39 protein-coding genes (2 of these 39 cut by a window edge) are annotated in these 57,671 nt (G+C 40.3%); 19 read left to right on the plus strand and 20 right to left on the minus strand.

Annotated elements, in window-relative coordinates:
- The 4 genes from V7K60_RS25870 to V7K60_RS25885 all read right to left on the minus strand — a co-directional run.
- Positions 1-44 carry the 5' end (the start) of a zinc-binding dehydrogenase gene (locus V7K60_RS25870; RefSeq protein ID WP_334929670.1) on the minus strand. It extends 184 nt beyond the left edge of the window, so the window shows 44 of its 228 coding nt (coding positions 1-44); it begins with the start codon at positions 42-44; the stop codon falls past the left edge of the window.
- A gap of 54 nt (positions 45-98) precedes the next feature.
- Positions 99-2,600: a HEAT repeat domain-containing protein gene (locus V7K60_RS25875; RefSeq protein WP_334929672.1), complete on the minus strand. Its 2,502-nt coding sequence runs from the start codon at positions 2,598-2,600 to the stop codon at positions 99-101.
- Between the two features lie 331 nt (positions 2,601-2,931).
- A complete protein-coding gene (locus V7K60_RS25880; protein WP_334929674.1) occupies positions 2,932-3,372 on the minus strand; it encodes a hypothetical protein in 441 nt (146 codons plus the stop codon).
- Between the two features lie 590 nt (positions 3,373-3,962).
- Positions 3,963-4,091, minus strand: coding sequence for a hypothetical protein (locus V7K60_RS25885; RefSeq protein WP_334929676.1), 129 nt, complete (start codon positions 4,089-4,091; stop codon positions 3,963-3,965).
- Between the two features lie 546 nt (positions 4,092-4,637).
- On the opposite strand from V7K60_RS25885, the gene V7K60_RS25890 reads away from it, so the two are divergent.
- Positions 4,638-5,327 carry a hypothetical protein gene (locus tag V7K60_RS25890; protein ID WP_334929678.1) on the plus strand — a complete coding sequence of 230 codons (690 nt, stop codon included), beginning with the start codon at positions 4,638-4,640 and terminating at the stop codon, positions 5,325-5,327.
- Positions 5,328-5,783: 456 nt separating this feature from the next.
- Here the strand turns inward: V7K60_RS25890 and V7K60_RS25895 are convergent, their stop codons facing one another.
- The 4 genes from V7K60_RS25895 to V7K60_RS25910 all read right to left on the minus strand — a co-directional run bounded on the left by V7K60_RS25895 (position 5,784) and on the right by V7K60_RS25910 (position 12,195).
- A complete protein-coding gene (locus V7K60_RS25895; RefSeq protein ID WP_334929680.1) occupies positions 5,784-6,548 on the minus strand; it encodes a hypothetical protein in 765 nt (254 codons plus the stop codon).
- A gap of 131 nt (positions 6,549-6,679) precedes the next feature.
- Positions 6,680-10,339: a magnesium chelatase subunit H gene (gene bchH, locus V7K60_RS25900; protein ID WP_334929682.1), complete on the minus strand. Its 3,660-nt coding sequence runs from the start codon at positions 10,337-10,339 to the stop codon at positions 6,680-6,682.
- A gap of 84 nt (positions 10,340-10,423) precedes the next feature.
- Complete coding sequence (locus V7K60_RS25905; protein WP_334929684.1) at positions 10,424-11,026, minus strand: hypothetical protein; 603 nt, start codon at positions 11,024-11,026, stop codon at positions 10,424-10,426.
- A 14-nt stretch (positions 11,027-11,040) separates the two neighbouring features.
- Positions 11,041-12,195: an L-histidine N(alpha)-methyltransferase gene (locus tag V7K60_RS25910; RefSeq protein WP_334929686.1), complete on the minus strand. Its 1,155-nt coding sequence runs from the start codon at positions 12,193-12,195 to the stop codon at positions 11,041-11,043.
- Between the two features lie 559 nt (positions 12,196-12,754).
- On the opposite strand from V7K60_RS25910, the gene V7K60_RS25915 reads away from it, so the two are divergent.
- Positions 12,755-13,696 carry an N-acetylmuramoyl-L-alanine amidase gene (locus V7K60_RS25915; protein WP_334929688.1) on the plus strand — a complete coding sequence of 314 codons (942 nt, stop codon included), beginning with the start codon at positions 12,755-12,757 and terminating at the stop codon, positions 13,694-13,696.
- Positions 13,697-14,187: 491 nt separating this feature from the next.
- Here V7K60_RS25915 and V7K60_RS25920 read toward each other — a convergent pair whose 3' ends face one another.
- The 8 genes from V7K60_RS25920 to V7K60_RS25955 form a co-directional block, all read right to left on the minus strand.
- The gene (locus V7K60_RS25920; RefSeq protein WP_334929689.1) at positions 14,188-15,444 is read right to left on the minus strand and encodes a mechanosensitive ion channel family protein; all 1,257 of its coding nucleotides are present in this window, start codon (positions 15,442-15,444) and stop codon (positions 14,188-14,190) included.
- 314 nt (positions 15,445-15,758) lie between these two features.
- Positions 15,759-17,978: an EAL domain-containing protein gene (locus V7K60_RS25925; protein ID WP_334929691.1), complete on the minus strand. Its 2,220-nt coding sequence runs from the start codon at positions 17,976-17,978 to the stop codon at positions 15,759-15,761.
- A 723-nt stretch (positions 17,979-18,701) separates the two neighbouring features.
- The gene (locus V7K60_RS25930) at positions 18,702-18,875 is read right to left on the minus strand and encodes an EF-hand domain-containing protein (RefSeq protein ID WP_334929693.1); all 174 of its coding nucleotides are present in this window, start codon (positions 18,873-18,875) and stop codon (positions 18,702-18,704) included.
- 731 nt (positions 18,876-19,606) lie between these two features.
- Positions 19,607-20,689 (minus strand): TIR domain-containing protein, encoded by a 1,083-nt coding sequence (locus V7K60_RS25935; RefSeq protein ID WP_334929695.1) that lies wholly within the window; start codon positions 20,687-20,689, stop codon positions 19,607-19,609.
- A gap of 188 nt (positions 20,690-20,877) precedes the next feature.
- Positions 20,878-21,270, minus strand: a complete 393-nt coding sequence (locus V7K60_RS25940; protein WP_334929697.1) for a toll/interleukin-1 receptor domain-containing protein — start codon at positions 21,268-21,270, stop codon at positions 20,878-20,880.
- A 174-nt stretch (positions 21,271-21,444) separates the two neighbouring features.
- Positions 21,445-22,491, minus strand: a complete 1,047-nt coding sequence (gene rtcA / locus V7K60_RS25945; protein ID WP_334929699.1) for an RNA 3'-terminal phosphate cyclase — start codon at positions 22,489-22,491, stop codon at positions 21,445-21,447.
- A 144-nt stretch (positions 22,492-22,635) separates the two neighbouring features.
- On the minus strand, positions 22,636-23,982 hold the full coding sequence (locus tag V7K60_RS25950) for an FAD-binding oxidoreductase (RefSeq protein ID WP_334929701.1): 1,347 nt from the start codon (positions 23,980-23,982) through the stop codon (positions 22,636-22,638).
- A 180-nt stretch (positions 23,983-24,162) separates the two neighbouring features.
- Positions 24,163-24,825 carry a GIY-YIG nuclease family protein gene (locus tag V7K60_RS25955; RefSeq protein WP_334929703.1) on the minus strand — a complete coding sequence of 221 codons (663 nt, stop codon included), beginning with the start codon at positions 24,823-24,825 and terminating at the stop codon, positions 24,163-24,165.
- Positions 24,826-24,996: 171 nt separating this feature from the next.
- On the opposite strand from V7K60_RS25955, the gene V7K60_RS25960 reads away from it, so the two are divergent.
- Positions 24,997-25,923, plus strand: coding sequence for a carbohydrate ABC transporter permease (locus V7K60_RS25960; protein ID WP_334929705.1), 927 nt, complete (start codon positions 24,997-24,999; stop codon positions 25,921-25,923).
- 146 nt (positions 25,924-26,069) lie between these two features.
- Positions 26,070-26,381 (plus strand): hypothetical protein, encoded by a 312-nt coding sequence (locus V7K60_RS25965; RefSeq protein ID WP_334929707.1) that lies wholly within the window; start codon positions 26,070-26,072, stop codon positions 26,379-26,381.
- 14 nt (positions 26,382-26,395) lie between these two features.
- Here V7K60_RS25965 and V7K60_RS25970 read toward each other — a convergent pair whose 3' ends face one another.
- Entirely contained in the window at positions 26,396-32,191 is a 5,796-nt protein-coding gene (locus V7K60_RS25970) for a translocation/assembly module TamB domain-containing protein (RefSeq protein WP_334929709.1), read from the minus strand.
- A gap of 258 nt (positions 32,192-32,449) precedes the next feature.
- Here V7K60_RS25970 and V7K60_RS25975 point away from each other — a divergent pair, with 258 nt between their 5' ends.
- The 8 genes from V7K60_RS25975 to V7K60_RS26010 all read left to right on the plus strand — a co-directional run bounded on the left by V7K60_RS25975 (position 32,450) and on the right by V7K60_RS26010 (position 44,800).
- Entirely contained in the window at positions 32,450-32,878 is a 429-nt protein-coding gene (locus tag V7K60_RS25975; protein WP_292737701.1) for a DUF3110 domain-containing protein, read from the plus strand.
- Positions 32,879-33,013: 135 nt separating this feature from the next.
- The gene (murQ, locus tag V7K60_RS25980; RefSeq protein ID WP_334929711.1) at positions 33,014-33,940 is read left to right on the plus strand and encodes an N-acetylmuramic acid 6-phosphate etherase; all 927 of its coding nucleotides are present in this window, start codon (positions 33,014-33,016) and stop codon (positions 33,938-33,940) included.
- 624 nt (positions 33,941-34,564) lie between these two features.
- Entirely contained in the window at positions 34,565-35,764 is a 1,200-nt protein-coding gene (locus V7K60_RS25985) for a response regulator (RefSeq protein WP_334929713.1), read from the plus strand.
- A gap of 497 nt (positions 35,765-36,261) precedes the next feature.
- On the plus strand, positions 36,262-36,624 hold the full coding sequence (locus V7K60_RS25990; RefSeq protein ID WP_334929715.1) for a response regulator transcription factor: 363 nt from the start codon (positions 36,262-36,264) through the stop codon (positions 36,622-36,624).
- A gap of 125 nt (positions 36,625-36,749) precedes the next feature.
- The gene (locus V7K60_RS25995) at positions 36,750-37,223 is read left to right on the plus strand and encodes a chemotaxis protein CheW (RefSeq protein ID WP_334929717.1); all 474 of its coding nucleotides are present in this window, start codon (positions 36,750-36,752) and stop codon (positions 37,221-37,223) included.
- Between the two features lie 124 nt (positions 37,224-37,347).
- Positions 37,348-40,656, plus strand: a complete 3,309-nt coding sequence (locus V7K60_RS26000) for a GAF domain-containing protein (RefSeq protein ID WP_334929718.1) — start codon at positions 37,348-37,350, stop codon at positions 40,654-40,656.
- A 137-nt stretch (positions 40,657-40,793) separates the two neighbouring features.
- The gene (locus tag V7K60_RS26005) at positions 40,794-41,144 is read left to right on the plus strand and encodes a four helix bundle protein (protein WP_334929720.1); all 351 of its coding nucleotides are present in this window, start codon (positions 40,794-40,796) and stop codon (positions 41,142-41,144) included.
- 35 nt (positions 41,145-41,179) lie between these two features.
- On the plus strand, positions 41,180-44,800 hold the full coding sequence (locus V7K60_RS26010; protein WP_334929722.1) for a hybrid sensor histidine kinase/response regulator: 3,621 nt from the start codon (positions 41,180-41,182) through the stop codon (positions 44,798-44,800).
- Between the two features lie 127 nt (positions 44,801-44,927).
- Here the strand turns inward: V7K60_RS26010 and V7K60_RS26015 are convergent, their stop codons facing one another.
- The 3 genes from V7K60_RS26015 to V7K60_RS26025 all read right to left on the minus strand — a co-directional run bounded on the left by V7K60_RS26015 (position 44,928) and on the right by V7K60_RS26025 (position 47,746).
- On the minus strand, positions 44,928-45,635 hold the full coding sequence (locus tag V7K60_RS26015) for a Uma2 family endonuclease (protein ID WP_334929724.1): 708 nt from the start codon (positions 45,633-45,635) through the stop codon (positions 44,928-44,930).
- 54 nt (positions 45,636-45,689) lie between these two features.
- Positions 45,690-46,583, minus strand: a complete 894-nt coding sequence (locus tag V7K60_RS26020; RefSeq protein ID WP_334929726.1) for an ABC transporter permease — start codon at positions 46,581-46,583, stop codon at positions 45,690-45,692.
- 77 nt (positions 46,584-46,660) lie between these two features.
- Positions 46,661-47,746, minus strand: a complete 1,086-nt coding sequence (locus V7K60_RS26025) for an ABC transporter substrate-binding protein (protein WP_334929728.1) — start codon at positions 47,744-47,746, stop codon at positions 46,661-46,663.
- A 436-nt stretch (positions 47,747-48,182) separates the two neighbouring features.
- On the opposite strand from V7K60_RS26025, the gene V7K60_RS26030 reads away from it, so the two are divergent.
- The 7 genes from V7K60_RS26030 to V7K60_RS26060 all read left to right on the plus strand — a co-directional run.
- The gene (locus V7K60_RS26030; protein ID WP_334929730.1) at positions 48,183-48,749 is read left to right on the plus strand and encodes a hypothetical protein; all 567 of its coding nucleotides are present in this window, start codon (positions 48,183-48,185) and stop codon (positions 48,747-48,749) included.
- On the plus strand, positions 48,722-49,402 hold the full coding sequence (locus tag V7K60_RS26035) for an extracellular solute-binding protein (protein ID WP_334929732.1): 681 nt from the start codon (positions 48,722-48,724) through the stop codon (positions 49,400-49,402). The genes V7K60_RS26030 and V7K60_RS26035 overlap by 28 nt, the downstream gene beginning before the upstream one ends.
- Entirely contained in the window at positions 49,380-49,760 is a 381-nt protein-coding gene (locus V7K60_RS26040; RefSeq protein WP_334929734.1) for a hypothetical protein, read from the plus strand. The genes V7K60_RS26035 and V7K60_RS26040 overlap by 23 nt, the downstream gene beginning before the upstream one ends.
- Before the next feature lie 157 nt (positions 49,761-49,917).
- The gene (locus tag V7K60_RS26045; protein ID WP_334929735.1) at positions 49,918-50,232 is read left to right on the plus strand and encodes a hypothetical protein; all 315 of its coding nucleotides are present in this window, start codon (positions 49,918-49,920) and stop codon (positions 50,230-50,232) included.
- Between the two features lie 52 nt (positions 50,233-50,284).
- Positions 50,285-52,252 carry an ATP-binding protein gene (locus V7K60_RS26050; protein WP_334929737.1) on the plus strand — a complete coding sequence of 656 codons (1,968 nt, stop codon included), beginning with the start codon at positions 50,285-50,287 and terminating at the stop codon, positions 52,250-52,252.
- Positions 52,253-52,315: 63 nt separating this feature from the next.
- Positions 52,316-54,124 carry a hybrid sensor histidine kinase/response regulator gene (locus V7K60_RS26055; protein ID WP_334929739.1) on the plus strand — a complete coding sequence of 603 codons (1,809 nt, stop codon included), beginning with the start codon at positions 52,316-52,318 and terminating at the stop codon, positions 54,122-54,124.
- A 74-nt stretch (positions 54,125-54,198) separates the two neighbouring features.
- Positions 54,199-57,671, plus strand: the 5' portion of a protein-coding gene (locus V7K60_RS26060) for a trifunctional serine/threonine-protein kinase/ATP-binding protein/sensor histidine kinase (protein ID WP_334929741.1). 1,960 nt of this gene lie beyond the right edge of the window; 3,473 of the gene's 5,433 nt are visible here — the first part of the coding sequence; it begins with the start codon at positions 54,199-54,201; its stop codon lies off the right edge, out of view.

Raw genomic sequence — 57,671 nt, forward strand, 5'->3', positions numbered from 1 at the left:
TTGATGCCGAATTCCTGCACTTTTTCTTCGGACGGAAATTCCACCGACGTCACCAGAAAGCCGCTTTTTTCAAAGTTTGAAACGCTCTTTCAAACGGTTTAGCTAGGTTCATTCCAAGCCCTAATCGCTTCAATCGCAATACCAGCAGGAGCAAATAAAACCTTTACAGTCTCAATACCTGCTGCTGTCACAGCTCTTTGCAAACGTACTTTGAGCGTTGGATTATTTTTGATCACTTGCTCAATCGCTTGCCTATTTTTAAGTACTGGATGACTCTCAACAGCTTGAGCAATAATAGGTTGAGCATCGATTACAGTCGGTTTATCCTGCTCCATTTTTTCGAGTAACTGCTCAAGTACAGTTTTTAAATTAGCAATATCTTTTGTAGACGCGTAATTGTTTTGAGTGCCAATGTTATCACCTTGGATATTTCCTATAACACTGTCTGTAATGTTGCCAAAGGTAGCACCTGTAAAATCATTTTTAGGAGTTTCTGACATAGTTTTGAGTGTTTGATTAAGTGTGTTTAGAGAACTGGTTAAAGGATCAGCGTTGTTTGTCTCCTCATTCAAGACAGAATAACAAATTTCGTGATTATAAAATTTGCAACGCTCTTGAATTTTAGAAATTGTATAGCTTTGATACAATGATGCTGTTTTTAATTGTAACTCCCATATCTGATGCAAAACTTCAGAGCCAGCAATTTCTCCTAACGCCTGTGCGGTACTCCTACGAACATCGTAATCTTCATCTTGCAAAGCATCAATTAAAGCAGATACCGCTGCTTCATTGCCGATTTTTTCTAACGTCTGTGCGGCACTCCTACGAACAGAGTCATCTTCATGCTGCAAAGCATTAATTAAGGCAGATACCGCTGCTTCATTGCCGATATTTCCTAACGCCTCTGCGGCATACCAACGAACAGAGTTATCTTCATCCTGCAAAGCATTAATTAAGGCAGATACCGCTGCTTCATTGCCGATTTTTTCTAACGTCTGTGCGGCACTCCTACGAACAGAGTAATCTTCATCCTGCAAAGCATTAATTAAGGCAGATACCGCTGCTTCATTGCCGATTTTTCCTAACGCCTCTGCGGCACTCCTACGAACATAATTATCTTGATCTTGCAATGAATTACTTAAAAAAGTAACGGCATATTCAGAATGAGTGATACCCAACAACTCAACTTTAAGTAATTTATGAATGTCTAACTCTAAAATTAATTCGACTGTTTCTTTCTGATACTCTCGCTTTACTTCTCCTGCCAACCTTGCCCCTAACTGCAAATCCACATCTAAGGCTAACTTCACCACTCGTAAAGCCTGCCCTTTATTACCCAACAACCCCAACATCAACGCTATGGGTTCTGTCCACTTTAAATAATTCAGATAATCCCGCTTCAGCTTCTCATCACTAATCTTGTCAAGCTGTGGAATTAAAAATTCTGCGGCGTAGTATTCCTGAATTAGCTGATGACGAAATTCAATCTGGTCGTCTGTTCGCAATTGAATTAAGTGATACTTGAGCAAATCTTCTAGCCAGTCTCTTGCACATTTCTCACTAAAAGCTACTTTGTTCTGTAAAAATGTCGCTAAAACATTCCTCGCTTGCTGTTTAGAAATAGTTAATCGCAATTCAGTCGAATTGTCACCTTGCATCATCACAAATGCTAGATGCTGCAATAACTCAGCTTGCCAGTTACGTAACCCTTCAGCAATTGGTACATTTTCCTTGAGTTTGTGATACTCTCCAGAGAACCAACGAAACAACTCACCTAAACTAGTAGGAATTTGTTTAGCATCATTGAATACTTCACACAGCATCCACAATAACAGCGGCGTTTCTGCCAATTCTCGCAAGCGTCCAGCTAACTGTCGCAGCATTTCATCACCTACCTCTGAATAGGCGCGGACAAAATGCTGCATCTGCGCTTCTGTGAGGGGTTGCATTTCCAGTTTTTTTTCAATACCTAAATCACCCCCCACCCCCAAATACCGCGTAGTAAAAATCATCGGCGTGACTTGGTGGTATTTCTGCCGAAATCCGTCTAAATCTCGTCTAGCTTCATCGTTGGGTAATTCATTCAAACCGTCTACAAGTAACAAAAATCGCTCTTTAAACAGTAGATTTTCAATCTCTTTGCTGTTGAGGTTTAATTTATAGCGAGTCAAAAAGTCCCGAATTAAATCCAGCACTGAAGTTTTGTAGCGCCTTAACTCCACTAGCACAGGAATTTTCTGATTTGGTTCTTTTTGTTTCCCCTTTTGAGCTTCTTCCCACAACAAACGTTCTAAAGCTGTAGATTTGCCTGAACCCGGTTTTCCTACTAGCAATACATGGCTGGCTGCATACTTCCGTAACCCTTCGAGGATATTTAACCGTTCAATTTTTTCTGTGTCTGGTGCTTCACCTTCTTGTTGCTGTGGTACTATTTGCACCATCAAACTCAAATCTAAGCGTCTGCACGATTTTTTGGGTTCAAGTCTTTGACGGTCTATGGCATCAGTTGGCGTGTATAAATCTTGCCAATCACTATATGTGTCATCCTCGCTTAGAGATTCTAGATACGTTTGAAAATCTATGCTGTGGTCTGCAACCATAGTAGTCAATTGACTGAGGACTTTTAAGCGCTCTTTTATAGACTACACAAAAAACGCTCAATCTTTTGTATGGTGTCCTACAAACGAAGTAATTGGCGGGCTGCACTCAACTTGAAGAATATCTGATAAACATTTCAAAATTTTTCGATGTACTACCTAGATTTTCGATCCTCTCTAACCCCTCTTGCCAAGGCTACGGTGTATACACAAGTCTGAAATAGCTGATTAACTAAGGTTTTACCCCACCCTAACCCTCCCCTTGGAAAGGGGAGGGAACTAGATTCCTGTTTCCCCCCTTAGAAAGGGGGGTAATTTGACTATTGGATTTTACTCAACTCACGATCGCACCCGATACCCCATTCATAGATCCATTTGCAGAAGAAACCTCAACAGAATCGGCTGCTAAAGAATTGGTGGGTTTGGAATTGCCTACTACGCTTCGCTTTTTCTTAGTATTACCTCGTCGCGCACCACCCGCCATCTCGTATTCTGGGCTGGTTTTACCGTAACGGCTGCCAACTCCTAATAACATTTGTTCTGACATCGCTATTACAACCTTTTCTGCGTTATTCACGTCATCTGTGAGTTTGTCAATAGTAGATAATGCAGTGTTGTAAGCAGCAAGCTTAGACCGGAGATCGTTAATTGTCATGGTGTAAGCTTGTATAGTCAATCCTTGGCCAAAGTCAAGTTCTACACTGATAGATTGTAAACTTTCAATCCGGCGATCGGCTCGTTCTAAAACGTTGGAATTTCTTTTACGACGTGCCATAATGCATCTCTGCTACTAGGTTAATAGTACTGTTTTATACCACAGCATTTCTGATTGTCATGGGAAAATATGACAAATCAGTTGCGATCGCATCTTTAATAGTTTAGTTAATTTCACTTAGACTATATTTTATTCCAGGTACTAAATAGATTCATAAGTTCGTTACAACAATTGCTGCAATGATTTAAGCCTTTCTTATATATGGAAGAACATTTGTTGCAAAGTATTAAACAATTGCAGCAACGACTTATACATTTGCTAGAAAAACTTAAGCCTTTCTTATACATGGAAGAACATTTGTTGCAAAGTATTAAGCGTTTGCAGCAACAGCTTATACATTTGCAAGAAAAACTTAAGCCTTTCTTATAAATGAAGTAATCTTAGCTGCAAAGGTTTAAATTTTCACAGTTTCAAGCGTAGGAGCGTAGGCGTAGCCCGTCGTAGACATCGCTTTTGCTTGTTGTTTGAGATAATACCTCTGAATCAATTCACGTCTTTTCACTATAATTTGACAATAATCTGTTCACAGACGACATCTTTACCGGAGAGTTGTTGCTCTGCAAGTTCCCAATTTGATATTAGAATTAACTCTATCGCTTCCCGTAGACTTTCTCTAGCTTCTTCCAGAATTCTCGGACATTTGCACCGGGTAACTCTTGAACGTAGCCAATATACCAGTTATCTAACTGTTCATATACAGCAGTAAAAGAATTTTCCACACCCAACCCTAAAGACCTCAATTAAAGTCTATAACTAGATTAGCTTTTGCATTTCAGCCACAATAATTTCTGCCAGGTTATCTAATAAAGTTAGAAGCAGCTTTTGGAGTCCCCATTCTTTAACTTTACTTGCTAAAACGCCATGAGCCGTTGCATTCCGCAGAGCTTTTGCGAGTCTTACAGCTTCAACCCAGTTAGAAATAGGTTGAGATTTAACTATCCAATATTCGATGATTTCTTGATCTCAATTTCCAAAACTGAGAAAATCTGCAAGTGCGCTCTTTCCTTCAATTGATGGATGATATGAAAAGCTTATGAGATAAACTTTGAAGCGCTTTATGATAAAAAAAGATAGGTTTATAAGCTTTATTTTAACAGTTTACTAGCTGTTTCTATCGCCCAATCAGAATTACTAAACTGCAAGTTTTTTTTAAGTTATATTACTCAATTTGTATCAGGTTACGTCCCAGATTTATAGTTTTACAACGGTGAACTTGAATTAGCGCCAAATTTGAAGAAACTTTAATATTAGAGGAAAATACAGTTGTGGTTACAAACGCCTACAGTTACAACGGAAATCTTAGTGATTTTGCAACTGCTATTCAGGGCAGGTACAATGAAGGATATGAATTAGTTGATGTTGAATACGGCAATGATACTTGGTTTGGGGTTTTTCAAGACAAACCAGGTGGTAACGCTTATAACTACACAGGTAAGTTTGGTGATTTTACAACTGCTATTCAGAGCAGGTGGGATCAAGGATACGACTTAGTTGATGTTGACTACGGCAATGGTACTTGGTTTGGGGTTTTTCAAGACACACCAAGTAATAGTGCTTATAACTACAACGCAAATCTTGGTGATTTTACAACTGCTATTCAGGGCAGGTACAATCAAGGATATGACTTAGTTGATGTTGAATACGGCAATGGTACTTGGTTTGGGGTTTTTCAAGACAAACCAGGTGGTAACGCTTATAACTACACAAGTAGTCTTAGTGATTTGACAACTGCTATTCAGGGCAGATACAATCAAGGATACGACTTAGTTGATGTTGAATACGGTAATGGTACTTGGTTTGGGATTTTTCAAGACACACCAGGTACTAGTGCTTATAACTATGCAAGTAATTTTAGTGATTTTACAGCTGCTATTCAGAGCAGGTGGAATCAAGGATACGACTTAGTTAATGTAGGATACGGCAATGGTACTTGGTTTGGGGTTTTTGAGCAGTAAATAGCTTTAGTTTTGTATCAGACAGTGATATTTACAGCAGTTTTCAATTGAACGGAATACACCCTTTCAAAATTAAAACAATTCGCAATGAGCTTCTCTGCGAGACGCTAAAAGCGAACGCCCCGCTACGTTGGCAAAGTGCCTCGTAGAGAAGAGAGCAATTACGTTTTGTGACAGGGATTTAGATTTAGGCTTCCATTCGCGCTGCTTGATAGAACACCGATTCACTAATAAAATACGAGACTGAGAAACCCTATTTTAACGTCTTATATAACCAAAGATTCCTTGTTATAGCACCAAAAAATCGGGTTTTTAGTCATGATTTTGAATACTGAATCGGTGTTATAGAAGCTATGCAACTTAAATCCCAAACTAGGTTAAATTTTCACAGTTTTAAGCGTAGGAGCGTAGGCGTAGCCCGTCGTAGACATCGCTTTTGCTTGTTGTCTATAACTACTATATTAGCTTTTGCATTGCAGCCACAACAATTTCTGCGAGGTTATCTGATAAAGCTAGAAGTGGCTTTTGGAGTCCCCATTCCTTAACTTTACTTGCAGAAAGAGCGCCATGAGCCGTTGCATTCCGCAATGCTTTCGCGAGTCTTACAGCTTCAACCCAGTTAGAAACAGGTTGAGATTTCACTATCCAATTTTCGATTATTTCTTGCTCTTCCTTTCCAAGACTGAGAAAATCTGCAAGTGCGCTCTTTCCTTCAATTGATGGATTTTTATTAAGCCATTTCTCAAGATTGAGTCTTGTTGAATCGGGTGGATTTAATGGATTATAATTGTTTATTAAATCACATTGAACCATGAAAGATTTAATATTTTCTGTATCTAGACCTCTATTACCTTTTTTCAATAGCAATGTTTTTGTAATTGTTTCAAATCCACCCCAGGTAATCACAAGTCGCCACTGAATACCACGTGCTTTATGTGTATCATTGGGTTTGTCAATTGAGCTATGACCAACAGCTGGCTCCTGCCATTCTAAGCCAGATTTAATCAGATAAAATCCTTTTGATAAAGCTTGAATAACATCAGAGATATGGTCTGAGTTCTCTGAATGATTCTGATTGAAGTGTGAGAGCTTCTGGTGTATATGCTTGCACTTGGCTGGATCATTTATGCAAGATTCATAGGAACCAATAAATTGCCATAGTTCGCGCGAGACATCTTCAAGACGTGTAGATGTGTCTAGAGAATTTTGGATAATCATCATTATGAATAATATTTGTTGTCATCCAAAAATATATACAGAAACAGCCTACTTTTAGGGAGGTATTCTGCATATAAATTGGTTTAATTATTCTATTTAGATAATTTAAATATTAATCCAGTATAAATACTGAATTAAACCACGACCCCTTCCAACTCTTCATCTGTCAACTCATACAACTGCCGCAACTTATCTAACTTCTCACCATCAGCTTCCCAGAAACCCCGTCCATGCGCCTCCAACATTCTCCCTAAAATATTGCGAAAAGCTTCAGGATTTGCCTTACGTAATTTATCCGCCATCTCTGCGTCTAACGCATAAGTATCTGCGGCTTGGTCATAAACCCAATCATCGCTAAAATCGGCAGTACCACCCCAACCAATCAACGCCGTCATCCGTTGGGAAATTTCAAACGCACCACCAGAACCTTGATTCGCCATTGCTTGCGCCCATTTGGGATTTACCAACTTAGTGCGGTATTCCATTCGTAGCAAATCATCTAACTTGCGGGGTGTAGTATCTTTCGAGAAACTTTCCACAAAGCTGGTTGTAACCTTCTTACCACCTTGTTTTTCTGCCGCCCTTTTCAAACCGCCGGTATTAGCGTAATATTCTTGAATATCAGTTAAACCATATTCTACCGAATCGATTTCTTGAACAATGCGATCGCTAGTTTTTAACAACGTATTCAAAACTTCCGGTCTAGCTTGACCTTTATCTTCTCTCCCATAGCTGAACACATTGCGACTTTGCCAAGTATTGCCTAACTCCTCACCAGATTCCCAGTTACCATCAACCACTCTATCATTTACCAAAGAACCAAAATCACCCGCTGGATTTGAAAACAATCTCGCTGATGCATTCTCTACACCTTGGGCTTTTAAAGCTAAAGCGTGTTTCCTAATAAAATTCCGATCTTCCGCTTCATCAGCATCAGCCGCCCGTTGAAATAAATCATCCAACAATTCGATAATATTTACAAAACTATCCCGGAAAATTCCAGACAAATTACCCAACACATCAATGCGGGGATGTCCAACCTCCGCCAAAGGCTTCAATTCATAACGAACAACTCTACCAGTTCCTTCCTTAACAGGTTCAGCCCCCACCAATTCCAAAAGAATCCCCAAAGATTCACCCTTAGTTTTAATCGCATCCAATCCCCATAACATCACCGCTACCGTTTCTGGATATTTACCATATTCATCCAAATGCTGGGCGATAATTTTTTGAGCAATTTCTCGTCCCCTTTCATAAGCAGCAGGTGAAGGCATCCGATAAGGATCTAAAGCATGAATATTTCTCCCAGTCGGTAATACACCAGCCCCATCCCGCAACAAATCACCACCAGGCGCAGGCGGAATATACTCCCCATTCAACCCTCTTAACAAATTCGTTAACTCATCCGTAGATTGCATCAACAAATCCCTTATTAGTTTTTCCTCTTCTTCTCTTTCTTCGTTTATTCCTTCCTCCTCCCCAAAATATGCTTCCAAATAAGAAGCCAATTCCTCTTCATTCGGTGCCTCCCCCAAAGTATGCAACCCAGAAGAAAACAACCGATTTTCTAAAACTTGTAAATATTCATATAATTCCACCAAATAATCATCAAAAGCATGACTGCTAAACATCCGAACATTTTCGGGAGTAAACGCAATTCCTAACCGTTTAGCATCCTCAAAGGGACAATCTGCATCTAAACCAGAGTCCACAATCTTTTTACAAATTCCTTCCTTTAAGACATAATTCTTTTGTGGATCTTCACGATACTCCGAAATCAAATCACGCAATGCCACCAATTCCTTATACAAACCTGCACGACCATAAGGCGGTACATTATGAGAAATCAATACACCATAACCGCGACGTTTTGCCAACATTGATTCAGACGGATTATTTGCCGCATATATATATAGATTAGGCAAATTTCCTAACAGAATATCCGACCAAGAATAACCCGTATTACCTAACGGCGAACCAGGCAACCATTCAACAGTCCCATGCATTCCAAAGTGAACTAAAGCATCAGCTTGAAACTCATTTTGCAACCATTTATAATAAGCAGCATATTGCGGATGGGGCGTTAAATCTCGTTCAAACATTAAACGCATCGGGTCGCCTTGTATCCCCAAAGGTGGTTGTACACCTATCCACACATTGCCTAATTGCACACCGCCAATTTGGAATTCGTCGCCATAAGTTTTAATTCCAGTTCCCGTCAGAGATTTCCATTGTTTTTCGATGCGGGAGGTTTGCAGATATCCCAGCCATTTTTCTAGAGTACGGGTGCTAACGGACGCGGGAATATTTTTTGTATCACCAAAAGTTTCATCCGCTTCTTTCACCCAGCGAATCAATTCTTCCCCATCATCAGGTAAATCTCCAACGGTGTAGCCTTGTTCTTTAAGTGCGTGGAGAAACTTCAACAAACTACGTGGCACATTTAATAATGCAGCTGTACCCACAGCACCATAACCTGGAGGAAACCCATATAAAATGATGGCAATCTTGCGTTCCGATGCAGGTTTTTGCCGCAAAGCCACCCAAGTTTTTACCCTACCAATTAATCGTTCCACCCGTTCGGGAATCAGATAAATATTTTCACCCACCAAACCACCGAGAGGAACAGTATCAATAGCCCCATCCAATTCTGGTAATGCGTACAACACTACACTTTGCAATCCGCCGATACCTTGGCGCGTCCACGAGGAAATATCTTGAATTAATAGTGGTGCAGCAACGATATAAGGTACATTTTTGGCAGTGAGGATGCGCTTTGCTACTTCTATTTGACGGCCTGCTTCCATTGAACCAGCCGGTCCACCCACTAGAGGAAAGCCAATTGTCGAAACGATCGCATCTACTTTTACTGCTTCACTAGATAGTGAGGGAGTTTCTGTATTACCTAGTTGTCGTTGCTGAATTTCATAGTCGGTTGTCATTAAATCTCGTACCGCCACATGTCCTTCTACACCGTTGATAAAAATGGGTAAAGGAATTAACCCAGCTTTTTCAAAACTGCGAATTAGTTGGGGAATGTAGGGTTGTTTGGTGATGACGTGTTTTCGGTAGAGGAGAATTCCTACAACTGGGGAGACGCGATTAATCGCGTCTCTACAAGAGGTTTTATACCATTCTAAATACTCGCGGGGCGATTCAAAAAACCCTTGATAGTCGGGGTGGAGTAATCCGATGTTAGGGGTTTCAATTAGCGGGGGAATGTCGCCGACTTTTAAACCTAAGTATTTTTCTGCTAGTGTCCAGAATAATGAAGCGACGTTTTCTGGGCCGCCAGCATTCCAGTAACCATAGATAATTAACCAGTTGCGTAAGTCTTGGACTTTTTGCACTGGTACATATTTCAGTAATTTGGGGCCAATTTTTAAGAAGCTGATATAACCAGCAAGTTTGTCTTCTTCGCGTCCGTTGCTAAATTTGTCGAGGATGAATTTAACTGGTTTGGGCATTCCTTTGGGTTTGTCACCAATGGCAAAGTCACCCAACTTGGTTAAACTCATCAATTCCAAGGCTGACTCAAACACCAGACGGATGGGAATTTGGAAAATGCGATCGCGCAACCACACAACCTGGTCATAATCAAATAGTAGGCTACCAAAAAACACATCAGCGCCATCAAGTGCTGCTTCTACCTCGGTGCGTTTGTTGGTAAGATCGCGATCGCTAAATACCCGAATATCCAACTCAGGACAGCGAGAGTTAGCCAAAAAGGCTGCTTTTCTGTACAAGTCAGCGTTGAATGATTCAAACCCAGCAATCAAGACGATGCGTTTCATGCCTGTAAGCTACGAAATATTTCTTTACTTAAATTTTAAACGTGCTTTCAGGCTGATTGTTAAATATCTACCCCCAGATTCCGGTCAGTAGTTCCTTGAAGGGGTGAGGAATTCACTATCACCACTGCCTTTTGGATATTTTGATTTCAAAAAAGTTGTGATGTGTTGAGTCAAATTAAGTGCATCATTGAACTCTTTCGATTCCTGTAGCGCTTCATATAGCGAACGAATTTCTTGTGGTGACAGGTTTGTGAATGTACGCAACTCGGTAATATCTAATCTCCGATTAAACTCATTAGCAGTATGCCGCCATTGATGTAGAAGCGAAAACAACTCTCTATCTTGACGTTCTGCAAAGACATCAGATGCAATGGCGGTTTCCGTCACTGATATAATTAATCGTGGAAAGACTATTGGTCGTCCCGGCTTATGCGAGTTGGGGTTGAAGCGGCTATCAGATAGAATTACCTCATTTGATTTGCACTCATTCAGTAAGGCCCGCAGAAATTCTATCCTCTTTTCGTTAGCTGATGCCCATCGTTCGCCAAAAATCCCGGTAATTGTTGCTAATAATCCCAGCCCTGTCAGTAGCGGTTCAAAAGTTCCTGCCTGAGTCCACCAGACGGCAGCTAGAATAAATCCCAGAAGTAGAGGGAAAAACGTGATAAAGGTCACTAAGTTTTTCATACTCATCTCACATCTTACCGTTTAGACCATATATCATTCGCTACAGAAGAATTATTGTTAATTCCTGAAGAGTCAGAGGCAAGTAGGATTAAATCCATGCCAAATCCATTCTTTAAACGTGGTTCCAATACTGTGTGTAGCCTATCAACAAGCACGAGATTACTGTCTGATATAGTTTGATCGATGCCACTAGAAGTATATTTCCGAGTTAGATATAAACGAATCGTATCTTGGTCTTCAAAATTTATTACCGATCGGTCAGGTAACATGACCTCAATTTTATTTCCAGTTAGGTTACGATACAGGATTTTTATCAAAATTCCTCTATCAGTTTCTACGGTACCATCAAAAAACACACTATTTAAGTCGATATGTAAGTCAGTATTTTGCAGTAATGCACTGGTGACAAACTCTTTAAACGATCTAGTCTTCGCGTATTCTTTCGCCGCATTTTGTGCCGCTTCTTCGCTTAATTCTTCAGTGGTCGCTACTTCTAATAGTAGCCTATCTTCACTTCGCATTAGTTTAGAAATAGTTCGCAAAAGTTCTGTATCTTGTTGAAAATTAGCTAATGTGTTCCCCAATAGCGAAAATAGCACAGGACTGTTATTAATAACTCTATCTAGTAGTTTCCGTAACTCGTCAACATTTCTCTCAATTGAAAAGTCAACTTGAATTGGCAACACATGGCTACCTTGCAATTGCGATCCTCTCATTGCCCGTTGTACACCTAACCTTAACATTTCCGAACTCATATCAACTGGAAAGTAGAGGAGATCGGGATTTACGTTAAACAATAAACTTAAAATGTGTTGGTCTTTTTCACCCGTGCCTACACCTAAACTTACATAATGATATTTCTGATCTTTGATATTATTAGCATTAATTTGATGCCATCGATATCTAAAAGACTCTATACTTTCTTTCATCACCAGATAGAATCGATCGTTACAGGCATGATCCCAGGCGATCGTTGGGCCTATTCCCCAATAGGAAAAACCAGATAAAATCTCTTTTCCATCGCCTGTCGCAGAAAATTCTCCTCTCAATTCCTGCGTGAGTTCTGCAAGTTTGTTAGATTGATCTTCCCCTATAAAGCAGAGAGTCCACCCTAAGCCGGGTTCATTGATGGAATTTGCCAGTAGCTTCACAAAATTTAAAGATCCCATGTTGAGCCTCGTTTCTTGAGCAGTTTATCTGATAAATCTCGTACAGATGTCTAGAAGCGATCGCGTATTCATTAATACTGTAAAGCATTATGTGTTAAGCTGCTCAAGGTTAACAGGAAGCCAAGAGTAGAGTCTGTCAAGGGTTTACGACCTTATAAACCCAGGTTCACATCAGGGAGTGCGTTCGGTTTCGGGATTTGGGCATCTAACTAAGTACTTTTGTCATGGCTTTCCACTTTTACAAAGCGTTATTATCTAAAGAATGGAGGCAATTGCTAGATTTCAATTTATTGCAAAATTTTACTGGTTATTCTCGATATTGATAACTTATAATAGTTGTGTTTTTGGTTACAATATAACTTTAAATTAGTAGATTTTACCAAATAAAAGTTCCTGTTCAAGTTTGCACAAAAACTTATTTGGTCTAATAGCGTAGTAATGCTGAAAAGAATGCAGCCATTGCTAACAAGTATTTAAACAAAGCTATTAACCAAATTTTGTCTATATAATTATAAGAGTTTTGAACTAGTGTAAAAACAAGTAAATTGAGGATGAAATCATGAAATTCGGAATTGATAGCGGGCACAATTGTCCACCAGACACAGGAGCTAGAGGAATCAAAGTTGAGGATAATTTAACTCTAGATGTAGGTAATAGAGTTATAGCCAAGTTAAGAGCTTTAGGAAATGAAGTCGTAGTATGTAAACCAAGTAGCGCTAGTACAGTACGTGAATCACTCTCAAAAAGATGTTCTACAGCTAATGCCAGTAAAGTAGATATTTACGTCTCGATTCATTTTAACTCCTTTAACGGACAAGCTAATGGCACAGAAGTATTTGCAACTAGCGATACAGGTAGAAAAATCGCTAAACCTGTATTAGATGAAATCGTCAAGTTAGGATTTTTTAATCGTGGCGTTAAGAGTGGTTCCCACTTGTTTGTTCTGAAAAATACAGATATGCCTGCGATTCTTGTAGAAGGTTGCTTTGTGGATTCGCAAAAAGATATAAATCTTTTTAATCCTGAAGCAATGGCTAATGCGATTGTCAAAGGCTTAACTGGTAAAGTGCCAAGTGTTCCTGTTAACCCTGTACCAGATGAAGAAGAGAATGTAGATACCACTATTTTGAGACTGCAAAAGGCCTTAAATCTACTCAAAATAACTGATAAAAATGGTAAGGCGTTAGTGGAAGATGGCTTTACCGGCGCTAATACAAAATCTGCCGTAGAAAAATTTCAGACTATTGTTGGAGTTCAGTCAACTGGAATTGCTGACTCAGCTACATGGAATGCCATAAATCAAATTTTGGCAAAACGAGTGCTCAGACCAAACCATGCTGGTAATGCAGTTGTCAGATACTTACAATACCGTTTAGGTGTTGAGAATGATGGCGTCTACGGGCCGCAAACAGAAGTTGTAGTTAAAAACTTTCAAAAGCAAAATGGTTTAGATGCCGATGGAATTATCGGGCCTGCTAGCTGGCAGAAATTAATTGGTTAGGTTGATGGGGACTAGAGACTAGAGACTGGGTAGTAGTGCTGAGTAAAAAAGTAGGTAAATGAAGTACACGGGTAGGGGCACAACATGTTGTGCCCCTACGATTATCTGTACCTTACCCTGCGGGTTCAGCAGTCGCTCATGGGGAAACCCCCTTCTCTACGAGACGCTCCGCGTTCGCGGAGCGTTCCGTTCGCGGAGCGTCCCGTAGGGAAGGAAAGGCGCTAGCCTCTCCCTTTGGGAGAAGACCGCGCTGTACCAAGTTGCAATCTGCTGTATGATATTTCAGTAAGACAGCGATCGCTATCCTCTGGTTTCACTGACTGAATTATCCTAGTGTGTAGATATAGGCTTGTCTTAACTGCCTTACCAGTGCCTATTTCAATTATTGCAATTTTAAATAAGTTGCTCTGCCAATTTGGGATTTTTCCTTCAATCAAAAATCCCAAATTGAATGACTCCTGAGTTATTTATTGTTAAAAGAAAGTGCCAAATTAACCTTCGGCACTTTCAGCGCGCACGGAAATTACAATTCCTTCCCGTAGCAGTGCATTCGTAAAAATCTTCCGAAGAACGCGCTGAATCTGAAGATGTTTTTCTGGCTTTACTTTCGTCGATGTCCGTAGCAACAAGTTAGACTCTCCCAGACTTTCGACTCCATCCACCTGTGTGCCTTCCGGTACATCTGGATCGTCTGCTTTTAACTGCTGTCCCACTTCCTCAATTACTTTGTACACGTGCGCTAAGTTGGAATTATAAGGTACACCAACTTCTACTACTGCAAAGATATACTGTTTGGAGTAATTAGTAATTGAGTCAATATCACCATTGCGAATAATCTGCAATTGACCATTAGGATGTCTGACACGAGTGGTTCTGAGTTCAATCACCTCAACAATACCTTCGACAACTTTCTCTTCGACTTTTCCAGCTTCAATATAGTCACCTACTAAGTAGTAGTTTTCAAACAAAATAAAGAAGCCGCAGACAATATCGTTAATTAGTGTTTGTGCCCCTAACCCCACGATGATGCCAACAATACCAGCACCTGCAAGTATGAGAGTTGGATCGATACTCATGGTATTGAGAATGAAAACTGTAGCACCGAAGTAAATTAAGTATTGTAAGAAACTACGAAACAAAGGAACGAGTGTCAGGCGTCTACTTCTTTGAATATCAGTTAGATTCTGGTCTTTGAACAGCACCTCTTCAATAAGTAAGTAAACAACCTCAAACAACATGCGACTAATGAAGATGATACCGATTATCTTGATAATCTGTGGTCCAAAAGTTGCAACATTGGCAATTAACTGCACCTGTTGAATCACCAATGTTGCCATGCAGACATAAATCACAAATTCCAAGCAGGGCTTTAAAAAGGGTATCAGGTGTCGAAGGCGATCGTAGAATCTCAGCAGGTTATCAGGATTGGAGTATCTGATGCTGAGAGCATCTAGGCTATCAACGATCGCAGCAACTGCTTTGAGTATAAGCAACCCGACGCCAATGATTAGATAGATTCGCAGCGCGATGTACAAATATTCCGAAATCGTTGCTGGCAATTTGAGAAAATGGGCACACAAGATGGTAGCCCATAGCCAGATTCCACCACTAATTCTGTCATAGAAGGCGTTAAAGAAAGCATCAATACTTTCATCGTCAGCAGTATTTTTTTCTAAGTTCTTAGTGCGAGTGCTTGCTACCTTCAGCCAATATTTTAGAAATTTCAGGGCGATCGCCGCTAAAATCAAAGATGCTGATAGAGGATTACCCCTTCATTTATCCAATCAAGAAAAGGTTCTTGTTCCATTGGGATTCCTGAAAAGTCATTCCAGCAACGGCTAGCTGTGAAAAAGATTTACTGGCAATGTCAGGGGGAAATGATCACTCTTCCGACGAAAGCTGGTAAGCGCGACAAAAGTGAAGTTGACATTAGAACGTTTCTCTGGTGTTCACTACAATAATTGCGCGTAGATAGTGGGTCAATGTGTCTTTTAGTCCCCGTATATGTGCTTCTTTACATTTTTCTAGCGATTTCAACTATGCAACTTACAAGCGCATCAGCTTATTTAATATCAGCATTCTCACAATCCATCTGCACCACACAATTTCTTCCTTGTGCTTTTGCCTGGTAGAGTCCTTGGTCAGCAGCAGCAATTAAGATTGCAGGAGATAATTGGCTATCAGGAGTGATGGTTGCCACACCAAAACTTAGGGTAATAAATTCACTGACCTGAGAATGGGGATGAGGCATTTGTAATGCACTAATATTGATCTGAATATCTCTTGCAACTGCAATGGCCCCTTCAATATTAGTATTTGGCAAAATAACTGCAAACTCTTCTCCACCATAACGAGCAACTAAATCAGCGGGATGTTTAACTGTCTGAGAGATTGCCTTAGCAACCTGTCTAAGTGCATCATCTCCTGCCAGATGTCCATGCGTATCGTTGTAAAGCTTAAAGTAATCGACATCACACAAAATCAAAGATAATGAGCCTTGCTCTCGTGCCAACCATTGCCACTGCGTGTTTAATGTGTCATCAAAGCAGCGTCGATTTGCCACTTGGGTTAGACCATCGGAACAGGCAAGGCGCTGTAATTCCTGGTTTGCTTGTTGTAATTGGTGGTAAAGTTCTGATTGCTGAATAGCGATCGCAGCTTGACCTGCCAACTGGTTCAACAAGTTAATCTCCGATTGCTGCCATTGTCTGGGATGACGGCATTGGTGAGCAATCAATAGTCCCCACAAACACCCTTGCTGTAAAATTGGTACAACAAGGTTTGCCCGGATTTGCAGACTTCTGAGGAGGTCAACATGACACGGCGATAGACCCGCATTTTCAATGTCTTCGATCGCTCTGGTGTTACCTTGCTGATAGTAAGCTGCACGCGTGGATTGAAAGCAGGTATCCATGACGTGAAATCCAAAAATCGACATACACCTTTCTGCTAAGGATTCTACAGCGACTAATCCACTCCAGTCTGGCTCAAACTGGTAAATCAGCACTCGGTCTACCTCAAACAGTTGTCGCACTTCCGTTGCTGTGGTTTGCAAAATCTCGTCTAATTCCAAGGATTGGCGAATGCGCTGCGTCACAGCTGCGACAATTCGCTCAGACTCGCTTTGGTGTTGGATACCCTGTTCAACCTGTTTAGAATGTGCCGATGCTACAGTTAACGCGATCGGATCAAAGTAAGGGGTTGTGGTGACAGGTGCTGCACCGGGTTTACCAATTAAATAGCCTTGAGCAAGATTTGCACCTCGTTCTCGCAACCAATTCAGTTCCTCAATGCACTCAATTCCTTCAGCAACGGTCTGAATGTTTAACTTTTGAGTAATCTCTAGAAGCTTCTCGGTAATCGAAGCTTTGTAAAGGTCTTGATGTACATCTCGAATTAACTCCATATCCAGCTTGATAAAGTCTGGACGTAACTGATGCAGCAAGTTTAGGCTGGAATAACCAGAACCGAGATCGTCAAGAGCGATTAAAAACCCTTCACTCCGGTAGTATTGAAGCACTGCCTTGAGGTGGGCTAAATCTTGAGGATTGTCTGACTCTACGACTTCAAAAACAACGCGATCATGGGAAATTCCGGCAGTATCAATTGCCTCTACCGTACTACGTAGGCAAAAAACTGGATCATAGAGTGACGTTGGTGCAAAATTGATGAAGATGTGCCCACTCACTTGATAGCGGCTGAATTGAGTGATTGTGCTAAGGCGAGCAACTTGGTCGAGCTGTGGTAGAAGTCCGGCTTCAGTTGCTAACTCCAGAATGGATGTCGGTAGCACTAAATTGCCTTGTTCATCCAGCCCTCGCAAGAGCGATTCATATCCAAAAATCTGTGATGTATCTTTAATTGAGACAATTGGTTGGAAGTAACTGGTGAATCGTTCTGTTGCCAGCATTTCAACCAGCCAGTCGGATTGGTTCAACTTAATAAAGCGTTGTAATGAGGCTATGTCACTAAAATCATGGAGTTGAGGTTGGAAAGTGCCTTCAATGAAAAGGACTTGCGTCTCTTTTAATTCTCTTGGTGCAAGTAGTTTAGCCAGATTATTAGCAATTTCTAGGGACTGTCCGGGTCTACACTCCAAACTCAAACCTGGTCGCTCATGCATCAGTTCATACTTAAGGGCAAACTGCTGTAGGTAGGAGGTGACTTTTATCAGGGTATGTGGAACAGGGAACCAGAGAAAGAGCCTACCTGCTTCCTTAGTCCGGCAGCGTGCAACATTGCGACAAGCACAGGTTTTGGAGATAGGACATATTTGGCTCATAGCTAAATAATTTGCTCAATCCGATTTACTCTATTATTCCCACTATTTTTAGTGTAAAAGATAAACTATACTTCAAATACGTGAAGATTTGATGAGTTAAGTAAATTGAATAATTTAGCTGAGTAAGTGACTTAGCAACACATACCAAAATTTATACTAAAACCCCAAATAGTTGCTGATTTTTATGTACAATTAAGCAACAGAATGAGGATTTGTGTTAACAATTTAAGTTCCAAAAAAACGCAAAATTAGTCAGATTAGGAACAGCTTTTAACTAGATTAATTCAGAGTAAATATGTCTTTTCGGAGAATGAATCTACCTCAAGAAACAACAAAATCTTTGAAAAAGTTAATAAATTAAGCCATGAATCAAAAGCCCTCACCCTAAATCCCTCTCCCAAAATTGGGAGAGGGACTTTGAAATTGGCTCCCCTTCTCCCTATTTTGGGAGAAGGGGTTGGGGGATGTAGCAAGATCCCGCAGGATGGGCAAATTTTGCATTTGTGCAAGAGTTTTATTGAATGGTTTTGAGGGAAATAAATATCTAATGTTGGTATTTATTCCACCAATAAATTTATTAATTCCTCGTGTAGAGATATTTACGCAGTTTATGCACTGCAACTGAATACTCAGACATTCCCACTTCTACCAATTAGAGTTGCAATTGCCTTGACTAACTCATCTGGTTCGACGGGTTTGGAAAGATGCTTTTGAAAGCCTGATTCAAGTGCTTGTTGCTATCTCCTTAATCAAGTCACGCAGTTCCGCTTCCGTGGGATTTTGCCCTAGCGATCGCATTACCTCCCCCAGTTCCTCGGTTGAGATCACTCCGTTGCCGTCTACGTCTAATACTTTGAAAGCTTGCCACAATTTTTCTATTTCTTGTTCATCAATCATGGTTTTGTTTCAATTCTATATCTGTCACTAATAAATTTATTACCATGTTTTCTCACAGCTACTTCAATGCTGTCTAATTATATTAAGTAAGTAGTAAGTATTAGGAACGTCTGAACAATGATACGTGGGTGTTCAGCGCTTGGCAGATTGTTAGTCGTGAAGATGATGCCACATATCGTTGATGAAGCTTAAAGGTTCATCCACAAAGTTCAAAGGTTCATCCACAAAGCTCAAAGGTTTATTCAAGAGCATAATTTACTAGATGCAAGAGTCCTATACCCGATTGGGCATAACCACAGCCAACAACAAATATCTCTGTGTTTAGTGCCCCATGCCCAATTCCCAATCCCTTGTATTTGCGATCGCAAACTAACTTAACCTAAATATATGCCTTTAGCAGAGGTAAATTCAAAAACTATGTTCGATATTTAAGTAGATAGTAAGTATCAAGAACAACAGAAGTCAGTTTTAACCCTAGTTGCGATCGCCTTGTAAATTTATCATTTGCTTATTCTTACAACAAATCTGGCTTTAGGGGATTGATTGCAAATGCCCCTAGATAAAATATTAAAAGTTTTATGTCTCCGCTTATAAAAGCTCCTTTGCCTTTGCCTCATTTCTAAGAGCTGAAATGAGGCAATTTTCTATGTTGCCATACACCCACGCGTAATTTTGTTATCAAGAATAGAGGTAAAATATTATTGTTGAAATATATTTAGCCTATCTTAGTACTATTTATTACAAATTGAGTTACATTTGCGAACTTGCGCTTTTACTTTAATGTAAGGCGAATTTTTTACAATCTTTGAGAAACGCTCTACTTTCAAGATAACTAACTTTTCTCCTTTTTTAAATTTAACGATTGTTTTTCCAGATAAAGATTTTTCCTTTATTAGATTGATTTCATGTTTAACAGTTACGATTGTTCCTGATGATGGAATGACAGGAGGCTCAATACTAGGAAATTGTTTAGGATTTGATGGTTGAAGAACTAGTTTTTGTCCAACAGATAAACTACCTGAGGTCTTATTAACCATACCTATCCATATCCAGCCAGTAGGATTTACTGATTTTGTTGAGTTTACAGTTGGTTTAGGTGCTAATGAAGAAATATTTAATATATTAAGCTTTTGATCAATGAAGCCTATAAATATACCAGCTACTACAAGGTAAATAGCTAGTCTCACAAGGATATTGCTAACTCTATTCCGGCGACGATACCTGGATGGTCTAAACAAGTAAGAAAAGATTACCGTTCCCACAGAGATAAAAGCTTTCAGGACAAACTTTGCAACATCTATTACGATTGCCCGAAGCAAACGCAGAAGTTTTTTAATAAAAAATGTATAATCAGTAAGTTCCTCGGCTACTTCTCGAATACCTGTAGCAATATTTGCAAAAGCTTTATCATAGGGTTTCCATTCAGTTATAGGTCTTCCACCTTCGGGTAAAACTTTGACTTTGGGAAATGCGACCTTCCAATAATTATCAACTGGACGAAGCAGAATGGTAATAACACGAGATGTTTTAGTTCTATGCTGTTCCATAGCTTGTTTCACCAAAACATCCCAGTGATAATCTGAAGCAGTAAATTCTGAACTAATTAGCACCAAAATTATATCGGCCTTCTTTAAATTTGTATCAATCTCACTTTCCCATTCCTTGCCTGGGCTAATCATACCTTTATGCCAATTGTTAATCACACCTTGCCGTTCCAAAGTGCTGAGGTGTTCCTCTAATTTTTGCCGCATTTTTTCATCTTGTACAGAGTCGGAGCAGCAATAAAAAACTTTGATAACTTTGGTATTCGGCATTAGTTTCAACACCTAGTAGTATGAAATAATTATTATTTTTTCATACTAGTTTTTTTTTAATTTTTTGATATTTTATTTAGTCCAAGTTATGAAGTTAAAACAGTGATTATTTACGAATTTACTGCTAATTCCTTTACAACTAAGCGGATACCTTCAGCAACATTTTTAAATGCATCACTACGATTTCCCTACTTCTTAATAGGTCTACCGCTTTTGGGCAGTGCTTGAAGCCTTCCAAAGGGTGCGCTCTCCCAATCAACAGAGTCAAGAATTATAGGGATAACTCTGGCTTCTTTGGCTTCATGCCTTTCCATTGCCCGTTTTACTTCAACATCCCAGCAATAATCTGAAGCGATAAAATTTTCACTTATAAGCAGCAAAATTATTTGAGATGAATCTAAGTGAGTGTCTATCTCATTGTGCCATTCTTTTCCTGCTCCAATTTTGCGATCATGCCATCCTGTAATCACTCCTTGCCGCCTTAAAAGAGTGAGGTGATTTTCTAGTTTGTCGCGAAGTTTTTCATCTTCATGAGCATAAGAATAAAACACTTCAATAGCTTGATCAGGTTGCAATGACATAAGTTGCTTTATGACTCGAATCTTTGAAAGTAGGTTTAAATCTTTATCAAAGTTGTCTGCGAAAATTTGCAGCTTTTATTTGAATATAAAACGAATCACAAGATTGATTTTAATTTATAGAATAGTTCTTTATAAGACTTTATCATATAGCACTACTAAAGTAATAGCACTTGTTCATCTATTCAAACTCTTTACCGACACTATTTTATCAGCTTCATCTACTGTTATTTGCGCCAGCCCAAACTGTTCAATAACCGTTGCATTTGTCGTCAAATGCCTACTCACTTCAGCCACTCGATACTGACTTTCTTGTGAAGCTAAAGCAGCTGGCAATAATAACTGATCTGCTAAATGTTCATCCACTGCTGCGCCGGTGTAATGAAACTCAAGCAGTTGCTGACAAGCAATCTCTGCAACTGTTTCTGCCGACAACCGCAAACGCCCAAATCCACCAAAGCCAGTTAAGCTATTCTGATACTCAGCAGTTAAAAAAATACCCGCCCCAGGTGCTACACCTCTTTCTCTTAAGGTCTGTACAGTAACCTTTAAATGGGCTGACCGTAACAAATTCTCGGCGCGATTCGCCATGCGTTGCGGAATATGAGAAGGCAATTCCGTCACCACCGCTAGTCCCCGCACCTGTTGTAAATCGCCCCGTTCCAACAAGTCGATTCCACCGAGTTTACCACCGCCATCTACCTGTAACTCTACCTCTCCCCCACCTTGGGGATACCACCCCCAAGCGCCTAACTTGACTTGGGCCTCTATACCCATGCGTTGCAGTATCGGCAGATAAACTTGCTCAATGTACGTCGCTGTCGGGCTAAAGTTCACATGAGTTCCACCCTTTAGTGTCACCAAAGAATTGCCAGATGCTAGTGCCAAAGGTAAGAGAATTGTCTGTAAAACTAGAGCGATCGCACCCGCAGAACCACCTTGTTGTGCTTTACTAACATCAAAAGTATAAATTCCAGCTTGCACAGCACTACCTGGGATGAATTCCAGCAGCATTGAACCCAAAGCATCACCCCGTAGTTGGGCATTACAAATTCTCGCCGCCGCCCGAACTGCTGTTAAATGTTGTGCTGCTAATCCTGGCTTTTTGCGTCCAGCGCGAATGCCTGTAATTCGTATGGGTTCACCGGTGATGGCGGCTAGACTTAAGGAAGTGCGAAGAACTTGTCCGCCTCCCTCTCCGTAGGAACCGTCAATTTCAATCATGGGCGATTTTGGGATGTTGGATTTTGGGTTATCCCCACGGCAGTTAAAATCAAACCACAAATTATAAACGCCCAGCAACTAGCTTTTTGGAGGTAGGTTACACAAATATACAGAGAAATTTCTGATATGTGTTTCTGTAGTTTGCTAATTTTGAATTTGGAATTGAATAACCTTGCTTTTACCGGGGTTCATCAACCCATAAGGATCGACTATTTCTTTAAATTTTAACTGCTTAGGATCAATAACTTTTCTGCCGCCATCTTCAATAATATACGTATGAGGATTGGCAATACTCACACCCTGTTCTTCGTGATAGCGGATAATTTCATTGAGGCGTTCTTCTGTGGTGTAACGCACAAGTTGCAATGCACCAGGAACTACGACACCATTCACCCGAAAAAATTCTAAATGCATCATTACCTCATCGCCAAAGTAATTATACATCTGCTCTACTAGTTGCAAATTGCAATCACTAGGAAAAAGACTTTGTAAGTATGTAATACCAGTATCTACACTCCGGGCAAGTAAGGTAGTGTGGTTCCAGCTAAATTCTGCTAAATGTGTACCTTTGCCTGCTTCCTCGGCTGATTTTTTATATGTAATCTGACCGCCGTATTGCTGCACCAAAGCCGGTAAGAATTCCAAACTCGGTTCAGAAATTATCAAAAATACTGAGTGAGTTCCTTCAGGAATATACTTTTGTACTGCGTGAAAGTATTGGGAAATTGGGGATGCAAAGACAGAAATTAACTTCTTAATCATGCCATCAGCATTGCCAATTGCCTGACCAAACTTTGCTGCTGTGATAAAGTCGTCAAAGGTGACAATAACTTCTGCCCAAGGATAAGCTGGCCCTAAAGGAATTTCGACTTCAGTGATGATGCCATTAATTCCCCAAGCATGATTTACCTTTTGGACATCATCGCCGCGTAATGCGATCGCACGTGGTTCATCTTCTACAGTTATCACTCGCAATGCTAAGATATTACCGCGATCGGCTAGTAACCCATATTGTATTGAGCCAATACCGCCACTTCCCCCAGCAATAAATCCGCCAATTGTGGCTGTACGGTACGTAGAGGGTGCCATACGGATTTCCCAGCCGATTTCTCGTGTTTTTGTATCCAAAGCTGCCAACTTCACCCCAGCTTCCACCCGCGCCACTCCCGGTTTTACCCAAAGAATCTCTTGCAAGCGCGTCATATCTAAAATTACGCCACCGTGCAACGGTACACATTGCCCATAATTCCCAGTTCCCGCACCTCGCACAGTTACAGGTATACGATGTTTTGCACAGGTGGCTGCAACTTTTAAAACCTCTGCTTCATTAGCGGGACGCACTACGATATCCCCAACTTTTCCCTCTAGTTTCGGCACTAGCACGGGGCTAAAGGTGTGATAATCCTGAGATAATTTTGCGACTTGAGTAGAGTCAGTAATAGTTTCTATGCCTTCTAGAGAATTAATCAGAGCATCTAATTTTGTCGTCATATATATCCTTATTTTTTAACTCAGAAAAACACAAAGGTTTACACAGATAATTAATACCTCTGCGAACCTTTGCGCTTCCCTCAGCGCCCTTCTGCGTTTTAAAATCTTAATTTTCATGTTTCACAACACTTTCATGCCACTTACTCAAAAAGTCAGATAGCGCACTCAAGCTGACAAAAATCAATACTTAGTTTCCTGTGTCTGTGCGTCAATAATTACACTCCAGTCATCGTTTTTCACAGCAGCTTCAAGTTGACGCTGACGTTCGGCTTCACTCGCATCTATTGTTTCTAACTCTTTAGAAAGGGTTGTATCAGCCATTGCTTTCCGCAGTTTTAGCTTTTTCTCCTCGTAGGCTTGAAGTTGAGCTTCTGACATTACCGCCTTAGTCGCTTCACCTACCGTACTAGCCCACATTTCGCAATCAGTTGCATTACCAGGTGGCGTACTTTCGAGTTCTGCTATCCACGCATCTCGCAAATCTTCCATTTCTTGACGTTTGGGGAACTTGAATGCTTGCACACGTACAAAAGCACACTTTTGCTCACCATTTTGGCGAAGATGGCTGTTTAAGGAAAGCAACACATTCCGAGAATAGCCAATGTACTGCGTGTAACGTTCTGTATCTAATACTGCGTAAACTCCTGCAATTTTAGCGTTCTGAGCAACTACACTCCAAGCCTCAAAGTCAATGATTTCAGTACCATTGTTTGCCAGTTCAGGAGTTATACTCACCTCAATGACGGCGTGTTCGTTGTCAGAACTATACAAAAAATCATGCAGTCCACGGTGGTTTATGGGGACATTTTGATGTTCAATTGGCGGATTGTGCTGAGTTTCCATTGCAGTTAATCTCCGAGTTATTAATTAGTGATGTCTACGACGAGGTTCTCTACGAGAGGTTACACCAATACTTACGCAAGCAAATATATGCCCTTAAAATATTGAAGCTTAAATCTACTCACATCTCCAAATCCTTGTTCTGAAAAAGCAAAAATAACTATTAAACTTCTTATGAATCAATTGATACCTAAAAATTGGATGTTCATCAAACAGCGGCTTACCCCTTATTTATTTTTACTACCCGCCTTAGTTCTTTTAGGTTTAACTGTCTTTTGGCCTGCACTGCAAGCGTTTTACCTCAGCTTTACCAGCTATGAAGACATTGCCCAGCCGCCACAATGGATAGGTTTCGCTAACTTTCTTAAGCTTTGGAAAGATGCAGTTTTTTGGAAAACCTTGGAAAACACTTTTTTATATCTTGTAGGTGTAGTACCAATTTTAGTAATTGCTCCCTTAGTACTGGCAATTTTGGTAAATCAGAAACTGCGGGGAATGAATTGGTTTAGAGCAGCGTACTACACTCCAGTGGTAATTTCAATGGTAGTTGCAGGAATAGCTTGGAAATGGCTGTATGCAGAAAACGGATTACTTAATCAGTTATTTAAAGCTTTGGGTATTTTTCCAGAAGGTATTCCTTGGCTAACTAGCCCAGCAAAAATTTTTGGCATTGTACCAATTTCTCTTGCCAGCGTCATGGCTGTCACCGTTTGGAAAGGATTAGGCTACTACATGGTGATTTATTTAGCGGGGTTGCAATCAATTCCCGCTGATGTATACGAAGCCGCAGCTATTGATGGCTCTGATGGTATCAGCAAACATTGGGATATTACCATACCTTTAATGAAGCCATATCTAGCACTAGTGGCGGTAATTTCGGCTATTTCTGCGACCAAAGTGTTTGAAGAAGTCTACATTATGACTCAAGGAGGCCCACTCAGTAGCTCGAAAACGATTGTTTATTATTTATATGAGCAAGCCTTCAACAACTTAGAAATTAGCTATGCTTGCACGATTGGACTAGTGCTATTTTTGATAATTTTAGGCTTGTCAATTTTGCGATTAGCTATTAATCAGAAAGGTGATGATATCACAATTTAATATTACCTTAATTAAATATATTAAATTTAGAAAAATCATCCTTTATAAAACAAGTATAGCGCTTCTCGTTTGCGTGAGGTACACCCGTAGGGGTACGGCACTGCCGTGCCCCTACACCCCACAATATAATGTTGTACCGCATCTGAATGGGAACCGCTATACAACAAACGGATGAAGCTAACCGTAGCAATCTTTTAGAATTAGTAGAGAGAATGCTTATCTACAAATTCGTAAACAAAAGTCAGCAGGGGTTAGAAGCAATGTTTGGATTAACCGATTGGAGACAAACTAAATTTTACCAGGAAGTAAAGGAAGAAACAAAGCTGGATACGATACCACGTCTACTTAAGTTTGGTTTCAGTATAGAGCAAATTGCTGAAGCATTAGAATTGGATGTTAAACAGGTACGACAAGCTATTGAGAAGCAAGGAGAAGAGGGAACAAGAAGTAATTCGTAATTGAAGAGATTTCTTTAAAACCGTGTTTGATATTCTACTACTGCACGACTATCATCAGTTAAATTAGTGGAAGCACGCACACGAAATTCATTGCTTATCCGATAATTAATACCCCATTGGAAGGGATCGTTTGTTGTCAAAATTTTGATGCTGGAAACGGATATTTTGGAAGAAATATCAACCCCAGCTTCTGCTGCTAATTCCAAAGTTGAATTGCTTTTTCCTGCTTCAGGATTCTCAGAAATAACGGTAGGAAATATCCGCAGTTCACTTAAGCCAAAAGTACTCCCAATCTGGTTAAAAGCTGACTGAAAATTGTTAAACACAGCCGAACCTGCGATGTTAATCAGACCTAAAGTACTGTCTGCACGTCCTTGGGTGTCTACAAATCCACCTCCTAAAAGAGCAACAATTTCGGTTTGACTACGTGATGGACTACTTGTTAATTCTAGATTTTCATTCAGTTTGCTAGCTAAACCGTTGATAGTGGCTTCGACTCGAACACTCTCTAACGCTGATAAACCTGTGGAATTTACCCGCCCAAAGTCATTACTTTGAGTTACATCTAGTACTTTGGCAAATAGCCGAATATCTAAGTTGGGGTCGCGGGGTTGGGAAGGACTAAATGTTGCAGTGTGTTTATAGCCACGAGCAAGGTTAAATTGGGTAGTAAATAAATTTACCCCTCCTTTTTCTAACTGGATGGTGCCATCGGGTATAGGCTGATTGATTAAGCCGTTAACTATGAGATTACCAGTGGCGCGGAAGTTGAGAATAGGGTCACGTGTAATTTGGACGTTTTTACCTAGTTCCAAATCTAAATTATTAAATCTGGCGTTAGTATTTCCCGTGCCATTTCCAATTTTAGATTTGCTTTGCTTATTGGCTTTTGTGGGAGATACGCCAATACTACCATTTTCAGATGTCGTGGCATTGGTAGATTCTGCCAGCAATACTTTACCATCAAATAAATTTACTCTACCGCCAATTATCGGATTAAGGGCAGAACCAGTAATCTGCAAATTGCCACTAGCACCTCCCTGATAAAGTCCCTTGAGATTCAATGCTAGCTGATCGAGATTAACAGTTAGGGGATTTTTGATAGTTACGTTCTCATTGTTGAAAATGGGAATTTCTCCAGCAGCTTCTACCGTCCCACGGCTAAATCTACCTTGAAGATTTTCTACTAAGATACTGTCAAAATTAAACAGTACTCTACCTGTGACACCTCTCAGCTTACGTGGCAAAGCCTGGGCTGAAAAAGTAGCATTATTAATAGTAGCAATTCCATCTACTTGGGGTTTTTGTAATGTTCCCCGCACTTTGAGGTCTACTTCTCCTTCACCTTTCTCAAATACCACTTGATTAGTTAATGCGTTTAACAGTGCCAATCCCTCGTTTTCCAACTTCATATCTAAACTGATTTGATCGCTGTCTGGTGCGACGGAGGCAAAAGGCAATTTATAAGGGATACTGCCAGTAATATCAACAGGTTTTGGCCCAGCAACTGCTACAGTACTACCAAAGTTTAAGCGTCCGTTGGCATAGCTGAAACTTGCTATTGCTGACTCTATTTTCTTCTGATTTAGTATTCCTTCTGTGATTTGCAATTCCCCTCTAGCTTGGGGATTAGCAATACTACCTGCTAAAGCTGCTGTAGCGTTAAGATTACCCGTGATTCCAACTGGCAGTTTGACAACATTATTCAATAGTTGTACTGGAAAATTATTCACCCGCAGTTGGCCAGATTGTTCATCACCGCCAACGTTTCCCGTAAAGGCAATCAGTCTGTTTTGAGACTGAATTCGTAATGGTCGGAAACTCAAAACACCGTTTTCAAAGTTGCCTTCGGCAATCACTTTATCAGCAGTATAAAAACGATTTTCTTCTTCCTTTTTACCCCAAGCAAAGTTTTGTCCATTCAAATTAAAATCCACTGATAATCCATTAGCTGTAGCTGTATTTACAGCCACTTCGCCATTGAAAGTCCCCTTTAAGTCTGCTAAATCTGGTATGGGAGTAGAATTAAGTCGCTGTTCTTCCTGTTCTGCCACCAAAGCTTGAATTTCAGAAAACCGTTCGATTTGGGTGAATAAGGGTTCATTTGGTGTTCCTTGGGGGTTAGTAGTCAGATCCGCTGCTGTGCCGTAGATTTCTGCTGAACCACCTGGCAAATTTTGTAAATCAAATACCTGTGCTACAGCTAGAACATCTTGGATTTCACCCTGGTTGATGTTCAGTTTACCTTGTAGTTGAGGGCCTTTAGCGCTTTGAGCAAAAGTACCGACAAGGGCATAGCGACTTTTCCCCTTGACAAATTCGCTACTTGCGAGTGTGCCTTTACCGTCACTGTAGCGAAATTGAGCGGCTAAACGATCGCCTTTAACCCGGCCAATTTGCGGATTTGCGATCGCTAAATTCCCCGTTGTTGCCAATGTCTGCTGATTAAACAGCAAATCCCCAGTTAACAACCCAGCTATCTTACCAGCACCCAATCGAGTAATTGGTGGCGGAGTCAAATTCAATATTTGTAAGGGGAAATTTGCAAGTTTCAGTGCCCAATCATTCCCTTCAACATTACCTGTGGCTGATGCTTGCTGCCATTTGACTAAGAAAGATTTCGGGCGATTATTAGCATCTAAATTGAAGGATAAGCGATCTCTGCCGAGAAGCCCCTTCTCTACGAGAGGCTTCGCCAACGGGTCTACGCTATTACCCACCAAGTTCAAACTCAAACCACGCCCCTGTGCGGAATCGATGTTTCCAGTTAACAACGGCTCAAAAGCAATATCTTGAATAACCAAGTCTCGTAAATTAATTTGCCCTACTACATTTGGCAAGGGTAGTTTACCAGTGATTTGTCCATTAAAATCTACTCTTCCCGCCACAGCAACCTGATTAGGAAGATTAATCGGTAACTGTTTTAAGTTGTAATTCTGCGCCTGGACGTTGAGATTGAGGGCAGTAATTTCCGGTATCCCTGCCTTTTTCGCATTGGCTAATATGTTACCAGTAACACTTAAACCGGGAGCAGTTGCTCGCTCAATAGTTAGTCTTTCACCACTCCAAGCGATCGCAGCACTCAGGGGTCGTTCAAGACCAGGTATACCTTGGGATAATTGCACCTGTCCTGCAGCACGCACATCAGCTAGTTTGGACGATCCGAGCGTACCAGCTAATTGCAACTGACCGCCAAACTGACCCCGCAATTGCTGATTTAACCGATTTAATTCTACATCGGCAGCATCAACTACAGCTTGATAGCGACCATTAGCTACTTGGATATTAGAAGCTGTAATATTTCCACCTGCAACATCTAGCCGTCCCTGACCGCTGGCTTGGATAGTTTGCAGTTGGAAGGATTCAACAGAACCTGCCACATTTGCTTGACCAGTTAACGTCCCTCCAAACTGTGGTGGTACTGCTACTAACTGCTGCAACGGTACATTATTTGCTTGAACTTGCGCCTGATATACACCATTACCCACTTGGATATTAGAGGCTGTAATAGTTCCACCCGCAACATTAACCCGCGCCTGACCGCTAGCTTGAATAGTTTGCGGTTTAAAAGAATCAATAGAACCCGATACATTTACTTGACCAGTTAACTTCCCGCGAAACTGTGGTGGTACTGCTGCCAACTGCCGCACAGGCACATTCTTAGCCTGAACTTGTGCCTGATATACACCATTAGCCACTTGAATATTAGAGGCTGTAACCGTTCCATCGCCAATAGTAAGGCGACCCTCACCACTACCACGGAAGGTTTTCAGGCTGAAATTATCTCTGTTACCTGCAATTTGGAACGTACCCCCCAATGGATTATTTAAAGCTGGGGGAGACTGTTTCAATATTTGTCCCAACCGCACATTATTAGCTACAAGTTGAGCCGAGAAGCTTTGGTCTTGCAGTTGGATGTTAGAAACTGCAACTGTGCCGCCACCAATTTGAACTCCTGCACCATCACTGCGAATTGTGGCAATTTTAAATGGTGCTGTGCTTCCTGAGAGGAGGAGACGACCATTGAATTGTGCCTCAGCCAAAGAGACATTTTGCAGTTGACTTTTGTCTACAAAGGGTTCCAATTTTACCCCAGAGGCAACAGCCACAGCTTGCCAACGCTGATTGGCATAACTACCAGTTGCCAGGACTGTACCACCACTTATATTCAAAGCCACATTACGGAAAGAGACGGTGCGATTTGGAGCGATTGCAACTTCGCCTGTACCGGGGTAAGTTCCATTGGGAGCTTGAAACTGTACCACAGTTTGGACATTGGTAGGAGCGCCAGTTAGTTGAGCTGTACCTGAGACGTTGCCGATTTGAAAATCGGGTGTTATTTCATAAACTTTGGCGATCGCATCTCCTGGAACATTCTTGGCAGCGAAATTTAAATCCAGTTGCGGGCTTTTACCAAGTTGAATTGTACCAGCGCCTGTAATCTCACCACCAACTTTGGCTTTACCTTGAATATCTTTCAGGGTAATTAAAGAGGAACTAGTAACAAGCTCAAACTTACTACTGATACTATTAAAATCAACTTTATCAATTCGGGCAGTTTGAATCGTGGCAACTGAGCCAGAGAGAATTGGCTCTTTTGTCGATCCAGTAATTTGCAAAGAAGCTTGTACTTGTCCAGCGATCGGTATAGGTAATTTTACCTTCAGAGTCTCTTGAGCATTCGCCAAACTCACCGCATTTACACGCGCTGCCAACTTCAAGCCTGCTTTCGTGTCAACGATTCCCGTAGCCACTAAAGGAATTTTGCCGTAGTTGCTAGTAACATTATTTAACTGCAACTCGGTTCCTTGAAAGTGGAGGTTTCCTTGGCTATTGCTCAACAGTTGCGGGACTTTGGGTATTTGCAGCGTTACCCCTTGCACAGTAGCGTTGCCAAACAATAAAGTCTGCTGTCCTGGTGTCAACCGAACTAACAAGTCGCCATTCGCTCGACCCGCCTGTAAGTTCACTGGTAACTTAATCAACCGAGTAATATTCTCAGCCAGAAAATCTTGTGCTTGCACCTGGAAGTTCCCTGCTAGCACCTTAGAACGTGTCTCTCCCTGAATGGAAATATTGCCACCACTGTCTGCTTGACCCCCGACTTCAAACCTAATCAACTGGTTGTTTGCTAAAAGTTGAGCAGAGCCATTAAGTTGAGAAAATAGCACGGGCAAGTGCTGAGTGTTGTTAGTGGTAGCAGGGCGTTTAGGCAGTACTGAGTTAGAAATTGGGTATTCTCCCTTGCCCCTCTGCCCCCCTGCCCCCTCATTTACCCCTACTCTCTCCTGCGGCATCAATGCCAGCTTGGCATTGCGAAACCGCAGGTTGTCCAAATCAGTTTTAATGGCGGCCCCTTCATCTGACGACGCTATAGTAGTGGAAACCCAGCGTCCTTGGTCATCTTGTTCGATGTAAATATCTGGGTTGACTAAGGTAACATCTAGCTTTAAATGGTGGTTAAAGATTAGTTGCAACAGATCAAAACCCACCTCTACAGATTCAACTGTGGCCCGGTCTGGATCTGTGGGTGTGGCTGGGATAGCTGAAGCCCCAAACTGCACTCCCGTCAACGAAAATTGTGTAACTCTTCCCAGGTTTACCGGACGGTTGAGTGTAGTAGTAAGACTTTGTTGTGCTAATGGTGTTAGCTCTGTTTGAACAAAAGTCCATAACCGCCAAATACCGACAATCACTCCCAACAGTAAAAGTCCGCCCAAGGCGATGCTACCTCGACTCAACACCAGCAACCACAGACGCTTGCGATTAAGGGAAAGGTAGTAAGGATCTTGATCGGGATATTTAGTCATTTTTTCACTGTATTAATTGCCGGATGTCGCTGGCACACACAAGCATTAACTGGCACATTGGTTCAGTATGCCATTTCCAGGATACGCCAACTAAACCCAAGACCTCATTGGTTGAGTTACGGTATTTGCTCGATCCAATACTTATGCTTAATAATATTGGCGTTTTCAGGAAAATCTGAATAGAGTGAAAATTATTCCTGTGACTTTCCTTGAGACACAATCTCGAACTTTAATATGAATAAACCTTAAAAAGGACAGATGATTACACCAATGCGTGTCTTTGTGTTAATTTTTAATGCTCGAACGGAAAATGAGGGGATTCACACGATTCGGGAGGGCGATCGCAATAAAATTCTGATGTTCGAGTCAGAAGACGATGCCACGCGCTTTGCCCTGATGTTAGAAGCTCAGGATTTCCCCGCACCCACACCGGAGCCAATCGATGCTGAAGAAATCAAGGAATTTTGCGAAAGTGCTGGATATGAATGGGAAATCATCCCAGAAAACAGCAATTTAGTTGTAACTCCCCCAGAACTTAACGTCGAAAAAACTGACTGGCAAGAAGATGCCCAGAAGGAGGATACTGTTGAAGACACCTTCCCTCTCAATCAACAGCCACTAGAAGAACCAGAATTGTCTGATTCTGAACTAGAGAAGATTCGTCGCAAATTGGAAGGATTGTTGTAAGTAGTCATTAGTCATTAGTCATTGGTCATTAGCTATTAGTTGCTAACTGACTAATGACAACGGACATAGATAGATGCCCAAGGGCGGCTTGCCGTAGGGTAGGACAAAGGACAAAGGACAAAGGACAAATGACAAATGACAAATTTGCAGGAACGCGGGCATCTTTTAACTGAGCTGGTAAATCCTAACAGTCTGAACTTAGACCAGCTCAGTTCTCTGGAATTAGTGGAGTTGTTTAATGACGAAGACCAAAAGGCTGTCGCAGCAGTTGCAGCGGCGAAAATTCAGTTAGCAGAGGCAATTGAGCGCACCGCAGAGCGTTTGCGCCACGGAGGACGCCTATTTTATATCGGTGCAGGGACAAGTGGTCGTTTAGGCGTGTTAGATGCTGCGGAGTGTCCACCTACTTTTTGTACACCCCCAGAGTTGGTACAGGGGATTATTGCTGGTGGTGCTGGCGCACTAGTACGCAGTTCTGAAGATTTAGAAGACAGCGTTGAAGATGGTGAGGCTGCGATCACTGGGCGACACATTACCCAATTAGATGTCGTAGTTGGCATTACCGCTGGTGGGACAACGCCTTATGTCCACGGTGCGCTTCATGCTGCTCGTCAGCGAGGAGCCACAACTATTTTTATCGCTTGTGTTCCTGCTGAACAAGTTAGCTTTGATGCCGATATTGACATTCGCCTATTGACAGGGCCAGAAATAATCGCCGGTTCAACTCGCCTGAAAGCTGGTACAGCCACTAAATTAGCTTTAAATATCCTTTCTAGCGGCGTGATGGTCAAACTAGGCAAAGTTTATGGCAATCGCATGGTGGATGTAGCAGTAACAAATCAAAAATTACGCGATCGCGCTTTGCGAATTTTGCAAGACCTCACAGGTTTAAGTCGGGAAACTGCTGGTTTTTTACTAGAACGTAGTGGTAAATGGGTTAAGCTGGCGCTCTTAATGCACTGGACTGGTTTGGAAAAAGACGAAGGCGATCGCCTACTTTCAGAACACCAAAGTAATCTCAGGGCAGCTGTTGTCAGCTTTCAAAACCACAAGCAATCTTGAAGGAATTTTTTAAATAAATACTTTATAATCTGGCTGCTACTTGTTTTAGTAGCACGCCTTTTTTTAAGAACAATATTCCCTACAAAAGCTGACATTAATTAGCATAATTAAGAATAGTAAACTTAAATAAATATTTTTAACATATATTGTCAATGTGAATAACTAAAACAGGATTCTCTAGAGACTGCTAATGTTTTTTAAACAAAAATTCAGAACTTATACGGATATGATCCAGTATGAGAATTCCTAAAATGATATATCAACACACCATGATATCGACTATGGCAACCAACTTGAGTCATAAAAATTAGCAGAAAAGTAAACTCTACCAACAAATACTCTATCCTAGATAAATTATTTACTAGCAATAGTTTTGCCATCTTAACATCTACCTTGCTTTTAATAATCTTGATTTAGACTGCTATATATCAAATGTAATTTGCATTTATTCACATATCTGCCCGCTATATAGCTAGAACCTAGAAAACTGTGACGGAAGTGTTGCCTACCTTTAACAAGTGACTTAAGGAATTTTTCTGGTTAATTGAGATGGTAGCTGGATTTTCGCCATGTTCTAATAGTATCGGTTTTTAATGGCTAGCTTTTTAATAAAAGGAACAAACTATGCCTCATCAAGAACTTATTTCAAATAATTTAGTAAATGAATTTAAAAATTGTACTCAGTTGCAATACAATGGCAAATTAAATATTAAGAGTTCAAAAGGCAGCCAATGGACTTTTTACTATCGGCTAGGACGGATAGTTTGGGCAACAGGAGGAACTCATCCCTTCCGGCGTTGGCGTAGACATATAGCTCAAAATTGTCCCCAGATTGATGTTGATAAGTTGCAGTTACGTAGGCAAGACCTATCAATTGATTACTGGGACTATCAATTGATAGAAATATTTTATAAAAAACAGAAAATTCAGAGGGAACAGATTCAATCTATTGCAGAAAATACAATAGCAGAACTATTATTTGACCTAGCTTTGCAAGGAAACTTTGCTTCTCTAAATTGCAATCGTACCCAAGAAGTTATCTTAGAAACTCCAATGAGCTTCACGAGTGCAGAAATGTCTGTAAAGCACATGCAAGACTCATGGAAAATTTGGTCAGAAGCAGGTTTAGCAAATTTTTCTCCTGACTTAGCACCAATTCTACGGCGACCAGAACAACTTGAGCAGATGGTAAGTCCATCTGTCTACAAAAACTTTGTGAATTTAATCAATGGCAAATTCACTCTGCGAGATTTAGCTATGAAAATGAAGCAGAGTGTACTACCACTCACCCGCTCGTTGCTTCCCTATATCCTTAAAGGAATCATTGAATTGGTAGAAGTACCTGACTTGCCTTTAGGAATTACTGAAGTCAACAATAACTCTACCACCACACAAGCAAAAAAGCGGATTGCTCCACTAGTGGCTTGCGTCGATGATAGCCCTCAAGTATGTAAAATGGTAGAGGATATTGTCACTTCCAATGGCTTTAGGTTTGTGAAAATTCAAGATGCTGTACAAGCTCTACCAACCCTCATTCAGGATAAACCAGACCTGATTTTGTTGGATTTGATTATGCCAGTTGCTAGTGGTTACGAAATTTGTACTCAGTTACGAAGAATATCTACCTTTTCCAACACACCAATAATTATATTAACAGGCAGTGATGGTTTTTTAGATAGAGTTCGTGCCAAAGTAGTTGGTTCTACAGATTTTCTCACTAAACCTGTAGTAGCTGATAAGGTAATAAGTATAATACGTAAGTATTTACCTACACAGAGCGTATCCAATGATCAGAGTAAATCTAATTTAGAGGTTTGTAATTAGGGAGAATTAGAGGCAATTTTTGGTTCTGAATTCTTCCTCAAAACTTATAGACTTTTCCACCTCAGTAAAAATTAAATTATTGAGGTTGAACAATTTTAGATTAATTCTATTCCTCAAATTAGTGATTTGTAAATTGATTTGGAATTTTAGATATATTCTCACCTGGAAATTATTTTGCTATCAGTCATTTTTATATTTTAATCTTCAATCCGAAAATTAAAATATAAAATTTGATTATCAAACTATTTTTTATTAAAATATTTTATATTAAGTTATATTGATTACGTACTTTTTCTGAGGTTGATAAATAAAGATTGAATCAAAATTAGACAAATACAAATTTTTGTATTTATAGCAGTCCTATTTGATTTGTGAAATATTGGTTAGGGCAAAAGGGGTTAGGGCTAGTCTCTAATCCCTTCCATGTCTTTTTGAAGAATCATTTAGTATTTGTATATTTTGTTTACATTTTGAGAAAAACTTAAAGAGTAATTGCCATGAATACTGTTTTAGTTGTTGAAGATGGCTTAACAGATATGGAAATAATCAGCCGTTACTTGCAACAGGCAGGTTATTCTGTGATTAGCGCCACTAGTAGTGAAGAGGCTCAAGACAAAATAGATAAAAATAAGCCAGACTTAATATTTCTCGACGTAATTTTACCTGGGAAAAGTGGCTTTGAAATTTGCCGAGAACTGAAAAATAATCCCGATACTAGCAATATACCTGTGGTTTTTTGCTCTACAAAAAATAGTGATGTAGATAAAATTTGGGGTAATATGTTAGGCGCTGATGGTTATCTATCAAAACCGATTAATCGAGACGAACTAGTAGTAATTTTAAAACAATTACTTAATTAGAAAAAATACCATTAATCAACAAATCTTAGAAGTCACTATTTATTAGATAGAATATCTCTAAAAAGAGAAAATTAATTGCAACCAGTGGCTAAAGATAAATAATCAAAGATAAAGGATCAATAGCTTTGGAAACCCAGGAAAAATTTTTAAGTTTTAATTTGGGAGTAAGTGATACAGCCGTCATTTCTTTACAATATATCACAGAAGTTTTGCAAGTATCATTACCAGAAATATGTGGCGTTCCTCAGATGCCAAATAGCGTTTTGGGTATTTATAGCTGGCGTGGTGAGATGCTTTGGTTAGTTGATTTAGAGGCAATGTTAGGTTATCCTCCAATTTCACAAGGGTCAAATTTAGTTTCAAGAATGATGGCAATTGTTCTGGAAAATAAAGGTAAGTATTTGGGACTATTGGTGCGACAACTTATAGATATTGAATGGCTAGATACTAAAGAAATGAAACCCGCAACTACTGAATTATTTTATCCAAAAATATCACCTTTTTTACAGGGATACTTTATTAATGATTCGGAGGAGATAATTTTTAATTTGGATGCAACAACTATTATTCAAGCTCCAGTATGGGGAATTCATAATTGAATATTTAGTAAGGTGTGATTAGGTTATTGTTTTGAAAATTCCTAATCTTTAATAAGTAAATAAAAAATAGTTTTTGTTTGCCAAATATCAAGTTATTACTCATTACAAGTTTGAGGTTAATCAAATGACATTTTTGTATAACAATAGCCATGATAACGAGCATCTAATCTCTGAATTAGAAAATCAGAATGGTAACGCTCATATAACAAATATTGCTAGTAGTGAAATATCTTTATTAAGTGCGATCGCTCTAGAATTTAAAACTTGGCGTCGACAGATGAAAGATATTACAACTCACATGCGCCAAGCCCCAGACCTTGATACATTACTCAAAATTACTGTAGCACAAATTCGAGAAAAGATCGGCTGCGATCGCGCCTTAATTTATAAGTTTAGTTCGCGAGAATCAGGTAACGTTTTAGCAGAATCAAGAACACTAGGTTGGACTCCAACTTTAGGCGAAAATATTCCTGGAATTATTTTTGGTTTATATACCAATCAAGACTATATAGAAGCTGTAGTTATTGACGATATCAATCAGATTCAACTTACCCCTTATCAAAAGCAACTGCTAGATAAATTTCAAATTAAAGCTAGTTTGAGTTTACCGATTGTAGTAGAAGGTAAAGTCTGGGGCTTACTAGTAGTCAATAATTGCTACTCAACACGGCAGTGGCAAGAAGGAGAAATTAGCTTACTATCTCAAATTACAACAGAACTGATTTACAAGTTGCAGAGCTTTGAATTCCAAAAAGAACAGCAACAGCGGATACTAGCAAAAAAATCAGTAGCTAAAGTCATTGACAAAATTTTGCGGATATCAAATGTCGATAAACTTTTTCAAACAACCACTCAAGAAGTACGTCAATTACTAAAATGTGATCGCGTCGGTGTCTATCGCTTCAAACCTGACTGGAGTGGCGAGTTTGTCGCTGAGTCAGTGGGTAATGGCTGGATAAAAATGGTCGGCCCTGATTTTTACATGGTCTGGGAAGATAGCCACTTACAAGACACTCAAGGAGGACGTTATGCCAAGGGTGAAAGCTTTGTGGTTAATGACATTTATCAAATGGGCCATGCTCAATGTCACATTGACATTTTAGAGCAGTATGAAATGAAAGCTTACATTATTGCACCCATCTTTTCTGGAGAAAAATTATGGGGTTTGTTGGCAGCTTACCAAAATTCTGGGCCTCGTGATTGGCAACCTTGGGAAGAAACCTTTGTAACTCAAATTGGATTGCAATTTGGTGTGGCTATCTCACAAGGAGAATATCTCGAACAAGTGCAGACAAAATCTGATCAACTAGCTCAAATAGTTGAACAAGAGAAAGTTTTCACTAAAATAGTCAATCGCATCCGACAATCTTCAGATGTAGAAAGTGTCTTCAAAACAACCACTCAAGAAGTGCGTCAATCACTACAATGCGATCGCGTCGCTGTCTATTGCTTTAACCCTGACTGGGGTGGCGAATTTGTAGCTGAGTCTGTAGGTACTGGTTGGACAAAACTGGTAGGCCCTGATATTAAAACCGTTTTGGACGATACCTACTTGCAAGAAACTAAGGGAGGCAGATATGTCAAAGGTGAAAACTTTGTTGTAAATGACATCTATGAAATAGGGTTAGCTCCCTGTCATATTGAGATTTTAGAGCAGTTTGAAGCCAAAGCTTACATAATTGTGCCGATATTTTTCGGGGATAAATTGTGGGGATTGCTGGCAGCTTATCAAAATTCTAACTCTCGTGAATGGCAAACTTGGGAAGTGAACTTTTTGGTTCAGACTAGCTTGCAATTTAGCCTAGCTAAATCACAGATAGATTATTTGGAATTAGTTCGAGTGAAATCTGAGAAACTAGCTCACATAGCCGAACAAGAGAAAGCTGTCACCAAGATCAGTAACCGCATCCGGCAATCTTTAGATGTAGAAGAAATCTTCAAAACAACTACTCAAGAAGTAAGACAATTACTGCGATGCGATCGCGTCGCAGTGTATCGTTTCAATCCTAACTGGAGTGGGGAATTTATCGCAGAGTCAGCAGGTCATCTTTGGGTAAAACTGGTAGGCCCCGATATCAAAACTGTCTGGGAAGATACCCACTTACAAGAAACTCAGGGAGGTAGATATGTCCAAGGAGAAAATTTTGTTGTAAATGATATCTATCAGGTAGGTCATTCTCCTTGTCACATTGAAGTTTTAGAGCAATTTGAAGCCAAAGCTTATGTAATTGTTCCTGTATTTGCTGGGGAACAATTGTGGGGATTGCTGGCAGCTTATCAAAATTCGGGAACTCGTGATTGGGAAGAATCGGAAGTAACTTTGTTAGCACGCATTGGCAGCCAGTTAGGACTGGCATTACAACACACCGAATATTTGCAACAAGTACAAGCGCAGTCAGCAAAATTAGCAGAAGCAGCGACACGGGAAAAGGCAGCTAAGGAGTTACTACAACAACGATCAATTCAACTCTTAAAAGCTCTTAGACCCGCTCTTAACGGCGACTTAACAGTACGCGCACCGATTACAGAAGACGAGCTAGGCACGATCGCAGATGCCTACAATAATACCCTGCAAGCATTGCGGCAAATTGTTGTTCAGGTACAAGGGGCTGCTCAACAAGTTGCCCAAACTTCTAGCAATAGTGAGGCTTCCCTAGCGGGACTAACCAATCTGGCACAACAACAATCTGAGGAGATTACCGCAGCTTTAGATGACATTCAACAGATGGTGGACTCTACTCAAGCTGTAGTAGCGAATGCTGAGTTAGTACAACTAGCAGTGCAAAAAGCCAATCAAACTGTAGAGTCTGGCGATACTGCCATGAACCTGACTGTAAAAGCAATCCAAGGAATTCGTGAAACCGTCGCTCAAACCAGCAAAAAGATTAAACGCCTCAGCGAATCTTCACAAAAAATCTCCAAAGTGGTGAATTTGATTGGTAATTTTGCCACACAGACAAACGTACTCGCTTTGAATGCAGCCATTGAGGCTACTCGTGCTGGTGAATATGGCAAAGGCTTTGCAGTTGTAGCTGATGAAGTCCGTTCTTTATCTCGCCAGTCAGCAGCAGCAACCATCGAAATTGAAAAATTAGTTCAGGAAATTCAAGCAGAAACCGGGGAAGTTGCAGTAGCAATGGAAACTGGTATTCAGCAGGTAGTAGAAGGTACAAATCTTGTTAGCGACACTCGCCAAAACTTAAATGCGATCGTTTCTGCAACTGCCGAAATCAGTCAGCTAATCGAGCGAATTACCGCAGCAACTCAAAAACAAATGGCGCAATCTGTAACAGTAACTAAATCAATGCAAGATGTCGCAGAAATTGCCGATAAAACTTTTGCTGAATCTCAAGAAATTGCGACTGTGTTCCAAGATTTATCAGGAATGGCGCAAGAGCTATTAACAACTGCTAGTAAGTTTAAAGTGAAATAAAAACTAGTTAATAGTTAAGAATTAGGAGTTATTTGGTCAAAGCATTAATTATATAAATCGCCGTTTTATTCGCAAATATCAAAATGCTTTGACCTTAATTACTTATAATTTTTAAGTTAAAGATATGAAAAGATGAATTGACAGAAAGTATTATTCAATATAAGAGTTTTAAATTTGCTTTAGAAATTATTCACCTATATATTAAACTGCAAAAGCAACGCGAATATGCGCTTTCTAAGCAATTACTACGAAGTGGGACAAGTATTGACGCGAATGTTAAAGAGGCTAGCGGTGATCAGAGTAGAAAGGATTTCTTGGCAAAAATGTATATTGCCTACAAAGAAGTTAGTGAAACCAAATACTGGCTACGTCTACTACAACAGTCAAAACTAGTAAATATTTATTTAACTAATGAACTAATCTATGCAGGCGAAATCATTCAGATTTTGAGTTCAATAGTCAAGACAACTGAAAAATCAATTGATTGATCAACTCCTAACTCATAACTCCCCACTCCCCAATTATGATCACAGATAAAGAAATTCGCGAACAAGGATACATCTACTTTCTAGCTGAAGCCCCAGAATTAGTCCAAATTATTGAACAAGAATTATTTAGCTTATCAGAAGATTATAGTATTCCCAAAATTCACAACTTAATGCGGGCTACTCATACACTTAAAGGTGGCGCTGCTAACGTTGGGTTAGAATTAATTAAGATGATAGCCCATTTTTTAGAAGATGTATTTAAGGCTTTATACAATCCGAAACTGGTAGTTGATGCAGAACTACAAACACTTTTATTACAAGCTTATGAGTGTTTGAGTATAGCATTAAATATTGAGCTAGTAGGGAGTACTGTTAATGATGAAGAACTGCTTCATCGAGCAACTTCAGTGTTCGCACAATTGCAAGAAAAACTGGGTGATGCATTTGGTGCTGAATCTTATATTCCAACTTCTGAAGAATTAGGATTTGATATTGTACAGTCAGTTTTTGAAGTAGGAGTGGAACAACGTCTAAATAGTATTGCTGGCATTGTTAAGAATCCACCAAATAGTGACAAATTTATTGAGTTTTTACACTCTCAAGCTGAAGTATTTCTTGGCTTGGCAGAATCTCTAAATTTACCTGGATTGGGAGAAATTTCCCAAACGATTCTCTCAGCGCTGCAAGTAAATCCCAGCCAGGTGAAGCAAATTGCAGAAATTGCCCTTGCAGATTTACAACAAGCACAAAAATTGGTATTAGCAGGCGATCGCACATCTGGTGGAGAACCTTCTTCGGGTTTACGAAAACTTGCAGTATTGGCAAATGATGAGTTATCTGAAGAATTAAAAAATGATTCATTTGCTAGTATATTTATTATCAATGAAGAAGAATTTTATAAGTTCCTCAGTACATCTGACAACAATAAAAACGAATCAGTAAAGCCAACAACTGCCAAGTTTTATTTAAAAGTAATTCGCTACATTTTTGGCTGGTTTAATCACCAGATGCAAATACCAGAGGCAGAACTGAGTTTGACTTTACTAGTTCCCAGATTAGAAAGAAAAAGTCTGCTTAATTATATCGACAACTGGCTGAAAGACTTTCTTAATTTTGTCCAAGATAAAGAAGATAGTCAAAGTCTTTGTATTTATCGACGTGGCATCATTTTAATCATCCTATTTGCAGTTGCAAAGTATCAATATTCTTTGAAAGCATCTGATAGCTACCTCTCAGGAATTAAAATATTACAAAACCAAATTTATAAATTAGCAAAAGAATATAAAAGTTATCCTCCTGTTACTAGCGAAGAGAAAAATTGGCTTGATAGTCCCAAGTTACAAAAACTATTAGTGATTAAAGAGATTGTATCTTCTCAATCAACTGATAACTTGCTAGAAGCAATATGGGGAGAAGAAACTAGGCAAAACCTTGCCGTTGAAGTTGTGACAATCCAGGCTGATGATTATTCAGGAAATCTTGATTCATTAACTGTCAGTGAGCAGGAAGTTGTAAACGTTCCAGAAACAGCTATTGAAGTCATGCCTGATATAGCTACACAAATCAATAAAGAAATAGAAGATAAATCACAATATGTTCAAACTAAAAACTTTCGCCAACCTTCATTTATTCGGGTAGATACAGAGAGACTGCAACACCTCAATTATCTAGCTGGAGAATTGCTGATTTACCAACAACGGCGTAGTTTACAAGATGAACAAGTCAAAGAAATAATTGACCAACTAGTACAGCAAATTACTAGACACCAAACAACTTTAAATGAGTTATGCGATTTACCTTTACAAATACAAAATATTACCTCACAACAAACACAAAGTTTTGCAGTGGATTTTGACTCTTTAGAAATGGATGTATATACAGAATTTCACATGACATTGCATGAAGCAATAGAAGAGACACTGCAACTACAAGAAACCACAGAGTCTCTTGATTTGCTTCTCACACAAGCTACTCAAATTAGTGATAAACAAGAGAATTTAACTCTTAATATTATAGATAGCTTAGTCGAAGCACGAATGTCGCCTTTGGGTAATATCTTAAATCGTTTCCCCCACATGGTAAATAAGTTGGGGAATGTTCATGCCAAACTTGTAGAATTGAAACTTACTGGTAGTGAAGTACTGGTAGATAAAGCGATCGCAGAAAAGCTCTACGATCCCTTGTTACACTTAGTGCGTAATGCTTTTGACCACGGTATTGAAGCTCCGCAAGTTCGCCGAGAGCTTGGTAAACCAGAACAAGGTTTAATCGAAATCTGCGCTTATCATCAGGGTAGCCAAACTGTTATCGAAGTTCGAGATGATGGTCAGGGATTGAATTTAGATAGAATTCGCAGAAAAGCTGCTGAACTTTATCCCATGCAAACTGAAGAACAAACTAGAAGCTCTGGTTTCAATCTGGCTGAACCTGAACTTTTAGATTTGATATTTTTGCCTGGATTTTCTACTGCGAATAAAGTAAGCGAAATTTCTGGGCGCGGTATGGGTTTAGATATTGTGCGTACTCAGATGCACGCACTCAACGGCTCGATTTCAGTTCAATCCTTACCCAACCAAGGAACAATATTCATACTCAAAATTCCTTTTTCTATGACTACAGAAAAGTTAATGCTAGTTCAAGCCAAAGGTGTTGTTTATGGTCTGATGTTGGACAGTATCGAAAAAATATTGATTCCCTCTGAACAACAGATTAAAGAAATTGAAGGTCAAAAAGTCTTACATTGGAATATAGATAATGATGAAACTATAGTCAATCTTCGTCAACTTTCAAAGTTAATTAATTATAATGATTCATTCTTTAATAATGCTACTCCATACAACACATCAAATACTCACGACCCAAGCATAGCGAAAAATCCGGTGCTTTTGCTACAGCGAAATCAGGGAAAGGTTGCCTTAGAAGTTGACCAAATAATTGGTGAACAAGAACTAGTAATCAGACCTTTAGGAAATGCGATCGCACCGCCAAAATACATTTATGGTTGTAGTAGTTTAGCCAATGGCAATCTCATCTTAGTAATTGATGCTTTGTTGCTAGTAAAATCTAGCGAAATCCAACAAACAACACTTGATATCAGGGCGCTACCAGTAGCTTCTTCATCAAATAAAAAAGCCTTGCCGATATCAGGGCATACTTTTTCATCTACACCATTACTTGCAGCATCGACTTCCACAATAACTATAGAAACCCAACCCAGTTATTCTCAAGAGCCAGATAATAAATTACCAAAAGTTGTTTTAATAGTAGATGATGCAATTAGTCTCCGGCAAACTCTCTCTCTGACTTTACAAAAATCTGGCTATCAGGTTATACAAGCTCAAAATGGTGTAGAAGCTCTAGAAAAATTGCAGTTACATCCTGAAATTAAAGTTGTTGTCTCCGATTTAGAGATGCCACGAATGAATGGTTTTGAGTTGTTAAGCAATTTCCGCCAATACACCAATTTAGCAAAAATACCTGTAGTGATTCTTACTTCTCGCAGCGCTGAAAAACATCGCCAACTTGCCCAAGAATTGGGTGCAAAAGCTTACTTAACTAAGCCTTTTTTAGAACATGAGTTTATCTCTAAAATTAAAGAGTTAATGAACAGTAATGCAGATGATTTAGAGCGTTTACTCATAGTGAAAAATAATTAATAATTCGTAATTCGTAATGACGCTCTCTACGTTCGCGCAGCGTGTCGCAGACAGACGCTAAAAGCGTAGCTTGCAACTCTTACAGAGTACGCGGACTCGCTTTGCGCATCGCTAACGGAATTCGGAATTACGAATTACCAGGTAGATTATTTGGATCTACACCTAAAGAACGTAAATACTCGGCTAATTGTTCAGCTCTTTGCCGTTCTTGTTGTGCCTGTTCTGCATCTGTAAAATAGCGGTTTCCTTGCTCGTCATACCAACATAAAAACTCCTGTTGTATGCCGCCAATTACAGCTTGGTGTCGCCCTATACCTAAACCCACCTCTGGCATCAAATAGGGTTCACCTATTTGTAATTGGTAGTTTCCATCGAGCAACTTATACACTTCCAAGGGTTGATGTTGGTCACGTCGCCAAAACTCAGGGTTATAAATTACGTAGTACAATACACCGAGTTTTTTGTATATATCTAGCTTCTCGTCGTATTCACCTCCTGGAGTATGGGATACCATTTCTAATGTGAATATTGGAACTATCCCATTTTCTTCCCAAACTGCGTAACTTTTGCGTGATTTTCCACCCTTTTTCCGTTCTACTCCCAGACTTAAAAAAGCATCTGGCACTACAGGTACTCTGGGATTTACTCCTGTGGTGTGATAAACTCCCATATCTACTCCGAAGTACCAATCCATACGATTTGCCCAAATGGAGTTGAGTAAGAAAAGTAAAATGTTAGGCAAAAAGTTTTGGTCTTCGTTATCCACCGGCGTATCGTCTGAACAGGGAAGTTCATCGGTAGTTGGTAACGCATTTTTGAGATCGGGTGAGAGCATAACCGTTGTCTCGCTGGCGTTTGATGCTTTTATTATAAATGAGTGACCAAAAGTTTAGCGTTTGGGTGTAACTTCACCAAATTTAATTAAAAGTGCGATCGCAATACTAACAAGCAAAATTAACGTCATACTCAAGGCTGAACCAAATCCCCAATTTTGCGTTGCTCCCAGAAACTGATTATAAACTAACCGCGCCGCCGTCATACTAGAGGCACCACCGAGTAATTCTGGATCGACAAAATCCCCTAAGCCTGTGATGAATACAAGCATGGAAGCAGCCGCAATTCCCGGAAAAATTTGTGGTACTGTTACTTGGCAAAAAGTTTCCACAGGATTTGCACCTAAATCAGCCGCGGCTTCTAGCAACCGCTTGTCTAGCTTTTCGAGAGAAGCATATAAAATCAAAACCATATAAGGTAATAAGCTGTAACTCATGCCAATCAATACAGCTTGACTATTGTTGAGTAATTCCCAATTAGGCAAGCCTAAATTGCTGAGTAAACTGTTCAATAAACCAGTAGGACGAAGAATTGTAATCCAAGCATAAGAACGGAGTAACGAAGAAGTCCACAAAGGTAGAACAAAACCTAATAGCAACAAATTTCGCCAACGCTGCGGCGCTATTTGAGCAATCCAATAGGCGACGGGGAAGCCCAAAATTAAACAAATTATCGTAGTGCCAAATGCAAAAAATAGCGATCGCCCAATTACTTGCACGTAAAGAGAGTCAAATATTCGGATGTAGTTTTTGAATCCGTTGGGATTGACCAAATCTCCCGGTCGGATATCTGCAACTAAACTTAACTCGAAAATTATCAAAGTTGGCAGCACCAACAAAAGTAATAACCAAATCCCAGATGGTGCAAGCAATACCAAGGGCTGGAGCCAATTTCTGACGGGATGCTGCAATTGTTCTATTTTGGAAATCTGATTTTTTTCAAAATTCATCACTTATAACTCTACAAATTTGAGATTTTTAATTTTGGATTTTGGATTGAATTAAAAATCTCAAATCCAAAATTTATTTAGCTGCTAGTTAATTGAGTCCAATAACGATCGTAAACCTCTTCAAATTCTCCTACAGGTGTAACACGTTCACAATTTTTTAACAGGGACTCTGGCGGAAACAAATTAGCGTTGTTTTGGATTGTTTTTGGCAATTGCTCAAATCCGGCACTATTCGGCGTAGAAATATTTAGGCGTTGAGTAATTTTGGCTGCTATTTCTGGTTGCAAAATCATGTTAATCCAAGCATAAGCTCCAGCTTGGTTGGGGGCTGTTTTGGGAATTACAATAGTGTCTGTCCATAATGAAGAACCACTGCGAGGAATCACATATTTGAGTTTAGGGTTTTCTTGAGAAATTTTTACTGCATCTGCTGAATAACACATTGCCAGTAGTAAATCTCCTGCGAGAATTTGATTTTGCCAAGCGTCAGTGTCAAAACGGGCGATCGCAGGTTTTAGCACCTTCAATTTTTCATAAGCTTGTTTGATTTCTGGTTCATTTTTTGAGTTGTAAGAATAACCGAGCATTCGTAAGGTTGCACCCATAACTTCTCGAACATCATTGAGCAGGGTCATTCGCTGATTAAGTTGCTCTTGATTTTGCCAAAGGTAATCCCAGTCTTGTGGTGCATTTTTGATTTTTTCGGAATTGTAAAGTAAACCTGTTGTCCCCCAGTTAAAAGGGATACTGTAGCGGTTATTGGGGTCATAACTAGGATTCTGAAATCGGGGAAATAAATTCTCTAGACCGATTAAGCGATCGTGATTTATTTCTGTTAACAAGCCTTTGTCTACCATCTTCTGCACCATATAATCAGATGGGTTGATGATGCTGTAAGTGCCACCGCCTCCAGCTTGCAATTTAGCCAGCATGACATCATTGGAATCATACACATCTGCCAGCACTTTCATGCCAGTTTGGCCGCTAAAAGTTTTCAATAATTGGTTGTCAGTATATTGCGTCCAGGTAAAGATATAAAGTTGGTCACGCTGACTATTGGTATTAGAATTAGCACGTACTTCAGCCAGCCTCCAGCCACAACCACCTAAAGATAAGCTAGAAAGTGCTGCCACCCCTTTTAAAAATTGGCGTCTGTTAGTCATTAAGTTAATAGTTAATCATCTTTTGTATTGTTGCCGATTGATTCTAAATATGCTTTTAATTGGAGTGCCCATAGGTAGTTTAAAGATTAACTTAAGTGTATCTACTTGTGCAACTGTTAATAAGTTACTGCTGTCAGCTAGTGTTAAGCACGATTTTTAATCAAGCTTGAGTTATAAAAATTAACAAAGAGCAAGTAATTCAACAGATTGAACAGAAATGGGAGCAAATTAGCAACCAAGTAAGCCGTGAGTCTCAACGCGCTGCTTACCGCGCCAGCCTTGGGCTAACCCCATAAGCCAATCGCTTGATTTTGTGGAAATTTATCTGTTAAGACAAGCAGGGGAGAGAAAAAAGCTTAATCCAAGCGTAATAAAAAAATTAAGATATCTGGGAACAATAAATCTGTAAATTCTCAAGATTTTGCGGAATTATAAAATGTCTAATTGGCAAAACTTTCGCTCTCAATGGCAGCGAGTTCGATATTGTCTAATTTTTCTGTCCGCCTTCTGGTTGAGCTTAGGGGTTCCGGGTTGCAGTTTATTTCCACCCAGATCTCAAATCTCTGTAGCACCCCAACTCACCCAAATCAAGCAAACTGCACAACGCTTTGACGGTGTAACAATTAACGTTATCACTCAGGATGAAACCGTTCGTACAGGTACTAAGAGACGGATTGCTGGGTTTGAAGCCTTGACTGGAGCGAAGGTCAATCTGACGGGCGTTCCTTTTCAAAATTTATACAACATGCTGCAAAATAATTGGTCTAGCAGTGCTTCAAAGTACGATATGGCAATTATTTTACCTTCATGGCAGATTGACTTTATCAATGCTGGCTTTGTAGAAGATTTAATGGCGCGAGTCAAGTCTGATGCAGCCATACAGTGGGAAGATATTGCACCGATCTTTCGGAATTTTAGTGCGACTTATAAAGGACGCATCGCATCTACAGTATTCCGTTGGATGGGGACTTTCACATGGTTTATTACCGCACTGATTTGTTAAAGCAAGCGGGGTTAACGCCTCCTACAAACTGGGATGAGTATCTGGCGATCGCCAAACGGTTTCACGGCAAAGACTTGAATGGTGACGGTAAAATGGACTATGGCTCTTGTATGTCCAAGGGTGCTGCTGATAATAACACAAGCCTGTTGATATCCATTGCCACTCCTTTTTTACAATCTCAGGGAACCGCACAAGGGACATTTTTCGACCCAGACACAATGAAGCCTCTGGTGAACAATCCCGCCTTTGCCAAAGCACTGGATATTTATAAACAAGCGATGGACTATGGAATTCCCCAAGATGAGAATCTAGGTAATTCCAAAGCTAGAGAATTATTTATTACTGGTAGGTGCGCCCTGACCATTGATTGGGGCGATGTTGGACCCTTAGCCATTGATCTATCTGTGTCTAAAGTGATGGATAAAGTAGGGGCTGTCATCACTCCAGGCACTACTCAAGTGCTCGATCACAAGACTAACAAACTGGTTGCCTGCGATAAGTTTACCTGTCCTTATGCCATTGATGGTGTCAATCTACGCACCCTACGCCGCCAATATCGGTTGGACAAGTGTAATTTATGCCAAGGCAGCACCAAAAGTGAAGGATGCCGCCTATGCGTTTTTCTCTTACATGAGCCAACCCGCTCAGTCTAACGTGGATGTGACGATTGGGGCAACGGGCTTCAACCCCTACCGAATTTCGCAATTTAAAAACTCAGATCCCTGGATTAAATCTGGGATGTCGTCTGAAGCAGCCAACAACTATCTCGCAGCGCTCGGCATCAGCTTGAATAGTCCCAATATGGTTTTGAGTTTGACCATTCCCCATAATCAACAATATCAATTTGAAGTTCTCGATGCCGTTGTATCTAAGTTTTTAGGGAACAAAATTACAACCGAGCAGGCAATGCAGCAGATTGAACAAAGATGGGAACAGATTACTAACAAAGTAGGGCTGGAGTCTCAACACGCCACTTACCGCGCCACCCTTGGGCTAAACCCCATACCATAAAGACGGCAGAAAGAGAAATCTCCAATCCTTAATCCAACTGTTCATTTGAGAGATGAAGTGGGCATCTTAGAAATAATTGGGCAAAAATAAGATTGAGAGTGACTAACAATGCATTGCCCATCTCAGTAGTTTGGGTCTGTAAAAGGAGCCACAGAGCGTGCGAAATTGGAACCTCAGCACAAAAATTATTGCTTCTTATTCAGTGCTAATCGCGGTGATGGCAGGGACAATTGCTTCGGGAATATACTGGCAGTTGTACTCTAGTCAAAGGCAGGCAATCCGTAATCGTCTTTTGGCGATTGTCAGTCTGGCAGTTCCACAAATCGATAGGGATTATCACGGATTAGTTCTCCAGCGTAGCGATCGCACCTCAGCCTTTTACAAAATCAATCAAGATAGGCTTGTATCTATTCAAGCAACTATCAAAGATATTTTACGCATTTATACTGTACGAAAACAACCAAATAAATAAAAAATTTGTCTATGTCTTAAACTACGATCCTGCCGAGCAAGGTAAAAACGTAATGATTGGCATGGATTACACAAAGTCATTAAATGATTTGTATGCAGCTGTTGCCTACAATGCACCGTTTGTTGAGCAGGAATTTGACCAAACTGGAAATGGTGAAACCATTCTTTACGGCTATGCCCCAATTACCAATCTTCAGGGTCGGGTAAATGGATTTTTGGTGGTTGAATTAAATGCAAGTTCTGTAGTGCGCCAGGAAATTCGGGTTGCTGGATTTGCTCTAGTAACTTTTTTGGCTGTGTTGTTACTGACTGTCGTTTTAGTGCGTTGGCTATCGCGATCGCTGGTAGTTCTACCAATATTACAACTCAATAGCGCCGCCAAGCAATTAGAAACGGGGAATTGGAATGCCACTCTACCAAGTAACCGCACCGATGAGCTTGGAGAACTCTCCGCATCTTTTAATAGCATGGCCAAACAGTTGCAAACATCCTTTGCAACCTTAGAACAAAAGGTAGAAGAACGCACACTACAACTAGCAGAAGCAAAAGAGAAAGCCGATACTGCTAACCTTGCTAAGAGCGAGTTTCTGGCTAATATGAGCCATGAACTGCGAACTCCGCTCAATGGCATCCTGGGCTATGCCCAAATTCTCCAAAATGGTGAACCCTTAACAGAACAAGCTAAAAAAGGTGTAGATATCATCTATCAGTGCGGCAATCATTTGCTCAATCTGATTAACGATATCCTTGACCTCGCCAAAATCGAAGCCCGCAAGTTGGAATTACATCCTAGCGATGCGAATTTCCCAGCACTTTTGGAAGGCATTGCAGAGATGATGCGCGTGCGTGCTGGTCAAAAAGGAATCCCCTTCACCTATCAACCTGATTCTAATTTACCTGTAGGCATTAGAGTCGATGAAAAACGACTACGCCAAGTGTTGATTAACTTATTGGGCAATGCGATTAAGTTTACTGACGAAGGCAGAGTTACGTTTCGCGTTAAAGCTTCGGCTTCGCTCAGCTTTAACACCAAGCGAAGCCGAGGTGTTAAAACTCACAAACTGGAAACTGCAACCTATCAAATTCGCTTTGAGGTCGAAGATACAGGGGTTGGGATATCGCCAATCGGACTCACGAAAATTTTCCAACCCTTTGAACAAGTGGGTGATGTGAAGAAACAAGGAGAAGGTACTGGACTAGGATTAGCAATCAGTCTGCAAATCGTTTCTCTGATGGGTAGCACCCTAAATGTAGACAGCCAACTTGGAAAAGGTAGCACCTTCTGGTTTGAGGTTGAACTTCTTGAAGCTCAAGAATGGGCAGTAAGTCTGCAAATAACTAAGCAAGGCAAGATTGTCGGATTTCAAGGCAGCAAGCGCCAAGTGCTGGTAGTCGATGACCGTTGGGAGAATCGCTCGGTTTTAGTTAGTCTACTGGAACCTTTGGGTTTTGCAGTGATTGATGTCAGCAATGGTCGAGAAGGATTAGACAAGGCGCAGGAGATTCATCCTGACCTGATTATTACAGACTTGATGATGCCAGAAATGGATGGTTACGAAATGCTGCGACAGTTGCGACAGATTCCTGAGTTGCAGAATGTTCCAGCGATCGCCTCTTCAGCTAGTGTATTTGAAAGTAACCAGAATGAGAGTATCACAGCCGGAGCCAATGCTTTTTTATCTAAGCCTGTAGAAGCCTCAGTGCTGCTGAAGTTGTTGGAAAAATACCTGAATCTGAAATGGATTTATGACCAAAACTCTATTGCTGTGGAGCCGATGAGTGCCAATTCAGAGGCAATATCTTCATCCACCCCAGATGAGATTGTTCCCCCAACCGAGGAGGTTTTGTCGCAGTTGCACACATTGACGTTGCAGGGACGCTTGATGGCAATCGAGCAACAGCTAAAAACTTTGGAAAAAACAGATGAGCGATACCAACCATTTGTTAAAGCGATACGTGAGTATGCAGATAATTTCCAGACTGAAAAAATCCGAGCATTCATTGAACAGTATCTTCTTTAATCGAAGGTACTGACGACTAGACACTAGAAAAGAATTCTTATAATCCCAATCCCCATTTTTGCTATGACAGCATTCTCTAGTAATTCCATTACATTTAACAATCCTGTTACCAACGTCTTTGACAATGGTATTATCCTCATTGTCGATGATGTACCAAATAACTTGAAGGTGCTCTCAGACACCTTAGCCCAAGCTGGTTTTGAAGTTGCGATCGCCACGAGTGGTGAAACTGCGCTACAACAATTAGAACATACTCCAGTGTCTTTGATTTTACTGGATGTAATGATGCCAGGAATGAATGGCTTTGAAACTTGTCAGCAGATCAAAGCCAATTCAAAAACCCAAAATATCCCGATTATCTTTATTACTGCCCTGTCTGAATCGGTGAATAAAGTTACAGGCTTTGAACTTGGAGCTATTGACTACATCACCAAACCGTTTCAACAAGGTGAAGTTTTAGCACGGGTGCGAACTCACTTAAAGCTTAACCAATTGAGCCAGTCTCTTGAAGCTAGAAATAGAGAACTGCAACAACTTACTGAGCAACTAGAGCAACGAGTCGCAGAACGAACCCAGGAATTATTTGCATCGATTGAAACTCTCAAACAAACGCAACAATTGATGCGCTTGGTATTTGATACTATTCCCCACTGGGTAGACTGGAAAGATATCAATTCAGTTTATTTGGGCTGTAATCAAAGTTTGGCTAATGCACTAAACTTAAGTTCACCTGATGAAATTGTGGGTAAAAATGACTATGACTTACTGATAAGCAAAAAAGAATCCGATTGGTATCGTGTGTGCGATCGCCGCGTCATGGAGTCTGGTCAAGCAGAACTTCACATAATTGAACAATTGCAACGGGCGGATGGTCAGCAAATTTGGTTGGATACGAGCAAGATACCTTTACGAGATGCCAAGGGAAATGTGTTCGGCATTTTATTAGTGACAGAAGATATAACCGAACATCAACTGGCACAAGAAGAACTCAAACAACAAAAACAAAATCTAGAGGAAGCGCTAGCAGAGCTTCAAGGCACTCAAGTACAATTGGTGCAAAGTGAAAAAATGTCAGCACTGGGAAACCTTGTTGCGGGGGTGGCACATGAAATCAATAACCCTGTTGGCTTCCTGGGCGGCAATATTCAACCTGCTTTAGATTATATCAAGGATATATTTAGCTTAATTGATTTGTATCAACAGGAATATTGTACTCCCAGTGGAATAATTCAAGAGGAAATCGAAGCAATTGACCTCGATTACATCCGCGAGGACTTACCTAAGTTAGTGGGTTCTATGCGAGAAGGTGTAAACCGAATTCGGGATATTAGTACTTCTTTACGAACCTTCTCTTGTGCTGATAGCGATCGCCCCATCGCTTGTAATATTCATGATGGCATAGACAGCACCATTTTGATTCTCAAACATCGTCTCAAACCTTCGGAAACCCGTCCAGAAATTAAAGTTATCAAAGAATATGGTCAGCTACCATTAGTAAAATGCTTTGCTGGGCAGTTGAATCAGCTGTTTATGAATATTCTAGCAAATGCTATTGATGCTTTGGAAAAGTCAAATATTGGACGTAGTTTTGAAGAGATAAAAACTCATCTAAATTGGATAAAAGTTATTACTCAAATTACTGAAGACAAACAAAAAATAATTATTAATATTAAAGATAATGGTAAGGGAATGAATGAAGAAATTCAATTAAAAATATTTGACAATTTATTTACTACAAAATCTGTCGGGAAAGGCACAGGATTAGGATTAGCGATCGCTCGTCAAATTGTTGAAGAAACCCATTGCGGAAAATTGAGTTTTAACTCAGTTATAGGTGAGGGGACAGAATTTATCATTGAAATTCCGGTGTAATTTTTGGCGATTTTTGTTAAACAGCTTCAGATATCTGGGAATACTAAATCTGGAAATTGTGAGGATTTAGCAATATGGCTAGCACTATTGTCAGTATGGCCGGATATCAGATCAGTGAAGAACTATACAATGGTTCCAGAACTCTAGTTTATCGAGGGTATCGAGAGACTGACTTATTACCTGTAGTGATTAAGTTGCTGAAAAATCCTTATCCGAGTTTCAGCGAACTCTTGTCGTTTCGCAATCAGTACACTATTACTAAAAATCTCAACTCACCGCTAATCGTCCAAACCTATAGCCTAGAACCCTACCAAAATGGCTATGCGCTGGTGATGGAAGACTTTGGGGGGATTTCTCTTAAAAATTATTTTACCTCACCAGAAACGCGATATATCGCGTCTCTACAAGAGTTTTTAGTTTTAGCGATCGCACTGTGCAATACCTTAGATATACTTTATCGAGAGCGGATTATTCATAAAGATATCAAACCCGCCAATATTTTAATTAATCCTGAAAGCAAACAAGTTAAATTAATTGATTTTAGTATTGCTTCTTTACTACTACGAGAAACCCAAGCAATTCAAAATGCCAACGCTTTAGAAGGTACACTTGCCTATCTTTCGCCAGAGCAAACTGGACGGATGAATCGGGGAATTGACTACCGGAGTGATTTCTACTCATTAGGTGTCACCTTTTACGAATTACTCACTGGACAATTACCATTTGTCTGTGATGAGCCGATGGAATTGCTGCATTGTCATCTTGCCAAAACTCCCATTACAGTACATCAGAACAATCCCAATATTCCCTTAGTTTTATCTGAAATAATCAGCAAATTAATGGCGAAAAATGGTGAAGACCGTTATCAGAGTGCCTTGGGAATCAAGTATGATTTAGAGATTTGTCTAAGTCAATTACAAGCCACCGGAAACATTGAATCCTTTGTACTAGGAGAGCGTGATATTAGCGAGCGCTTCCTCATCAGAGAAAAGCTCTATGGTAGAGAAAAAGAAGTTGCTCAACTATTAGCTGCTTTTGAACAAGTCAGCACAGGTAGTACAGAAATGATGCTAGTAGCAGGTTTTTCTGGCATTGGAAAAACTGCCGTTGTCAATGAAGTTCATAAACCCATTGTTCGCCAACGTGGTTACTTTATCAAAGGCAAATATGACCAGTTTGGGCGCAATATTCCCTTTAGCGCCTTTGTCCAAGCCTTCCGAGACTTAATGGGGCAATTCCTTTCAGAATCAGATGCACAACTACAAACCTGGAAAACCAAGATTCTCGAAGCCGTTGGAGAAAACGGACAAGTCTTGATTGATGTCATTCCATCATTAGAGCGCATTATCGGCAAACAGCCCCCAGTCACAGAACGATCGGGAACTGCTGCCCAAAATCGCTTCAATCTGCTGATGCAGAAATTTGTGCAAATCTTCACAAGGCAAGAACATCCGTTAGTGATGTTTTTAGATGACTTACAGTGGGCAGATTCTGCATCGCTGAAATTGCTGCAATTGTTGATGTCAGGAACCGGATATTTATTAATCTTGGGTGCGTATCGGGATAATGAAATATCACCGGCTCACCCATTCATCCTCACTGTAGATGAGATCGTTAAAACTGGGGCAGTGGTTAATACCATTACGCTGCAATCGTTAAGTTTAGCGGATATGAATCAATTGCTGGCAGATACGCTAAATTGCAAATTATCCCTAGCTGAACCGTTAACGGAATTGGTGGTGCAAAAAACGAAAGGTAATCCTTTTTTTGCCACGCAATTTATAAAAGTATTGTATGAATATGGACAGATTACTTTTGACTCAAAAACACGATATTGGCAGTGTGATATTGCTCAAGTCAGAGCCTTAGCACTCACCGATGATGTGGTGGAGTTTATGGCACTGCAATTGCAAAAGTTGCCGAACCAGACTCAGAATGTTCTCAAACTTGCAGCTTGTATTGGGGCACAATTTGATTTGAATACGCTGGCGATCGTTTCAGAACGATCGCTAGAAGCAACGGCGGCTGATTTATGGAAAGCTTTGCAAGAAGGGTTGATTATTCCGAATACGGAAATCTATAAGTTTTTTATTCAGTCTGATAGTGCATCGGTTTCTGATGCCGCAGCAAATCCGACTTATCGGTTTTTGCATGATCGCATTCAGCAAGCTGCTTATTCCCTGATTCCTAATGACCAAAAACAAATTACCCATCTAGAAATCGGTACATTGCTATTTCGCAACAGTAGCGAAACCCAGCGTCAGGAAAGAATTTTTGATATTGTCGGTCATTTTAACTTAGCCGCCGAGTTAATTACCGAGCCTGACGCTTGCTATGAATTTGCCACCCTCAACTTACAGGCAGGCAAAGCCGCTAAAGCTGCTGCCGCCTTTGATGCCGCCTTCATGTTTGTGAGCAAGGGCATTGATCGACTACCAAATACAAAATGGCAAGATAACTATCCCTTGTCCTTGGCACTGTATGATTTAGGCGCTGGAGTCGCTTACCTATGCAGCCAATTTGAGCAAACAGATCGACTAATTGCCTCAATTTTGCAAAATGCAAGAAATTTACTCGATAAAGTTAGTGCCTACGAGACTAAAATATTGTCTCATATTGCTCAAAACCAGATGCAAGAGGCTGTTTCTATTGCCCTCGATGTACTACAGCAGTTGAGACTTAAACTTCCCAAACAACCCACTAAAATCGATGTCTTGCTGGGATTAGCGAAAACAAAGCTGATCTTGGGTAATAAAAAAACAGCAGAGTTGATCGACTTACCCAAGATGAGCAATCCCAGGGTGCTGGCGATCATGCGAATTTTATCAAGTGCGGCATCTGCGACTTATGTCTGCGCTCCACAGTTGATGCCGCTATTCGTCTTTGAACGGATTAATTTATCAGTTTGCTACGGTAATACCGCCCTTTCAGCCGTTGCCTACGCTTGGTATGGAATGATTCTTTGCGGTGTGGTGATGGATATTGAAGCGGGTTATCAGTTTGGGCAATTGGCTTTGCAAGTGTTAGAGCGTTTTAACGCCACTGATTCAAAGGCACAAACCCTCTTCATAAACTGTATCTTAATCAGTCATTGGCGCGAACCTGTAAAAGACAGCATTCCATTGCTGTTAGAGGCTTACCAAACAGGGCTAGAAACAGGAGATGTAGAATATGCAACTTGGGCGGTGGGTATGTATTCTTACAACCAGTATTGTACGGGAAAACACTTGAGCGACACGGAACAAACAATGCGATCGCTACTATCGGCGATCGCCCCGTTGAACCAGAAAAATGGCTCAATTTACCTACAACTTCATCATCAAGTTACCTTAAATCTTCTGGGTCATACCAACAATCCTAGCATCTTGTCGGGGGAAAGTTATCAAGCTGCCGAGGTAATTCCTATGCAGCAAGCCACCAAAGATCACTTAGGGTTGTTCATAAGCTATGTTCACCAACAATACTTACATTACTTGTTTGAGGAGTATGCTGAAGCCGTTGAAAAAGCGAAGGTGGCAAAACTTTATCTTGATAGTAGTGTATCATC

This window comes from Nostoc sp. (assembly GCF_036917555.1).
Classification (GTDB): Bacteria; Cyanobacteriota; Cyanobacteriia; order Cyanobacteriales; family Nostocaceae; genus Nostoc.

Coding starts and splice junctions, on each gene's coding strand:
- V7K60_RS25915 (WP_334929688.1), top strand. CDS start 12,755: ATGAAATTCGGAATTGATAGCGGGCACAATTGTCCACCAGACACAGGA.
- V7K60_RS26055 (WP_334929739.1), top strand. CDS start 52,316: ATGACAGCATTCTCTAGTAATTCCATTACATTTAACAATCCTGTTACC.
- V7K60_RS25965 (WP_334929707.1), top strand. CDS start 26,070: ATGGGAACCGCTATACAACAAACGGATGAAGCTAACCGTAGCAATCTT.
- V7K60_RS25950 (WP_334929701.1), bottom strand. CDS start 23,982: ATGACGACAAAATTAGATGCTCTGATTAATTCTCTAGAAGGCATAGAA.
- V7K60_RS26035 (WP_334929732.1), top strand. CDS start 48,722: ATGGTTTATTACCGCACTGATTTGTTAAAGCAAGCGGGGTTAACGCCT.
- V7K60_RS25925 (WP_334929691.1), bottom strand. CDS start 17,978: ATGAGCCAAATATGTCCTATCTCCAAAACCTGTGCTTGTCGCAATGTT.
- V7K60_RS25905 (WP_334929684.1), bottom strand. CDS start 11,026: ATGAAAAACTTAGTGACCTTTATCACGTTTTTCCCTCTACTTCTGGGA.
- V7K60_RS26040 (WP_334929734.1), top strand. CDS start 49,380: ATGAGCCAACCCGCTCAGTCTAACGTGGATGTGACGATTGGGGCAACG.
- V7K60_RS25985 (WP_334929713.1), top strand. CDS start 34,565: ATGCCTCATCAAGAACTTATTTCAAATAATTTAGTAAATGAATTTAAA.
- V7K60_RS25940 (WP_334929697.1), bottom strand. CDS start 21,270: ATGTCATTGCAACCTGATCAAGCTATTGAAGTGTTTTATTCTTATGCT.
- V7K60_RS26020 (WP_334929726.1), bottom strand. CDS start 46,583: ATGAATTTTGAAAAAAATCAGATTTCCAAAATAGAACAATTGCAGCAT.
- V7K60_RS25975 (WP_292737701.1), top strand. CDS start 32,450: ATGATTACACCAATGCGTGTCTTTGTGTTAATTTTTAATGCTCGAACG.
- V7K60_RS25930 (WP_334929693.1), bottom strand. CDS start 18,875: ATGATTGATGAACAAGAAATAGAAAAATTGTGGCAAGCTTTCAAAGTA.
- V7K60_RS25935 (WP_334929695.1), bottom strand. CDS start 20,689: ATGCCGAATACCAAAGTTATCAAAGTTTTTTATTGCTGCTCCGACTCT.
- V7K60_RS26010 (WP_334929722.1), top strand. CDS start 41,180: ATGATCACAGATAAAGAAATTCGCGAACAAGGATACATCTACTTTCTA.
- bchH (WP_334929682.1), bottom strand. CDS start 10,339: ATGAAACGCATCGTCTTGATTGCTGGGTTTGAATCATTCAACGCTGAC.
- V7K60_RS25895 (WP_334929680.1), bottom strand. CDS start 6,548: ATGATGATTATCCAAAATTCTCTAGACACATCTACACGTCTTGAAGAT.
- V7K60_RS25960 (WP_334929705.1), top strand. CDS start 24,997: ATGAATCAATTGATACCTAAAAATTGGATGTTCATCAAACAGCGGCTT.
- V7K60_RS25990 (WP_334929715.1), top strand. CDS start 36,262: ATGAATACTGTTTTAGTTGTTGAAGATGGCTTAACAGATATGGAAATA.
- V7K60_RS26030 (WP_334929730.1), top strand. CDS start 48,183: ATGTCTAATTGGCAAAACTTTCGCTCTCAATGGCAGCGAGTTCGATAT.
- murQ (WP_334929711.1), top strand. CDS start 33,014: ATGACAAATTTGCAGGAACGCGGGCATCTTTTAACTGAGCTGGTAAAT.
- V7K60_RS26015 (WP_334929724.1), bottom strand. CDS start 45,635: ATGCTCTCACCCGATCTCAAAAATGCGTTACCAACTACCGATGAACTT.
- V7K60_RS26000 (WP_334929718.1), top strand. CDS start 37,348: ATGACATTTTTGTATAACAATAGCCATGATAACGAGCATCTAATCTCT.
- V7K60_RS25910 (WP_334929686.1), bottom strand. CDS start 12,195: ATGGGATCTTTAAATTTTGTGAAGCTACTGGCAAATTCCATCAATGAA.
- V7K60_RS25970 (WP_334929709.1), bottom strand. CDS start 32,191: ATGACTAAATATCCCGATCAAGATCCTTACTACCTTTCCCTTAATCGC.
- V7K60_RS26050 (WP_334929737.1), top strand. CDS start 50,285: ATGATTGGCATGGATTACACAAAGTCATTAAATGATTTGTATGCAGCT.
- V7K60_RS25875 (WP_334929672.1), bottom strand. CDS start 2,600: ATGGTTGCAGACCACAGCATAGATTTTCAAACGTATCTAGAATCTCTA.
- V7K60_RS25880 (WP_334929674.1), bottom strand. CDS start 3,372: ATGGCACGTCGTAAAAGAAATTCCAACGTTTTAGAACGAGCCGATCGC.
- V7K60_RS26025 (WP_334929728.1), bottom strand. CDS start 47,746: ATGACTAACAGACGCCAATTTTTAAAAGGGGTGGCAGCACTTTCTAGC.
- V7K60_RS25955 (WP_334929703.1), bottom strand. CDS start 24,825: ATGGAAACTCAGCACAATCCGCCAATTGAACATCAAAATGTCCCCATA.
- rtcA (WP_334929699.1), bottom strand. CDS start 22,491: ATGATTGAAATTGACGGTTCCTACGGAGAGGGAGGCGGACAAGTTCTT.